Raw genomic sequence first — 57671 nt, 5'->3', positions numbered from 1 at the left:
TACCTGTGGGTCTGGAAGGGGATTGTGATAAGATGATGGAAAATGCATGGCTCATACCATTGTTTCCACTTCTTTCTTTCGTACTTCTTCTTCTCTTTGGTCGAAGATTAAAAGAAAGCAGTAGCTACGTTGGTATGGTGGCAACGCTCGCTTCCCTCTTACTTTCGATCATGGTGCTAATCGAGCGGTTGCAAGGAGAAAATGTAAAGATAGAGGGAACATGGCTAACGATTGGAAATACGAATTTAACTGCTGGTTTTGAAGTCAACCAATTAAACGCATTAATGCTGTTTATCGTTTCCCTTGTAAGTTTCCTAGTACATATGTACTCAAGAGGATACATGCATGGCGATGAACGGATGCCAGTGTTTTATAGCTATCTAGGATTGTTTACATTTGCGATGTTATCATTAGTTATTTCACCAAACCTCTTGCAAGTGTACATTTTCTGGGAGCTTGTAGGTTTAGGTTCTTTCTTATTGATCGGTTATTACTTTTTTAACCCAGATGCAAGAGCAGCGGCGAAGAAAGCTTTTATCGTAACGCGTATTGGTGACGTTGGCTTTTTTATCGGGATGATTCTTTTATTCTGGCAAGTAGGAAGCTTTGAATATGATGAAATCTTCCATGCCGTTGAAACTGGAGCAATTTCTCCGGGAATGATTACTTTATCAGCGATTTTAATCTTCGTTGGTGCCGTTGGTAAATCAGGTCAATTCCCACTCCATACATGGTTGCCGGATGCGATGGAAGGTCCAACGCCGGTATCTGCGTTAATCCACGCCGCAACGATGGTTGCTGCAGGGGTTTATTTAGTGGCATCGCTATTCCCGCTATTCTCTGCGAGTGAAACGGCGATGACAACCGTTGCTGTTGTCGGTGGGATTACAGCTATTTTTGCTGCATCAATCGGCCTTGTGCAACGCGATATTAAACGTGTATTGGCATACTCAACCGTGAGCCAATTAGGATACATGATGCTTGCTTTGGGGGCAGCTGGTTATGTAGCCGGTGTCTTCCACTTAATGACACACGCATTTTTCAAAGCATTATTGTTCTTGGCAGCAGGTTCTGTCATCCATGCTGTGCATACACAAGACATTGAAGAAATGGGCGGCTTATGGAAAAAAATGAAGCTGACAGCGCCGTTATTCTTAATTGGTACCTTAGCAATCAGCGGTTTTCCATTCCTCTCAGGGTTCTTTAGTAAAGATGAAATTTTAATCGCAGCATATGCTGATGGCCGTTATGGTCTATTTTGGCTAGCAGTTGCAGCAGCATTCTTTACAGCGTTTTACATGTTCCGCTTATTCTTCCTAGTGTTTACAGGGGAAGCACGAGGAAAACAAGAACATGTTCATGAATCACCAGGTGTCATGACATTTCCAATGATCGTTCTTGGTATTTTAGCAGTCGTATCTGGTTATGTGAACACACCATGGTTCGGTACGTTTTTGGGGGATTGGCTAACAGAAGGTTCACACGCATTAGGACATGGTCATATTGAAGGTCCGGCTTGGATCATGTTTGTGGCAACAGGGGTTTCATTAGCTGGTATCGTATTAGCTTGGTTTATGTACGGAAGCAAGCTTTTATCCCGCGACTGGCTCGTCAAACCATTCCCAATGTGGTATAAGGTTTTATTCAACAAATATTATGTTGATGAAATCTATCATGTTCTTGCTGTTCTAGGTTCACGGACGATCGCTTACTTCTTGCAAGTATTTGATACTTACATCGTGGGCGGTCTTGTCAAAGGAACAGCACTACTTGCGCAAGGAATTGGACGTGCGGGTGCAAGACTTCAAGATGGCCAAATTCAAACTTATGGAACGGTGGCCTTCTTCGGTATTGCAGTTCTAGTCGTGATTATTGCTTTAACAGGGGGGTATTTCGGATGAGTATCGGTCTCCTTTCACTATTAGTTTTCTCTCCCCTGCTCGGGATCATTGTGTTAGCATTTATGCAAAAAACAAATGAAAAAGCAATTAAAACGGTTGGATTTTTGGCAACTTTAGTGCCATTGTTGCTTTCTTTCATTGCTTATAGCAAGTTTGATTTTAATAATAAAAGTATTCAATTGGCTGAAAAAGTCGACTGGATTTCTTTTAACTTAAGCGGAGACTTCCCATTTGTCGTCAATTATGAATTAGGGTTAACGGGTCTTTCGCTTGTATTAATTCTATTAACAACTGTTGTGGCAACACTCGCAGCTGTTGCGTCCATTTATATTAAAAGCGAATGGAAAGGCTTTTTCATGCTGTTCTTACTCCTTGAATTAGGGATGCTAGGCGTGTTTGCCGCACAAAATACTGTATTGTTCTTCATTTTCTTTGAAATTACATTAATCCCAACCTTCTTTCTTGTAGGAAAATGGGGTTATGAAGAACGCGTTCGTGCAGCTTATAATTTCTTGCTCTATAACGGATTTGGTTCTGCGATTTTATTAATCGTCTTTGCATTGTTGTTTGCAAAAACAGGCACAGCCAATATTGAAGAGTTAAAAACCATTATGGCTGCAGACCAAAATGCTCTTTCAACCATTGGCATTACGCCAGAATTTAAAATGGGTATTTTGATTGCGTTGTTAGTTGCGTTCGGAGTTAAGTTGCCGATTTTTCCATTGCATACTTGGATGCTCCGCGTTCACGCGCAAGCGCCTATTGCAACGGTAATGATTCACTCAGGAATCTTACTTAAAATCGGTGCTTACGGTTTAATTACGTTTGGTTTCAATTTATTCCCGGCTGAATTTGAGCGTTTAGCTGTGCTTATTGCTGTATTAGGTGTAATTAACCTACTATACGGTGCTTTCTTAGCATTGATTCAAAAAGATTTCAAAATGGTGCTAGCTTATTCAAGTATTTCGCACATGGGAGTTGTCTTAATTGGATTAGGCGCTATGAACGTGGAAGGTGTTCAAGGTGCAATTTTCCAAGTCATCTCTCACGGTTTAATTTCGGCGTTGTTGTTCTTCATCGTTGGAATTATGTATGAGCGCACTGGTACGACAACAATCGATGCGCTTGGCGGTTTGGCAAAAGTAATGCCTCTAGCTTCCGGCTTCTTCCTTGCTGGAGCCATGGCATCGCTCGGTCTACCTGGCATGTCAGGTTTCGTAAGTGAGTTTATGGCTTTCTTAGGATTGTTTAAATCAATGCCGGTTGTCGCCGCTGTTGGTTGCTTGGGGATTATTTTAACAGCTGCTTACTTGTTACGTGCAGTTTTAAATATTACATTTGGTCCTACAAGCACACGATTTACAGGTGTGAAAGACATTAGCTCTGTTGAGTATTTACCAGTTGTTGTTTTATTAGCGTTTATTATTTTGATTGGCGTATATCCAAATGTATTGACTAGCGCCATTGCTGTGACGATAGAAACTATAACTGTAGGGATAGGGGGGTAAGCTGAATGGATCTTGAAACATTGTTAAGCTTTAAATGGGGGCTTATGGCTCCGGAATTCGTGATTCTTGGCACAGCTACCCTGTTATCGCTCATCGATTTGTTTATGGATTCTTCGAAAAAACGCAATGTGCTTGGCTGGCTCGGCATTGCCGGAATCATCATTGCATTGGCGTTTTTAGTCGGTCAAATTGGCGAAGAACCAGCTGAAATTTTATTTGGCACCTATGTATTTGATCCGTTTTCTTTAGCATTTAAATTTATTTTCTTAGTTGGTACTGCATTTGTATTATTGATGGGTATCAATTATGAGCCGAAGGAAGGCTTGAAAGAATATCGCGGTGAATTCTTCTACTTGATTTTGACTGCGCTGCTTGGCGCAATGTTCATGGCTTCAAGTGCCGATTTAATTACGTTGTTCATTGGCCTTGAACTGTTATCAATTTCTTCATATATTTTAGCGGGCTTGCGCAAAAGAAACTTGCAGTCAAATGAAGCTGCGATGAAATATATTGTGAACGGTTCTATTTCAACAGCCTTTATTTTGTTCGGTTTCAGCTATATTTACGGATTGACTGGTTCAACCAATATTTTTGAAATTGGCATGCGCACAGCGAATCTTCAAGGCGATTTGCTGAATTTAATCGGATTAGCATTTATTATTACGTTCGTTGGTTTGTCGTTTAAAATTGCAACAGTACCATATCATATGTGGGCACCAGATGTATACCAAGGTTCGCCTACACCGGTGACAGCGTTCTTAAGTGTTGTATCAAAAACTGCGGGATTCGTGATTATCATCCGCTTCTTCCTGACAGCTTTCAACAGCACACCAGGACTTGCTGAAGGGGATTATAACTTAATTTGGTCCGTTAAACCGCTAATTGCAGTAATAGCTGCAATTACAATGATTGTCGGTAATACAATTGCATTACGTCAGAAAAATATTAAGCGTCTGTTCGCTTATTCAAGTATTGCTCATGCGGGCTATTTACTTGTACCATTTATTTCTTTGTCACCGCTATGGTTAGAAGGAATCTGGTTCTATTTGGTTGCTTACTTGCTAATGAACTTAGGTATGTTTGCGATCTTGCAAGTAGTTACAGAGAAAATGGAAAGCGAAGAAATTTCAAGCTTTGCAGGTCTATATAAACGGGCACCAATTGTTGCTGTTATGATGGCGATCTTCCTACTATCATTGGCAGGAATCCCAGGTACAGCTGGTTTCATCGGTAAGTTGAACATCTTTATTGGTGCGTTGGGTCCAATTACAGTAATGGGACCATTCCCAAGCCATATCATCCTTGTTAGCATTATGATGGCAACTACAGTTGTTTCGTATTTCTACTACTTTGGCGTTATGAAACAAATGTTCATGAAAGCCCCAGTAGATGCGAACGAACCAATGAAAATCCAACTACCAAGTGGTGTTATGATCGTTGTTGGTTTATGCGCAATCGGAACAATTGTCTTCGGGGTTGCACCAAACTTAGCGTTAGACTTCTTCTATAACTTGCTTGGATTGTAAACATTTGGTGGATATTAATATGGTGCTTTGATCGGATAGAGCTTCGAACAAGAACTTCCGGCTTTTTCAGGTTGGAAAGGGTGACGGTGGAAAGCCCGGGCAGCAATTAGAAAAAGATAGCTTTGAAGTTTAGATGGGATGTTCGTAATAGGCAAACGAATATCTACTATGTAACGTTGTGCAGGGGACGATAAGAGATCCCGTTCCCCGCACCATTTCGAAGAACAAGCAAACCTGCAAAAAGCACCACATTATGTAGGAATACATGAATCATATATAATAAAGAAGAGACTCGCATCCCGAGTCTCTTCTTTTTATCTATGGTGCGTCTGCATTGCGGTGCCAGACCCCTCTGGCGTACCGTCTGTGGCACCGTCTGCGGTACTATCTGGGGGTGGGTGTCAGACCCCTCTGATGTACCGTCTGTGGCACCGTCTGCGGTATCATCTGGGTGTAGGTGTCAGACCCCTCTGGCGTACCGTCTGTGGCACTGTCTGCGGCACTATCTGGGGGTGGGTGTCAGACCCCTCTGGCGTACCGTCTGTGGCACCGTCTGCGGCACTATCTGGGTGTAGGTGCCAGACCCCTCTGATGTACCGTCTGTGGCACCGTCTGCGGTACTATCTGGGGGTGGGTGTCAGACCCCTCTGATGTACCGTCTGTGGCACCGTCTGCGGTACCAACTGGGTGTAGGTGTCAGACCCCTCTGGAGTACCGTCTCCGGCACCGTCTGCGGCACCATCTGGGTGTAGGTGTCAGACCCCTCTGGCGTACCGTCTGTGGCACCGTCTGTTGTTGTCGTTTTTTGTATTTTCCGGGAAATAATTGACGGGAGGTGTTTACTGTGTTTGATAATTTTGGGCAGTTGTCTTTAGTTAGTATTCTTGTGCATTTGCTTTTTTTCGCAGTTACGTGGTGGACTTTAATGGGTGTACGGATTGATTTATTGATCAAGTCAGGGAAAACAGGGCACGCCAAAGTGTTAATGATTTTATTAACTATAGCGATTGGGTCGTCGGTTAGCAATTTCTTTTTAAATTATTTAGTATGGGCACAGCAGCTAAAGTATTTATTTCAATAATGGACAAAGAAGGAATATTAATTAATTAATTAAGATTATTTCCTGGTCATTTGAGCACACCTAGACATACACAGATTCAAAATCATCATGAAATGGATGATTAGCACAGATAGACCAAAAACAAACATAAACATGATTAAAAAATTAAATCATTTCCTAGGTAAGAAAACCCTAGTTCCAAATACACTTGAAAATTTCCGGTCATATCAATTGTTCCGGAAATTTTTTTGCATCAGAACCTAACAAATAGAAAAAGAACCTGTTTTGCAATATTCTCTCTAAAATTTTTTTATTAATCTATCCACGAATTCATAAATCATCCATACCAAAATTTACATCGTTTATTTTTCGCAAAACAAAAACAATCTATAAATGCTGTTCCCTTTCCTACCACCAAAAACCGTGTTCATTTGAGAAGGGTATCAGGATAAAAAAATTCTTTGTTTAACTATACAACCCCGACGAAGCCCAAATTGTTCAAAGGTGCTATATATCGAAAAGTGATTTTATCAATTTGTATGTAACAACTAATCCTGATTTGTTCATCGATGCTGTTACTTTTTATTTTCACTTGAACAATGCTCAATTTGATCACGAGTACTGTCATATTTGGAAAGTCGTAGATACTCTTTAACCGTCTTTCACGGGTTCCCCAAGCCCCTTTTAAATTTTGAAATTCTGGTGGCATTAGTTGTTTTATTCCTAGTACCACGAAACGTATACTGTAGATTTAGAGATGTTAAAAAAAACCAATAAGCTTAATTCAAATGCATCAATTATGTAATCATTATTGGAAAATCTTGTTCCGTCAACAAACCCACCAAGCCAAATACAAATACACCCCACCCAGTCACTTTTTTCCCTTTACTACCACCAACCCGTCCGCATCTTTAAACGATCCGTTTTCCACTAAAACTAAATGAACATAACTCTCTTGTTGTCGAGAACTGGCGACTTATTCCACGTATGTAATTGTCCTTTATGGCAAAACTGTTAATAAAAATAAAGAAGTTCGTAGGTGGCAAAAAACTAAAAAAAGAAAGGGTACCTCAAACAAAGAAGCCCAAAAATAGAAAGAAACTAAACAAACGAGCCATCCGAACATGCAGAGAAACAGGGGAGACGGAGAAAAAATGATAAGACAAATTTTTATTCTATTGCCATTGATCATCGTTTTATTTTTTCAACAGTATAGTTACGGAAACAGCGAGGGAATCGGTTCTTCGGCGAACTCCGCGGAACAATTAATAGAAATGATTCAAGTCATGCAAAAGCACAACATTGATGTTCAAAAATGGTCTATTTATGCACGAGACGATCAACAAACATATTCCTCAATGAAGCAGTACAAAAAAAGCCTACAAGATCTGAAAGAAGAAAACTCAGATTTTACATGGACTCATACAAAGGAAAAAGACATATATAAAACAATTGGCGTCAAGACAACATCTGACAAAGATGGTTTCATGATACAAGAACAAATTATTTTTGTCGCCTACCCCCATAAAAATTTTTTACAATCGTATCTTATATATACGGCCGAAGGAGAGACTGGGGATTTAAAATTAATAAGAAAAAATTTGCCTGCCTTCCAAGAGAAAATAGGTACAATGTTCGACAAAAAGACACAAATTTTCACTTGTGTAAACGGTGAGAACGGTGATATTATGGAAGGTGTTTTGTATAATAAAGCCCTTGAAATTCTGGAGGATTTTTCCGCACAGTCAATTGAAGAAATTCAAGAAGGGGCATTTGTCTCTATATCTGCATATACTGAACATTGGAAGAACAGCATCCCGACGAAAAATAAGGAAATGAATATACAAATTTCATTACGGAAATTACGATTGGGCGACACAACAACTGTCACAATTGGCACCCCAATCATTACATCTGAATATTAATATATAGATAATGGACGCGGAGGGGAATACCTTGGATAAAATCATTGTCCGTGGTGGTAGGCGGTTAACAGGCACGGTAAAAGTTGAAGGTGCTAAAAATGCTGTACTGCCTGTCATCGCAGCAAGTCTACTCGCTAGTGAAGGAAAAAGCACCATTTATGATGTCCCTTCTCTTGCAGATGTTTATACGATTAATGAGGTTTTACGTTTATTAAACGCAGAGGTTGCGTTTAAAAATAATATGATTGAAGTGGACGCTACAAAACCGTTAAAAACGGAAGCACCATTCGAATATGTCCGCAAAATGCGCGCCTCTGTGCTGGTTATGGGACCGTTATTGGCCCGGGTGGGTCATGCACGTGTTGCTTTACCTGGTGGATGTGCAATTGGTTCCCGTCCTATTGACCAACATTTAAAAGGTTTCGAAGCAATGGGCGCAACTGTTCAAGTAGGAAACGGTTTTCTTGAAGCAAAAGTGAACGGCCGATTGCGCGGTACGAAAATATATTTGGATTTTCCAAGCGTTGGAGCGACGGAAAATATTATGATGGCGGCAGTTCTTGCCGAAGGTACAACGATTATTGAAAATGCAGCGAAAGAGCCTGAAATCGTTGATTTAGCGAACTTTTTAAATGCGATGGGTGCCAAGGTAAGAGGCGCCGGCACTGGAACGATAAAAATTGAAGGCGTAAACAAAATGAGAGGTGCCAGTCATTGCGTCATCCCCGATCGAATTGAGGCTGGAACATTCTTGATTGCAGCGGCGATCACCCAAGGTGATGTAATTGTTAAGGGTGCTGTTCCTGAACACTTGTCAGCATTAATTGCAAAAATGGAAGAAATGGGCGTTCGTTTTGAGGAAAAAGAGGATGGCATCCGCGTGATCGGACCAGAAAAACTTAAAGCTGTGGATATAAAAACAATGCCATATCCGGGTTTCCCGACAGATATGCAGTCACAAATGATGCCATTGCTTTTAAAAGCAGAAGGAACGAGCGTAATTACAGAAACAGTTTTTGAAAATCGTTTCATGCATGTTGAAGAATTTCGCCGCATGAATTGCGATATTAAAATTGAAGGGCGTTCAGCCATTATCACAGGCCCTGCTAATCTGCAAGGAGCGGAAGTAGCTGCAACTGACCTTCGTGCAGCAGCAGCGTTAATTATCGCAGGTCTTGTGGCAGAAGGCTATACCCGTGTTGTTGAACTTCATCATCTTGACCGTGGCTATTACAATTTTACCGAGAAATTAGCAAGCCTTGGTGCTGATATTGAACGGATTAACGAAGACACGATCAAAAAAGCTGCGGACATTGCTAATGTGCAATCCAATTTGGCATAGCAACTGTATAAGTATTAAGATAAGGATAGATGAACAAATCTATCCTTTTTAAATTAATATAAAATGACGAATGTTTGATCAGTTAATTGAATCGTCGCTTTTAAAAAATTTATTCTCTACTTTCATACGTGATACCTTCTATTCTGCATATTTATTTAATCTTCCTTTTGTTCAACTTCAGGAGCAACCTCTGCAAAAACATTTAAGCCTTTAAAGTCCTTTATGTTTTCCATAATTATATGTGCTGGTTTTAAGCTACATGCATGAGCTGCGATATAAGCATCCGTAAAATCAATGCTTTTTCTCACAAAGTTATTTTGATCTTCCTTATAACAGGTTTTTCTTCACAGTAAATCCCAGGTAAATGAATAATTAAAGTGTTTCCCATTAATACAAATACATATTCGTTTATCACTATAGGTGATATTTTAAGTACTATATTTCCCTTCATTGCCTCTTTCACAAGAGCTTTTACTATTGGTGTTAACTCTGCTCATGAAACATTTCGCTGGATCTCTTTCAAAAAATTCGTATGAATATATATTACGGAATTGCAATCACCATAAAAAAGGTCCTTCAATAAATTCGTATGAAACCCCTGATAAAATATAAACAACCACTTTTTACGAAATTATGAAATGACAGTTCTTTTTGCAAAAAAGTTCTATTTGCTTGTCCATCCCCATAGGTTATTTATATAGCACTAACAACAATGGAGGATGAGACAATGTCACGAATCAAACCACTAGCTATTCTCGGAGCCGTACTTTTTGCAATTATTTTACTTATTCCAACCTTCTTAGTTTTACCCTTTACACATGAAAAACATGCACGGGAAGTAAGCAAAACAGACGCGGCCTTAGGGTCAGTTACAGTCGAGAACGGACAGGTTGAAGAACCAGCAATTGAAGTCGCTGTCTATAGAACGAAGACGAAAAAAATTGCAAAAATTCCTTTAGAAGAATATGTAAAAGGCGTTGTTGCTTCAGAAATGCCAGCAGAGTTTGAAATAGAAGCATTAAAAGCCCAAGCTTTAACAGCCCGTACGTATATTGTCAAACAATTATTAGAAGGAGAACCAGTGGGTGCCCCTAAAGGCGCTGTTGTAACGGATACCGTTATACACCAAGTTTATAAAAGCCCAGAAGAACTGAAAGCTGCTTGGGGAGCAGCTAATTATGATTGGAAAATGGCCCGCATTAACGAAGCCGTCGAAGCAACAAGAGGGCAAATTATTACTTATAATAATGAACCGATTACCGCTTCATTTTTTTCAACAAGCAACGGCTATACCGAAAATTCAGAGGACTACTGGAAAAATTCTTTTCCATATTTACGTAGCGTCGAAAGCCCTTGGGATCAAGCATCTCCAAAATTCATAAACAAAGTGACCATACCGATTGCCGAATTTGAAAAAAAACTTGGGGTGAAAGTGACCTCTGATAAAATTGGAGAAATTGTAGCTCGTACAGCAGGAAACCGAGTGGCTAAGGTGAAAATTAATGACAAAACATTTGATGGCCGTGAAATCCGTGAAAAACTTAATTTGTACTCAAGTGATTTTACGTGGAAAAAACAAGGCGATTACGTTGTCATTACGACAAAAGGGTATGGCCATGGTGTCGGTATGAGCCAATACGGTGCCAATGGTATGGCTGCTGAAGGAAAAACAGTCAAGGAAATCATTGCCCATTATTATCAAGGAACAGAAATTTCTAGCATTGAACCGTTCTTAAATGACGTCATCGTCGCTCAAAAATAGATTATGACCAAAACAAGGCAAGAGAGAATATCGACTTTAACAAAAAAGAGGCAGAACTTCACTTTTAGACGGATGAAAAAGTTCAAACCCCAAGAGTATTCTTGGGGTTGTTTCATTGTCGAATTTTCCTTGTGCAAAATGAGGAGAGCCTTGTACTCAAAACGGGAGATCGTTGACTCCCATTAATAGAATATAAGAAGAGATATCATCCCTCAAAACATTATTACCTTGCCTAAAATAACCCGTTTTCCATTAAATCCAAGTGAAGGCACATGTCTCAAAAAGCATTATCAATTTCTTTGAAATACAAGTAGATGCAAATTGTCATTTAAACAAATTATCTGATTGCCTTTATGTTCCTGTTTCCTTGAAATACAAGAAATGGCATATTTCGAAAAACGGAACGTCGGCTCGCCTTTATAGTTTCTTTTCCTTGGGAACAAGAAATAACATATTTTTTAAACGGATTATCGTCCATTTTTTTTGAAAAATAAGTGGAGGTATATTTGCGTTGTCACAATGAGGTTGTCCAACATGTCTAAAATTATTCTCAAAACCCTTTTTATCCTTAAAATGCCATATATAAATTCTAATTTCTTTGGCCTTTCCTTAGACTCCTACATGTACCTCTACAACTAATGCATGACTTAACACCCATAGACCTCTTGATTTTTTTCAATGAAATAGCCTTCCTTTTATGCACTTAAAATTCTATGATTTCTTCTTGTTTTTTTCCATCACTTCCATCACGCTGACGAACCTACATAGTTTTCCACCCTGTTAATTGCCACCGCTCATGATAACTACTATCATAGCCTCCGATAAATTCCACAAACCCCATGAACCTCTCCAAAACCTGTCTCTATCATCACTACCAGTCCCAATTTTCCAAAACTAGACCAATCCCTGCCAATTCTATTATTTCTCTGGTAACCAACCCTCCGAAAAATTCCGTCAAATACAACTTATGCAAAAAAATCCACACACCCATGCATAAAACTTTGCATTTTGTCGAAAAATAAATCCAAAAAACTTTTTTTGCGATGTATAGAACCTCGAAATTTTGCTAAGACTGGTTGCTGAGGTGATGAAAATGAGAGAGGAAGAAAAAATAACTACTCTAGATTCAAAGTGGAAACGTATGATTAGAAAGAAATGGGTGCTTCCGTCCATTTACATTGCAAGTGCTGCATTAATTTTAACTGGAGTGCTTTGGTATCAAGCTTCTGATGGAAATCTTCTCGGCGGTGAAGATACAGACAACACAGAAAATATTGCAGACAATCAAGTAGACTATATGGATTTAGATGCTGTGCCGGTTAATGTTCAAGAAGAAACTATTAAAATGCCTGTGACAGACGAAAAATCAGTCGTTATTAAAAAGAAATTCTATGATTACAACGCATCAAGCGAAGAACAAGAAGCAGCACTCGTATTCTATAATAATACGTACTATCCTAGCACAGGTATCGATATTGCCCAAGAAAATGGTGAAAGCTTTGACGTTGTAGCTGCATTAAGCGGAACAGTCGTACGGGCAGAAAACGATCCTTTGCTTGGAAATATCGTAGAAATCAAACATGAAGATGGTGTTACAACTCATTACCATAGCTTAGGCGAAATGTTTGTTGAAGCAGGTGCCCAAGTGGACCAAGGCGAAGTCATTGGTACAGCGGGTACAAGCGTCTATAACAAAGATGCAGGCATTCATGTCCATTTTGAAATTCGCAAAAACAATGAGCCGGTCAATCCGGAAAAATTCTTGAACAAACCGATTACAGCCATTGAAGATGAAATGAAAGCAAAAACAGAAGAAAAATCAGAGGATAAAACAACTGACCCTGCAAATAAAGAAGACCAAAGCAGTTCAACTGATCAAGATCAACCAAACAAATCAGAACAACCAGCTGATGAACAAAAAGAACAGCCTTCTGACAAACAAGAAGGCAATGCAGGCACTGAAGACAAAGGCAATGTAAATGGCAATTCTAAGCAATCCTCAAAAACGAATGTAGAAGAAGATGCCTCCATTAGCATGACGAGAGCATAATTCTATAACTGATAGAAAGATCTTGAAGCAAAATCTTCAAGATCTTCTTTTTATTTCCAAAAAATATATTTTAAAACTATTAGTTAGATGGGTTCCCTTAATTAGTTCATTGGCATTATGTAACAACGTACGGATATAAGCTCTAGTTCCTATATATCTAACAAAAGTAAAAGCGAAAATTAAACAAAATAGAAAATTTAACAAGAAAAATAGTAAAAACAAAAAACCATCTACCTTATTTCTAATGAGTTATATTAAAAAAACAATATAACCAATCAGTTTATGGGTAAATATATGTGAACGACATAATGACAAAATTTTATAAGAAAATTAATAAAAAAATACTTGACGATTGGGTTTACATTCTGAAATAATACAATTATCAAAATTTTTCTAAAAATTAATACTAATTCTTTCAGCCTATATGAAGGTGACCGATCCTTTTTAAATTAAAAAGAGGCACAAAAACTCTATTGATTGACATAAAATCTATGAAGTTGAATACGCTTACATGTAGATTTATTATAAAATTTTGTTCAATAGAATATCGAAAAGAGATAGAGAATAAAAATGTAAATAAGGGGGGCAATGATGATGATCTTAGTGGTATTATACGGTCTTCTTACGATTTTTTGTGTGATTTTTGCGATCAGAAAAAGAAAAGTAGGGCTGTTAGTTTTGCCGTTTGCAACTATTTTTGCTTACATGCTCATCAAAATTATTATGGTTCCATTACCGTTCTGGGATACCGTTCAATTCATATTTGGATTAAGATAATTATTTTTAAGAAAAAATATAATAATCTGCTTCGCCCAAACGTTGCCTCATTATTACATTAAGATAGATTCAGAGATTCGATCAAGAATAAGAGGTCGTTATGTAAAATTGTGTCATACTCACTTACCAGTACGAATAGCCTGATCGGATAATGAACAGGCCGTTCTTCTTCAATGATATCACATCCTCATATGGTTGTTGGAAAAACACTATTGGATATGGTTCTTGATGTTCTACTGAAAATGACACACAACAACCTCTTCAAAGTGCTAAAGGCACAAATCATGGTTTAGTTCAATTCTTTCAAGTGAAGTTAAAAAGTCATTTATAGATGACTATTATAAATTTTTTGATTGAAAGATGGAGAATAGAGTCATTTATAAATGACTTCCTATAAATAAAGCTGTCGCTTCAAGGATCGTCAAACATGATCAAGCCTTAAATTTAGAAATCGTTGGAAGGCAGCAAGGCTAGAAAAAAATTGAATGCGCTTTAACAAAAGGGGGTGAAGTCAAGGTAACAGAAACAGTCAGAAAGGTAGAAAAGAATTTCGTCTTATTCAATCTTTAAACTTAGGGGAGAAAGTTTAAGGGAGTCAATTAAAGAAAAGGGGGATTTTACGAATGAAAAAAATTGATAAAAGCGTTGCTGATTCTTACTTTAAAACAAGGACACGCAACATTGCTATTTATCTAGCAATTGGTTTTATTGTTTCGTTTGTGGTAGCAGCTTTTGCGGAAAGTTTCTCTGGTTTTAACGTGCTCGGTATGCCGTTTCACTATTGGGCAGGTGCACAAGGAGCAGTTATTACGTTTGTAGTTCTATTATTTATCAATGCCTATGTGAGCGATAAAATTGACGAAAAATATGGTATCGATGAAAAGAGAAACGAGGCATTAAGTGCTGGTAAAACATTTGATCACTAATAGGCTTCATTTATATCTTTATCAAACGTTTATTGGGGAGAAAGATTTATAACAATTTATTACAGGGGGGAACCAAATGGATCAACAGTTTTTAGTCTCAATGGCCTTCATTTTGGCATCATTCGGCCTCTATATCGGTATTGCAATTTACAATACAGCAAAATCCACCTCAGATTTCTACGTATCAGGACGTAACGTTTCACCAGTTTGGAATGGTATGGCGATCGGAGCCGACTGGATGAGTGCAGCATCATTCATCGGTATGGCTGGTACGATCATGCTTTTAGGATATGATGGTTTGGCATACATTATGGGATGGACAGGCGGATATTTATTGTTAACCTTCCTACTTGCTCCGCAGCTTCGTAAGTATGGCCGCTATACGGTACCTGAATTCTTAGGTGACCGCTACAACAGCGATACAGCCCGCCTATTAGGTGCGATTATTACAATTATCATTTGCTTCGTTTATTCGATCGGACAGTTATCTGGATCTGGAGTAGTTATCGGTCGTCTTCTTGAAGTAGACGCGAAAATTGGAACAATGATCGGGGTTGTTTTAATTGCCTTCTATGCAACAATGGGGGGCATGAAAGGGATCACTTGGACACAGGTTGCTCAATATATTGTGTTAATCATCGCTTATTTAATCCCAGTTATCTTTATGTCATTACAATTAACTGGAAATCCTATTCCTTGGTTATCATACGGTCAAATTGTAGGGGAATTTAAAGAACTTGATGCACAATTAGGTGTATCTGAATACTTCGCACCATTTACAAATGGTTCGAAAGCACAGTTCTTAGCGTTATTGTTTACACTAATGGCTGGTACGGCAGGTTTGCCACACGTAATCGTCCGTTTCTACACAGTACCAACCATGAAAGCAGCACGTTGGAGCGGTGCTTGGGCACTATTATTTATAGCATTATTGTACTTATCAGCACCTGCATATGCAGCGTTCTCACGTTTCATCTTAATGACAGAAATTGTTGGTCAAAAATTGTCTGAACTTCCTGCGTGGACAGCTTCATGGATTGAAACTGGAAAACTTCAAATGGCTGATGGCAACGGGGATGGCATCCTTCAATGGTCAGAGCTCGTCATTAGTAACGATATCGTTGTTATGGCAACACCAGAAATTGCGAATTTAGGTATGTTTGTTATCGGGTTAGTGGCTGCAGGTGCGATGGCAGCGGCTCTATCAACAGCTGGCGGTCTAATGATTACAATTTCATCAGCACTTGCTCATGACATCTATTTCCGTACAATCAATCCGAATGCAAATGAAAAACAGCGTCTAAATGTTGGTCGTTGGTCTATTTTATTAGCAACTATCATCGCTGGTTTAGTAGCATTGAATCCTCCAGGGGTTATTACACAAATCGTTGCATGGGCGTTTGCTCTAGCATCTGGTACATTCTTCCCTGCATTGTTATTAGGTGTTTGGTGGAGACGTTCAAATTCTAAAGGTGTTATTGCAGGACTACTTGTTGGTTTGGCGGTTACACTAGGCTATATTTTAGCTGCAAAATATGGCGGCTTCACAATTTTGGGTATTATTGACACTGGTGCGGGTATCTTCGGTGCTGCAGCAGGTATCCTTGCTAACATCATCGTTTCATTAGCAACTGAAGTTCCATCACAAAAGCAGCAAGAAGAAGTATTAGACATGCGTTATCCAGAACAAATGACTTATAAAAATGGAGAAGTTTGGATGGACGAAGGACATGAAGCAAAGATCGGATAAGTATGAAAAACAAGCTGTTTATGAACAAATAAAAGGACACCCCTTTTTTAAAGGGGTGCCTTTCTATGAAGCTCAAAAGTTGATGGACAAGTGTGTTCTTAAACGCTTCGAAACAAATGAACTTATTTATCAAGCAAGCCAGCCACGGGAAGGTTTGCTTTTGCTGTTAGAAGGAATGGCAGAAGTTTTTATTTTTGAAGATGAAGGCACAATCGAAGCGTTGGAGATCATTTCCAAAGGGGAATTAATCGGTTTTCCGAGTCTTGCAGATTTTCTTGGTGTTTCCAAATCAAATAAATATGAAGAAATGGTGCGTGTTAAAGCATTAGAGCCATGTTTTGGCATCCTTATTCCTTATTCCGTCATTGAAGAGCGCTTTGAGGACGTTAGTGTTCGTGATTATTTGCTACAGCAATGTGCAATGAGATTGAAAGATATTTATACATCCCTTGCTGAGCAAGTAAAAATTACACGGAGAACCGGGGAGAGCGATCGTTTTATCGTTCGCGTAAAAGATGTAATGTCACCACTTGTTGCCGTGGAGAAAGATGCGGTGATTCAAGAAGTCGCTATACAAATGAAAGAAAATAAAACCGATGCGGTATTGGTGCTCGAGTCAGGCAAACTAGCTGGTATTGTTACAAAATCCGATTTGGTCAATCGAGTGTTAGCTCAATCAAAGCCATATGATCTCAAAGTCGGTCAAGTGATGACGAAAAATCCAGAGACGATTGCTAGACTTGAATACTATTATGCTGCTTTAACGAGCATGGTTCTTGGCGGCTATAAACATTTGCCGGTTGTTCATGAGCGTACAGGAGAAGCTGTCGGTATCGTCTCACTCGGCAGCCTTTTAAGAAAGAAAAATGAAAGTTTGGTCAAGACGATTCGGAATATTGAAAGAATAGAAGAAGAGCATTTGCCTACTATAAAACAAGCAATCTATAAAATTTTAGAAACGTTAATTGGTGATAATGTTCCTGTTTCTCATATTTTAAAAGTGATTACTGAATTGAATGACCGATTAATGGTTCGTTGCGTGCAGCTTGCGGTTGACTCATTGCGCAATAAAAAAGGAATGACGCCCCCTGTCGATTTTTGTTGGTACATGATGGGCAGCGCTGGCCGCAGTGCCCAATTCATGATGACAGACCAAGACCATTTTCTCGTCTATGAAGATGGTGAAGAAGGTCAGCGTGACTTGATTGAACACTATTTTGAAATATTAGGAGAAGAAATCGTCATCTTTTTGGAACGAGCCGGTTTTGCTCGTTGTAAAGGAAAAATGATGGCAAGTGAACCAAATTGGCGCGGATCGCTAAAAACGTGGGAAACGCGTCTGCGTCAATGGATGCTTAAGGCAACGAATGAAAATATTATGCTTGCGCAAAACTTTTTCTCCTACCGCTTTTTATACGGTAATTTGCGCTTAAACGACAAATTTCAAGCAACAATTACCGAACAACTCGAACGATCGAAAATCTTTCTATACCGAATGGCTCAAATGGAAAAAGAACATCAAGTTCCAACGCTTGATCACCCGATTCGTTCGCTATTTAAGCTGGAACGGAAACAAATTGACATTAAAAAAGATATCTTATTCCCTTTTTATCATAGCTTACAAATTTTATCGTTGTCGTATCAAATTTTTTCAGGAACACCAATGGAGCGAATTGATTATCTTGTACAGAAGAAAGTTCTCACTGAAAACTTAGCTGTCGATTTAAAAACAGCGTTTAACGAAATTATGTCGATCTATGTCAAACAAAAATGGAACCAATACAAACGGGGAGAAAGCACATCATCCGTATTAACATTCACACATTTGACAACTAGAGAAAAAGAAGAACTGATCTTAACATTGAAAACCGTCCGAGAACTCCAAAGCCTCATGCTCTCAGAGTTCTCCATCTAACATAGGGTGCCAGACCCCTCTGCAGTACCGTCTCCGGCACCATCTGCGGCACCATCTGGAGGTAGGTGTCAGACCCCTCTGGTGCCCCTATTGGTTAAGATTGGTGATTGCAAGTCTAGTGTCGGATGCCCGCCTCCACAGGGGGGTCACAAAGGGGGATTTACTGTTGTTTTGGCTAAAAAAATCAATCACATGTCCATTGGATGACACATTGCCGCTGTCAACACCAATTAAAGACGTGCCATTTACGGTCTTTGATACGGAAACAACGGGTTTCCAAGTGGCGACTACCGATCGATTGATTGAAATCGGAGCCGTCCATATGAAGGGGTATGAAGTGTTGGAAAAGGAGACATTCCAAACTTATGTAAAACCAAACCGGGATATCCCGCCGATTATTTCAGAACTGACCGGTATTACCAATGAAAAAGTGAAAAAGGCACCTAATTCACTAGATGCGATCACATCTTATTTTGAATTTGTAGGAAAAAATAAAAGCGCCGCCCTTGTTGGTCACTATGTTGCCTTTGATGAAATGGTATTGCGCCATGAAATTAGACGGGCAAAACAAGTGTTAAAAAAAACAAAAGTCATCGACACATTAAATATTATCGGCTTTTTAAGCCCGTCTTGGGAAATGCGCGATCTTGAAAGATATGCGATGGTATTCGGAACCCGCATCTACGAAAGGCACTCAGCCCTTGGCGACGCTCTCACAACGGCTTACCTATTCAGTGAGTTGTTGCAGCAATTTATCGACCGGGGCTACAAAACATGGGGAGATTTATTAAGATATAGCGACGCTGATGCAAGAATGATGACATATTAAAAATCATAAAAATCTACTTTCGATAATAATATAAGTTTGGAAGATATATAGACACATAGAGAAAGCAAATTGAAACAAAAATTTGCAAACGCTTTAAATGGAAACTAGTCAATAAGATCACATTCGTACAATGAATCTACAACGAATAGGAGTTGGATATATTCTTGCAGTTGCCGCAGGAGGAAAGTCAACAATCCTATACTTTTGCCATTTAAAAGCAGGAGAGCGTAGCTCGTTTGCACTGCTTGGCAAAAATAAATGCTTCTATGCGAATAGAAGCACTGTCGGCTTTCGATCAATGAAAACTTGTCGTGTCAAATTGGACAAAGAGTGCAAAAACATGGTGCTGTCAGATTTCTACGGACCAACACCATTTCAGTCCGTCGTGTATTTTTCCCGTGCAACAACATGTACGGACTGTAAAAAGGCGAGCCAATTCGTGTCAAATTGGACAAAGGGTGCCAACCGTGGTGCTGTCAGATTCATCTGATCAGCACCACCACAAACCTTTTGCATCTTATCCATTCACGACACAATCGGGCTTCGACAGACAGAAAGACCGCACGATCATCAGACCGTCCAGTCGTTCTGTTGAGTGCTGTCGACTTCTAGGGGAAAAAGTCCTTAAAGGGGGTGAGGAACAGGCATTAGCGAGGAAAGATTAAAAGATTTCAACATGGCTTTCCTAGGTGAGCCATGAAAGTTGTATTATTGTCTTCCTTCGAGAGAAAAAGACAATAGGAAAAATCCTTTGTAATTTGTAACAGGGAGAAAAGTTTGGGACAAAAAACAAAAGGGGTTGATTAGATGAGTAGCACTGCTTACAAAAAAACACGCGAACAACACATCGATTATGAAAGATTGGTGAAAACACCAGAGTTCAAGGCATTAGTTAAGCGGAAAAATCAATTTATTACACCTTATGTTGTCATCTTCTTTGCGGCTTATTTCATATTGCCGATTTTGACAGGGTATACACATATCCTTGAAGCAAAAGCGATCGGTTGGATTACATGGACTTGGATCTATGCATTCGGCATGTTTGGAATGACTTGGTTGTTCGCAATGATTTATGCAAAAAAATCTTCAAGCTTTGATAAAGAAGCGGAAGAAATCATCTTAAAAAATATTCTTAAATAATTTAGGGGATTTTTAAAGAGGGGGATTTACATTGGATTTAGTTTCTATTTTCATATTCGTAACAGTGATTGCGGCAACGCTAGTAGTAACATACTGGGCTGCAAAACGTACTTCCACAGCTAGTGAATTTTATACAGCAGGCAGTTCTTTATCAGGATGGCAAAACGGGATGGCGATAGCGGGAGACTACTTATCAGCTGCTTCATTCTTGGGGATTGCTGGAGCAATTTCATTAAGCGGATTTGATGGATTTTACTATAGTGTAGGCTGGCTTGTTGCTTACCTTGTCGTATTATTCCTTGTTGCAGAGCCAATGCGCAACCTTGGAAAATATACGATGGCTGATATGATTGCTGCACGTTTTTCAAATCCAAAAGTACGTGGAGCGGCAGCATTTAATACAATCACCATTGTTATTTTCTATATGCTTGCACAGCTCGTTGGTGCAGGAGCACTTATAAAATTATTATTAGGTATTGATTATTCAATCGCAGTTATTTTAGTCGGCATTATGATGACAATTTACGTTTTATTCGGCGGTATGACAGCTACAAGCTGGGTGCAAATTATTAAAGCTGCCTTGCTAATGGGTGGAACAATTATTATTTCTTTCCTAGTATTTTTAAAATTTGATTTCAGCCTTGTTAAAATGTTCAACGAAATGGCGACTGCAACACCACATGGTGAAGCATACTTGCACTCTGGTGTGAAATATAAAAATCCATTGGATTTAATCTCTGTATTGATTGCGCTTATCTTAGGTACAGCAGGATTACCACATATTTTAATGCGTTTCTTTACAGTTAAAGACGCAAAAACTGCCCGTTCTTCTGTTATTTATGCAACATGGATCATCGGTTTGTTCTATGTGTTAACAATTTTCTTAGGATTTGGAGCAGCTAAATTTGTTGGTCATGAAGCGATCGTTGCAGAAAATGCAGCGGGTAACATGGCAGCTCCAATGCTAGCAGGCGTATTAGGTGGTCCAGTATTAGAATCATTTGTTTCAGCGGTAGCATTTGCAACGATTTTGGCAGTAGTAGCAGGACTTGTATTATCAGGTGCATCAGCCATTGCCCATGACCTTTATGGTCAAATTATCAAAAAAGGCAACGTGACTGAGAAAGAACAAGTAAGAGCTGCACGCCTTGCATCATTAGGAATTGCGGTCTTTTCAATCATCATTGCTCTTGGTGCAGAAAAAATGAACGTTGCATTCCTTGTATCACTCGCGTTCTGTATTGCTGCTGCAGCAAACTTGCCAACTATTTTATTTACGATTTATTGGAAGCGATTTAATACTACAGGTGCGATTGCATCAATGGTAACGGGTCTTGTTACATCAGTTGTTCTAGTTATTATTAGTCCAAGTGTTATGAGCCCTCAAGAGGGTGCTACGCTCCTCGTCGGAAATCCGATTTTCCCATTAACAAATCCGGCGATTGTATCTGTACCTGCAGGATTTATAGCTGCCATTATCGGTACGCTTCTATCATCTGAACGCGATGAGAAGAAATTTGCAGAAGTTGAATTTAAAGCACAAACTGGTTATCGTGAAATCGGCTAATAGAAAATGGCTTATCTCTCATTGGATATGTTTTTCATTCCCTTTACCCTTTAAATAGATTTTGAGATTGTGTCCCTCTTTCCTATGTGTTTAACAAGGGAGGAGGGCTTTTTTTCTACCATTCAGGCAGATGTTGGGAAATGCATAACAGACAATCAAAGATTCTAGTTTTACGCAGACATTTTTGCTAAATAAATAGTTTTGATACTACAAAACTGAAAAAAAGAATCTAAGGCGGAAGAGTGTTCATCACCTAGCTATGCTACTACTAAGATAGGAACAAAAAAAGCAGGATTTGTGTAAAATGCTTCATGTCCGCATTTTCGATTATCGAAGCTCACCAGTTTTTTCAAAAATGAAGCTTGATGCTATTGCTGAAGAAGAGTCTTGTTGGAATGCTCTAGGCTAAATGATTTGTGACCACATTTCCGAATTTAAGGCTCGTAAGTATGCTCACATCGTTGAACATCATGAAACAACAGCCTTTTTGGACATGACTTAGGCAAAATGAAATTATTGCCGTCTCTCTGAAAATCAATGCTCACCTGCTTTTTAAAATTTCAAGATACGGCTTAACTAATCTTACAAGTGACCCCTTTTCTTGCTAAAATCATAAGCAAATATTTTCATTCCGACATTGCTGTACGCCACAAGTTTCAGGCTTCTTACTACAAAAAGTTTCTGGAAAATTAGGGAGAGGATTTCGTGATTATTGATAAAAATGTTGAATTATATGCCCTCATTCATAAACATCCATTATTTGCTGGCACTACAGATAATGAATTTTTAGAGATGCTTCAAGAATGCGAGTTAAAGTTTTATCGAAAAGCCGACCGAGTGCTGTATGCGAAAACTGAACGTCAAGGTCTTCTGCTTATTTTAAAAGGCGTTGCCGAAGTATTTGTCAGTGGAGAAAATGACAAAAAAGAAATACTAGAAATTTTACAAGCAAACGAGATGATTGGCTTTTCAGGGTTGGCGCATTTTCTAGGAGAACCGGTTGATCCAGCTCACTCCTTAACGGTGGAAGTAGAAGCCGCTGAAGACTTGCATTGCTTGGAAATTCCTTATACGATCCTTCGAAAAAGATGGGAAGACGAAGACGTCCGCGAATTTTTCCTGCGAAAAGTTGCCGTTCGTTTGAGGGATCTTTATACATCCTTGGCTGAGCAAATGAAAAAAGCGGCAGAATGGGGAGAAAGTGAACCATTTGTCCGCCGGGTTCAAGACTTAATGCAATCACCCGTTATTACAATAAATGCGCATGAATCTGTGCAGACAATCGCCAAGAAAATGGTTGACCATGGAATCAGCTCTATTCTTGTTGTTGACGATCACGAAAAATTAATGGGTATCATTACCGATAAAGATATCGTTCGCCGAGTGGTTGCTGAAAGGGACATGCAAACGCTCGAACTTCAAGCAAAAGATATTATGACGCCGAATCCGATTACCATTTCGCGCACAGCCTATTATTATGAAGCCTTATCCACTCTTTTTACAAACGGAGTCAAACATTTGCCGGTTATTGATGAAGAACGGGTCATTGGCATTGTGACGCTGTCTACGCTATTGGCGAAGAAAAATCGGGGACAAATGAGTATTTTGAAAAAAATTGAACAATCATCCTTTGAAAACTTGCCTACCGTCAAAAATGCCATCTATGATGTCCTCTCAAGTTTAATCAATGATGATATATCAACGATTCATCTGTTGGAAATTATTACAAAGCTATATGACAGGCTTGCAAGGCATTGTGTTTCTCTGGCTGTTCAATCTTTGGAAAAACAAAAGAAAGGCCGTCCGCCTGTACCATTTGCATGGTATGCGATGGGAAGCGGGGCAAGAGGTGAACAATTCATGCTCACCGACCAAGATCATTTTCTTGTTTATGCCGATGTGGATGCTGAAAACAAGGAGAAAGTTGATGAGTATTTTGCATTGCTTGGGGAAGAAATTGTCAAACACTTACACCAAGCCGGCTATTCGTTATGTAAAGGGAAAATGATGGCAAACAATCCGGATTGGCGCGGCTCGATTACAGATTGGAAAGAAAGGCTCAAAAACTGGGCGTTAAAAGCAACTGATGAACAAATTTTGCTAGGGCAAAACTTTTTATCATTTCGGTTCCTTTATGGTGATGACACGCTCCATGACGAGTTCGTGGAGATGGTGAAAAACAAGCTCAAGGTTTCGCAAACGTTTTTATATTACATGGCGCAACAAGAGCGGGAAAAATTAGTGCCGCAGCTTGACCAATCGTTCCTCGGTATGTTTAAGGCAAAAACGAAAGTAATAGATATTAAAAAACATGCCCTTTTTCCGCTCCATCATTGTTTGCAAGTGCTTGGGGCATTAAACGGCATCGTCGGTGTTACGACCATGCAGCTTTTAAATGAATTGAGGATGAAACAAGTCCTATATGAAAGTTTATCCAATGATTTACGCCATGCGTATGAAGTGGCCTTAAAAACGCGTATCCGCATGTCTTGGGAAAAACATCTTCAAGGAGAAAAGGCCTCAACTGAAATTGATCTCACGAAACTTCCTGGTTGGATGAAAGACGAGCTTCACGGCATGTTAAAAACAATAAGAGCGTTGCAATTTCATCTGATAAATAAATTATAATGAGCCTTTGAACGGTCAAAAAAATGTGTTTGATTGAGCCCATACCCCTTTATGAAAAGGGGTGTTTTTTGTAAAAGTGTCAACATTATACGTTTACCACCAAGCGAAAACAACGCTCTACATAGCGAGGTCTTTAATAGATTTCAACATAACACCTGTTTTTGTCGTCTGAATCTCTCTTTAACTGTTGAACAGAACTGATGCAAATATGACAGCAGGTAAACGACGAAAATGACTTCCACATACTCAAAATGAAATAGATCGAATGATCATGAAATTGGAGACAAGTAATATGGAAGGGAGTGAATGGGTGATGATATTAGCAGATCTATGGAGAGAAGAAGGGATCAAAAAAAGGTAAGGAGATGGGTCAAGTACAAGCGTTGTCTGATATAGCAATTTTGCAATTAACAAGAAGGTTGGAGAATTGCCCCAAGACTTGAAAGAAGCTATTAAAAGAGCGGATATTTCCACCTTACGATTAATTCTAGCAAAAATCTTCATAATCGAAACAGTTGATGAAGTAAGACGTTATTTTTAATGGATAGGCATATAAGTTTGTCCAAAACCTTAGAAGGCAGTATTGTTGATCGTATCCACCCGATGCTTTCATCAAACTTTTTCAAAGACGAATTAAAAAAATTGGAAAGCCGGAAATTAAATAATTTGTCATTTAAGCAAGTTAGTCCCCCTAATTTAGAAATCATAAAAATAAATAGAATGATATAGATTGATTTTGAAATATTCGTTTAATAATATTCCATGAATCTTTTCCTTCTTTTACATATCGACAACTATGACATATGTTTCTTTTTTTTTCTCACTTTCGTTTATTTTATTAAAAAACCTCCACACTTGATCTTTTTTCTTCCAAAAAAGTAAAACCTTTCCGCTGACAAATAAATTTCCATTTATTAGGCAGAGCCACCTTTTTAATTTTCCCCGAATCTTAAGCCCAAAAATTGAAAAAATTCCAATAAATCCCTTGTCCCCCTTGACTTTTTAGCATATTACCACTTGTTCGCTAATAAATATATACAAACCATGTATAGAGAGTGTTTGAGGTGAGCGAATAATGTGAGTAGCTTCGAAGACGAAAAGTGAAATCAAGGGTCATTTCTGTATCAATGCAGAATAATGAAAATGCCTAGATTCCTCTTCGAAAGTTTTCACAATCGTCTCATTTCACACTTCTCACATCCAACTTAGGGAGGCGAGTGGTGTGCACGATTACATCAAAGAGCGTACTATCAAGATTGGTAAATATATCGTGGAGACGAGGAAGACAGTTCGCGTAATTGCGAAGGAATTTGGCGTTTCCAAAAGTACCGTCCACAAAGATTTAACAGAGCGACTGCCAGACATTAATCCGGAGCTTGCAAATGAAGTCAAACAGATCCTCGATTATCATAAATCAATTCGTCATTTGCGAGGTGGTGAAGCAACGAAAATGAAATACAAATCGGAAAAAGCCGACAAAAAGGCAGATAATGCTGAAGCCAAAGTTTAAACAGAGCGTAGAAAAAAGTGTATCAACCTTTCGGAACTTAAAAAAATGAGTGGTGTAAAGTGTGTATGGGTCAAATTAGTCGGAATTTAAAGGTAAACTAGTACTTAAGGTGGACCAATCAGTTCGGGCCTTAAGCCACTCTAATTCATGACGATAAAACGCACATAGGTCACCCAGCAGGTATCTAAACAAATCAAGCGTCAACGATGCATAAAGTTTGCAGACCTATATATAGGAACTAACCATTGATAAAGCACAATGTCAATTCTTCTTCCTTACCATGGAAGGTCTCATTTACAAAAATCGACAGCTATGAAATATAAATGAAAACTTTCTGTAAAATGTTGTTAATTTTTTCAAAAACTCAAATGACGATCCCTATGCAGTTATGATACAATATATTCTTAGAGAAATGTAGCGGTCTAAAGGAGACATTAAGGAGGCTATTAATTAATTATGGCAAGGGATATTGGTATAGATTTGGGAACAGCTAATGTACTTATCCATGTAAAGGGCAGAGGGATTGTTTTGAACGAACCGTCTGTAGTTGCGATTGATAGTAATACAGGCCGGGTATTAGCTGTAGGAGAAGAGGCCAGGCGGATGGTCGGCCGTACACCAGGAAATATTGTTGCCATTCGTCCAATGAAAGATGGAGTAATCGCTGACTTTGATGTAACGGAAACGATGCTGAAACATTTTATTGAAAAAATTAATGTGAAAGGCTTCTTCTCAAAGCCACGCATTCTTATTTGTTGCCCAACGAATACAACATCAGTGGAACGAAAAGCGATTAAAGAAGCTGCTGAAAAAAGCGGTGGTAAGAAGATTTATCTAGAAGAAGAGCCAAAAGTTGCTGCAATCGGAGCGGGTATGGATATTTTTCAACCGTGCGGAAATATGGTTGTAGACATTGGCGGTGGGACAACAGATATTGCCGTACTATCGATGGGCGATATAGTCACCGCCTCTTCAATTAAAATGGCAGGGGACAAGTTTGATAATGAAATTTTGAACTATATTAAAAGAAAGTACAAGCTGTTAATCGGTGAACGGACAGCTGAAGATATTAAAATTAATGTAGCAACAGTATTTCCAGGCGCCCGCAAAGAAGAAATCGATATTCGCGGCCGTGACATGGTATCAGGGTTGCCGCAGACAATCACTGTATATTCAGACGAAATTGAACAAGCGTTACGTGAGTCAGTATCAATGATCGTTCAAGCAGCAAAAAGCGTGTTGGAACGTACTCCGCCAGAATTGTCTGCCGATATTATTGACCGTGGTGTCATTTTAACAGGTGGCGGCGCACTCTTGCACGGCATTGACCAGTTACTTGCTGAAGAGTTGAAAGTTCCGGTATTGATTGCTGACAATCCAATGGATTGCGTTGCTATCGGTACAGGCATTATGCTTGATAATATGGATAAAATTCCAAATAAACGTTGGGGTTAAACAAACCGATATAAAAATTAGGGTATTTCATATCAAAAAAGTTGATTGACCGGATTTAAAAATATGATTGGCTTTCCAAAAATCATTTGAGTTGTTTTACGAACGGATAAAAAGACCAGTCTAACTTCAAATGATTGAGCATTGGTTATGCGTTCAAGCGGATTTTAATTAGCAGTGCGAGCCAAAAAGCATTGAATCTGATACCCGTGCGGAATAAAAAAGGTCGGTCAATTTTCCATGTAAAAGAGTTGTCGAAAAAAATCGATTTAGAGTCTCGAATAAGATTTAAATTAGAACGATCGTGCTGGCCAAAATAGGCATCTTTGTACATACGGATTAAAAAATAGGACAAGCCAATCTTCTAAATGACTGTGTGCCAGAAAATATTCCAATGCGGGTATGGGAATGAATCTTAGGGTAATCCCAGTATCGGAAAAAAGAATAAGCCCATCGCTGGATCTTTAAACGTAGTAAAACAAACCGATATAATAGATAGGACAAGCCATCCCTTATTCATGGGGATGGCTGCAGTTGACATATGTCTGAAAAATACTCAATTCTAAATGTAATTCGTACTTTGGGCGTTTGCATCAAAACGCATCGAACCAATTTGGTATCTAAATAAAATAAGCATCGATCCTATCAACAAGTTTGATCCCAATCGTGAAAGGGGAAATTCAAATGCTCCGTGGGTTTTATACAGCAGCAGCGGCTATGGTCGCTCAACAACAACGCCAAGAAATGCTCGCGAATAACTTAGCGAATGCTAATACACCGGGATTTAAAGCCGATCAAGCGACGTTCAGATCTTTTCCGGAATTGCTCATTACGAGCACGGCACAACAAACATTGCCAGTGAAAAATCAATTCCGGCTAAAAGGCAAATATACGGTTGGGCCTCTTAACACCGGCGTTTATATGCAAGAGACTGTCCCGAAATTTAAACAAGGCGACATCTATGAAACCGGAAACGAAACAGACTTAGCTCTAGTTGAAGGTTACTTGTCTGTTAATCCAGAAACAAACCGATCGGGCGCGCTTTTTTTCCAAGTGATGAATGCTGCCGGTGAGGTTCGCTACACGCGTAATGGAAACTTCACCGTTGACGGCCAAGGTTACTTAACAACAACGGACGGCTTTCATGTGCTAGACACTTTTGGCGATCCGATCGTTATTTTTGGCGACAATTTTACAGTAACTTCAGACGGACGTTTTTTTGAAGACGGTGAAGATACAGGCCAGCAAATCCAAATTGCTTATGCTGAAAATCCTGATAACCTAGTGAAAGAAGGAAACGGCTTGTTTCGCCTAGAGGGTCAAGGGCAGCTGCCAAGTGTGCTTGATCATCCAGAGATTACGTACCAAATTAAGCAAAAATTCCTTGAACGCTCAAACGTAGATTTGGAACAAACAATGACAGAAATGATGATGGCATACCGGACATTTGAAGCGAATCAAAAAGTTGTCCAAGCTTATGATAAAAGCATGGAAAAAGCAGTTAACGAAATCGGCCGGATTGGATAGGGGGAATGATCAATGAATCAAGTGATGTATACTGCAAGTGTAACAATGGGACAGCTTCAGAAAAAAATTGATACCATTGGTCATAACCTTGCCAATGCTGACACGAACGGTTATAAAAGAAGAGAGACGAACTTTAACGAACTGTTATTCCAGCAAGTAAACAATCAGTTAGAACAAAATGAAGACATCGGACGCCGTACACCGAACAGCATTCGCCGAGGGGTAGGTGCCAAACTATCTGAAACGAACATCCGGATGGAACAAGGGGCGCTAAAAGTGACGGATCGGCCGTTAGACGTTGCGTTAAAACGCCCGTTAGACTTTTTCGAATTGCTCGTTGAAGAAACTGGCGGATTAGCAACCCGTTATACACGTGATGGTGCATTTTATTTGACGCCGTATGAAGAAGGCCAGCTTGCACTTGTGACACAAAATGGAGATTTTGTTATGGGTCGTGACGGCGAACCGATTTTCTTACCGGAAAATTTTAAAAGTATAAACATTACAGATGCAGGTGAAATTCTCGTAACGTTCGAGGATAATACCGAACAGTTCGTTGGGCAGCTTCAAGTTGTCCACATGTTGCGTCCACAGCTTCTTCTATCAACAGGCGAAAACCAATTTGCACTTCCCGATCTTGAGGAGCTAAACTTAATGGAAGAGGAAGTTTATGAAATAGTTGCAGCTGAAGAAGGCTTAGTCCAACAAGGAGCTTTGGAAATGTCTAATGTTGACATCGCAACGGAAATGACGGAGCTATTAACCGCCCAGCGTTCTTATCAGTTTAATGCAAAATCTATTTCCATTGCAGACCAAATGTACGGACTAATTAGTAATCTAAGATAGTTTCTTCCTATATATTATTTTGTAAAAATAAAGGAGTACCAGCAATGACAAATGAATTTGAAAACGTGGCACAAAGCAAACCAAGAACTCGCAGGGAACGGCGGCTAGCTAGGGAAAGTGCACGTGCACAACGAATCGAAAAACAAAACACAAAAAAAGAAGCTGAAGAAAAACCGATAAAAATTAGGCTTATTCCAATTTGGCTTCGTTTCGTCATTGTTGCAATCCTTCTTGTCTTGAGCCTTGTGGCAGGTCTCATGGTTGGCTATGGCGTCATCGGGGATGGCCAAGCGATCGATGCATTAAAAATTTCAACATGGAAGCATTTATACGATCTTGTGTTTGAAGGAACGAAATAAAATAGATTGTTCAATTGTGCTTCACTATCGAATATTTGTTTATAGATAAATTTATTTTTATAGGAGAGCTTATGCTCTCTTTTTTGCTGAATGGGTGGCAGTCTGGCATTAGCCGTCTACAATAGGGAAGGTCAACAGAAAAGAATGTGTGCAGATGTATTATTATACAAAGGATAATTTTTGAATTTATGACCATCACGGGAATTGAGCGTCCTATTAATAAAAGTTTGCCGTTCAGCCATTTAGAACCTAATAAGGTGGAGCGTAGACAACCCTGTCGCATTGCTGAATGGATGTGCTATAATTTCCTTACAAAATAATAACAAAGGAGACTTATACATATGCTAGATATTAATGAAATAAAAAAAGTTATTCCACATCGCTATCCATTTTTATTAGTTGACCGCATTCTTGAAGTGGAAGACGGCAAGCGGGCTGTTGGTTTGAAAAACGTTACAGGGAATGAAGATTTTTTTAACGGTCATTTCCCTGATTATCCTGTAATGCCAGGTGTCCTCATTGTTGAAGCATTAGCTCAAGTAGGCGCTTTTGCTTTGTTGAAGCTTCCGGAAAACCAAGGCAGACTAGCTTTCTTTGCAGGCATTGACAACTGTCGTTTCAAAAGACAAGTCGTCCCTGGCGATCAACTCCGCCTAGAAGTGGAAATTACACGTGCAAAAGGTAAAATTGGCAAAGGAAAAGGAATCGCAACGGTTGATGGAGAATTGGTGTGCGAGACTGAAGTTATGTTTGCTTTGGGGGATAAGGAAGAATAGTAGGAACTGTTCTTTTAGGTTATTCTCTTTGTGGGTTTGCCGGATAAAAAGAGTTTTAGGAGCTAATAACTTTGCAGGTTTACCTATACAGAAAACCCTTAAAAAGCTTAAGACTTTAGTCATTCATGAAACAATTTTTTGAGAAAAGCCTGCGTTTATAAAATTTTTAATAAAACACCTCCTTTTGGAAACACTACAAAAAAGACCTATCCGGTAAAAACAACCGTTTACCAGAAGGAGGTTTTAATATGGATAAAAAATGGCTGTTAAAATTATTGGCTGGACTGCTTTCTTTTTCGCTTACAACCGCATGCGCCAATAAAGAAGAACCGCCTCCACCTAAAGACGAACAGCAAGAACAAAAAGACAGCGGCCAAGATCAAGACAAAAAAGATAAAAATGGCGATCATCAAGATGAAAAAGAAATTGAACCCGGTGCAGGTACTGATACGGGCATAGACAAAGAACAAAACGGCAAAAAAGGTGAAGAAAAAGACACAAAACGTGATGAAGATAAAAAAGAGGATGAAGAAAAATAAAAAAACATGAGGGGCTTTCATGGGGGGATTGATATGCTCCTCTTCCTTTTAAACATTCGAATATCAACTTTATTTAAGGACTTTCCTCACTTCGTACTCCTCGTGATAAATGACTTAATATCTATGTCTAAATGATAATTACATAACACTCCTGTAAACCCTCTAATAAAACTGGTTATTTTTGTAACAGTTTTGTAATCAAAGTAAGCAAACCTTAACTATATATTTCGAATATTTTCGCTTATAATCGAGTATAGATAGATATTGTGAGAGGAAACACAAAGCTTGTTTCATATTAAAATATCTATTTGTCAACAAATTGGAACGAATGGATATTTAAATTCGTATACCAAAGGTTCCAAACTCTAAATCTGCCAATTTGGCAATCAAAGAAAATACTTCTATTAATATTACATTTATGTAACATTGCAGAAATATGTTGCATCCTGTAGTATAAACAGCCTATAATATGGTTGTATGACTAAGAAGTTTGTTTCGAAACGTGTAATAGTGCCTCTAAGGTTGTTTACAATTCTGTCAATTTTAATAGTTTTATAACTATACAATAAAAGGAAATGGTTGACAGCCGAAAATGTTGGCACTATACTACACAATGAGACTTTTTTTCTTGGTATTTACTAACCCAAGAGAACAATTCTATTAATCTTCATACATAGGAAGCTGTTCTTTTGGTTTAGTGAAAATATAATTTTACACTTAATCATAGGGAGGAAAAGAGAAGATGAATAAATCTTTAAAAGTTATGACTTCTGCAGCTTTATTAGCTGGTGTTGTAGCTCCAGTTGCAGTTACAACTGTTGATGCAGCTAATTCTAAAGTAATCGTAGAAAAAACTCCAACTGTAGCTAAAGACTATGATAGCACAAAAGCTTCAGGTTCATATCAAAATAGTGACGCAATCACACATGTAGTATTCCAAACAGATGACGCTGGGGTTTATACTGGCGATCGCTTCCGTTTAACATTACCTGATGGTGTTAAGTTTGTTGAGGAAGCATATGATGGAGCTCGAGCATATGCTTTTACTACACAAGATAAAGTTCAAGTTAAATATGTTTCTGAACAAACATTAGAACTTGAAATTACAGACAATGTAGCTTCAGGTAAACAAAATATTGTTAGATTACCATTATTTGTTGAAGTAGACACAACTGGCGAATTGAAATTTACAGTTGATCCACTTGATAGCAGCCTTACTGCTGGAACATATACATTTGCAGTTGCACAAGGCGGATCTGCTACTGCAACTATTGAAAAAGTAAGCTCTGTAGGTTCAGGTGTATCTCCATTAAGTGTTATCCGTATTGATGAAAATGCAGTTAATGCATTAGGTAAAGATCAACAAACTATTACATTAAAATTACCTAATAACGTTGAGTGGAACAATACACCAACTGTAGAATTTACAGGCGGATTAACTGGTTCAACACTTGTTTCTGTAACTCCAAGCGGAAGAACTTTAACAATCAAATTTGATCCAACAGATAACCGCACTGCACGTGGTTCTATCTTCATTAAAAATGCAGAAATCGATGTTGATGAAGATGCTAAATTTGGTGAAATTGTTGTAGACATCACTGGTACAGAAGTAGATTCTCAAGATTTAGTTGTTGCTGAATACGCTGATTATGGTGTATCTATTACACTTGAAAATGAAGTTCCAGAAATCGTAGCTGGTGCACATCCAGACGGCGGCGCTGACAAAGATGATCTTGTAACTGCAAAAATCAAAATTAAAGAAAATGTTGCTGACTCTATTGCTTCTGGTAGAGAAACAAAAGTTGAATTCCCATCTTGGGTTAAAATTATTGACGTTAAAACTTCTGATGAAAAGAATGTATCATTCTCTAAAACAGGCTTCAATAAAGATAAAAATGAATTTAAATTTACTGCAACAACAAGCGGTAAAGCTGAATTTGTAGTTAAATTCTATCTATCTGTTCAAGCTGATAAAGCAGGAGACATTACTGCAAAAATCTCTGGACGTGCAGGAATTGAAGGAGAAGCAGTTGTTGCTAAAGCTATTGCTCCTGTATCAGTTGAAGTAAAAGCTGCTGATCTACAAATCGGTCAAAAAGACCAAACTTTAGCTGATATTATTATCACAGAAAACGTTAAAGAAGCAATTAAAGACGGTAAATTGAAAATTACATTACCAAACAATGTAAGCTTTAGCGAAGAGCCAACTGTTGAAGTTGTAGAAGGAAACATTGAAATCGACGACGTTGCTTTAGCTGACTACGATAATGGCGATGACAACGTATTAGAATTAAAAGTTAAAGGCGAAAGCACTAAGCCATCTAAAATTAAAATTTCTGGAGCAAAAATCACACTTGACAGAACTGTTCCAGTAGGTCCTATCGTTGCTAAACTTGGTGGAGACCTAGTACAAAACACTACAGATGACGCAGTTGACTATGATACTAAATTTGAAGATAAAGACTTTGTTTCTAAGTTTGTAATCGCAAATGTAGTAACTCCAGCTCCTGGTCAATCTGTTGCTCAAGAAGTTAAGTTCACAATTGGCTCAACAACTTATACAGTTGGTGACGAAGAAAAAACTATGGATGTAGCTCCATTTGTAGAAGGTGGCCGCGCTTACATGCCAATTCGCTATGTAGCAGAAGCAGTAGGTGTATCTAAAGACTCAATCTTCTGGGATCAAGCTACACAAACTGCAACATTAATTAAAGGTGACCGTGTAGTTCAATTAACTGCAGGTAGCAAATCATTGAAAATCAATGGTGCATCTATTGCAATGGATGCTGCTGCACAAGTTAAAGATGGTCGTGTAGTACTTCCAATTCGCTTTGTAGGTCAAGCATTAGGTGCTAATGTTGATTGGAACCAAGCAGATCAAACTGTAACAGTTAAGTAATAACCCTAATTAAAAAGGGCCTCCGTTAGGGGGCCTTTTTTTATCATCAAATAATAATAGTGTTTTATTTTAATTTTATCCCAATGTTATTTCTTCATAAGGAAAATGATAACTTTTCGCTAATAATTATAAGAAATTATTTTGCTTTATGAGGTAAAATGTGTATGTGGAACACCCATTAAAACAAGAGGTGAAAAAAATGAAAAAAAATAAAATAAAGTTATTCTTAACTGGTGCTGTGTTTGGCAGTATTATCTTTTCCAGTACAATAATATATGCAAACCCCAATACAATTCCTTCAATTGCCTCATGGGTAAAATATACTTTTAATGGAAAGGAAAAATCTTTACCAGAAGGATACTCAACCATAATTTACGAAGGGCACACTTATGTTCCGGCACGTTTTGTGGCAGAAGAATTAGGTGCTGAGGTAGTTTGGGATGAAAAAAGCAAAACAGTTCGATTTGAAACAAAGGATGACGTTATTGAAGATGATGAGGAAATTGGTGATGTAGAAGATAATGTAGAGTATAAATCATTACCAGTTTCAAAATTAATCAATGGAATAAATGTAGAAGTATACGATCTTTTGAAACATGAAGATGGGTATACCAAAATCTTTTTAAGAATAAAAAATACAAACCAAGATGAACGTTATCAATTTGATCAAGAATCAGTACAGCTAAAAGTTAACAATGAAATTTTAACCAATTCAGATGTTGATGATCGTTTTCCATTTAAAAAGGATAAAAGTTGGTATAAAGATATTGAGGAAGACATGACACAAGAGGGGTACGTGATGCTTCCGAAATTGTCTGATGAAGATATGAACAAGGGAACTCTTACACTTGACGTAATAAAAAATGATAGATCCCAAGAAAGAACAAGTTTTACTTTTAATATTAAATGGTAATCGAATGTTTAGATGAAGGGTATCGAATTAGAAAGATACCCTTTAATTCTTCTATTTTCCTTATACCCCTATTTCTCCCTTTGATTAAAAAATTATTATAGTCTATAATATTCATAGCTTTGTTGATTTTTGTAAAATTTTTTGGGGGAACATACATGGATATAAGAAATATAAGTGATTCTCAAAGAAATATTGTATTTATTGGACTATTGCTAATAATAGTAATTGGTGTTTTTCTTACAAACTATTTGGGAAATAAGCAAGACCAAATTTTTCAAGAAGATACTAATCAATACAAATATGGTTTATATTTACTTAAAGAAAAGAAAATAACTGAAGCTGGTCAAGTACTTAAACCCCTTGTTGTAAAATATAATGATAATCATGAGATTTTAAGGGCATACAGTATTGTGCAGCAATATGATAGAAACTACGAGGAAGCTGCAATATCACTTCAAAAAGCACAAGAACTGAATAATTTTTTAATAAAAGATCCTACATTTTTAGCTCAATATGGTGAGGTCTTATATATGATAAAAGACTATAAAAAAGCAAAAGTATACTTAGAAGAAGCAGTAAAATTAAATCCGGATAAAGATATTTTAGAAGCTGTGAATAAATTGCTTTACCAAATTGAAATGATAGAGAAAAAGTAGTCAAGGTTGTGAAAAGATGGGTTACACTGAATATAGAAAATATTACTCAAAAAAAATAACAAATAATGCAAATGATATTCAAAAAGAACAAGATAAGCGTGATGTCCAAGAAGCGCAAATAGTAGACAAAATAATATTTGGGATGCTTATTATTATTTTGGCTATTCTTCCACTTATAACGAGATTAAAAGTTACATATTTTATAAGTCCTCTAATTTCTCAAAATCCAAATTTAGGATCAAGCACAGTCGGGGATGTTTTTACGTACTATAAATTTATTTTTCTTATTTTTACAACATCGATTTTATTAATCTTGTTTTTATATCGAACATTTGGGATTGGCATTCCGATTAAGAAAAGTATAATTAATCTTCCACTAGCTTTTCTATCCTTATTCGTTACCCTTTCAGCAGTTTTTGCACCATATAAGTCATTAGCATTAGTTGGAATGTATAATCGTCATGAGGGTGCAATAACGTATTTATGTTATTTTACACTGCTTTTTATTGCGTCGAATTTAACATATACTAAGAAAATGCTGCATAAGATCATTTATGCTCTTTATCCATTAGCAATTGTGAATGCAGTTCTAGGCCTTCTTGGTTTTTATGGAATCGAGTTAATTAACAACAGTTTTATTCGAGCACTATTGTTTCCTAGTGATATTCAGGAAGAAAGTATTACAGCAGGCTCGAACTTTATAACAACAATCAATCATGGTAACTATGTGAGTGGTATCTCTGCAGTATTAATTACAATCTTTTTAATGATGTTTATTTTGGATAAAAATAAAATTCGACAAGCTTTAAATGGATTTATGGCTATTCTAACATTTGCGATGCTCTTAAGTTCATTGTCCCGAAGTGGATTTTTAACATTTGTTATTATATTACCAATTCTTGCAATTTTACTTGTGCGTTCTAGTGAAAAGTTGAAAAGCTATAGTAAACTAGCAATTCAATTAACAGCTTTTGCAATAATATTTGTGGTAATGGCAAGCAATAATCCGAAGGTATGGGACGAATCGATAGGGATGTTTATTTCAAATAATCCGTTTGTAAAAGAGGAGCAAGCATCTAGAATTTCACTACAAGCAGCCCAAGTTGAAATGTTTAATCAGAACAACAAATTAAATAATAGCATAATCAACATAAATGGATATAAAACATTTGTATTAGATCAATTAAATAAAAAGGAGTTCGTTTCTAAGGTATATGCAGAAACGAATGATGAAACAAACGAAACTTTCCCATTGCCAAAATTACCAGAACCTGGGGTGGGCCCTGGTTCAGGGCGCTTATTTATATGGGAAAATACATTAGAACTAGTTAAACAACGTCCGTTAATGGGTTACGGTTTAGATACTTTTGTATTTCATTTTCCACAATACGACCCAGATAAGATTGCTAACATTGAAACCCATACAGTAATAGTAGATAAACCGCATAATCTTTACATTAATATCTTATACGGGTCAGGGGTTTTAGCGTTACTAGCGTTGTTAGCTTTATTTGGTATATTTTTTGTAAAAGGATTAAAAAGAATTTTTACACAAAAGCTAGACCATGAAGAGGCTATTGTGTTTATTAGTTTATTTATTGGATGGTTAGCGTATTTAGTGCAGGCGTTATTTAATGACTCGGTGATTGGGACGGCGCCAGTGTTTTGGGTTGTTTTTGGAACTGTAATTGCGTTAGTAGAAATCAATAAGGAAAAAGTTCATTAAGTTTAAAAATGTGTAGTTAAAATATAAATGAATTGGTTTAATCCTTAATATCTATATTCACTCATGATGGGGGGTGTTTGTTTGCAAAATAATTTTATCAATTTAAATAGAATGGGAAGGCTAGTCATAGAATTAGCTCTTAAAGATTTAAAATTAAAGTATTTAGGATCATTTTTGGGGGTATTTTGGGCATTTTTTCACCCTATAATAATAATATTTGTATATTGGTTTGTTTTTCAAATTGGATTCAAATCTTTACCAGTAGATAACTTTCCGTTTATATTATGGCTAATAGCTGGAATAGTACCATGGTTTTTTTTCTCAGAATCTATTGCAAATTCAACAATGTCAATTATAGAGAATAGTTTTTTAGTGAAGAAACTAGTTTTCCCTGTGAGTGTACTACCTTTAATTAAAATTGTTTCTGCAATGTTTGTACACCTTTTTTTCATAGTAGTTCTAATTGTGATATTTGCAATATATGGATACTATCCCAACCAATATACTTTTCAGTTATTTTATTATACATTTTCAAACATAATTTTTGTTATTGGATTATCTTGGATTACATCTTCTTTAAATGTATTCTTAAAAGATGTCGGGCAATTTGTAGGAATGTTTCTTCAATTATTTTTTTGGATTACCCCTATTTTTTGGAATTTAAACATAGCTCCAGAAAAATATCATTTTTTATTTAAATTGAACCCAATTTATTATATTGTTGTTGGTTATCGTAATTCGTTAATAGATTATGAATGGTTTTGGGAACATCCTTTTCTTACAATCTATTTTTGGGGAGTGACTTTAGTTATTTTTGTATTTGGATATGCTCTTTTTAATAGATTGCGTATTCATTTTCCGGATGTACTTTAGGAGTTGAAGCTTAAAATGCATGAATATTCTATAGAAGTAAATGATATAAGTAAGGTGTATAAAATATATAACAAATCCTCAGATAGACTTAAGGAAACTTTACACCCATTAAGAAAAAAATATCACACCACCTTTACTGCTCTTGACAATATTACCTTTCGGGTAAAAAAAGGTGAAACATTAGGGATCATTGGTCGTAATGGTTCAGGAAAATCGACACTATTAAAAATTATAACTGGTATTATAACTCCTACAAGTGGTGTTATACACAAGCGTGGAAAAGTTGCAGCATTATTAGAACTTGGTGCTGGTTTCAATCCTGAACTTACTGGGATTGAAAACATATATTTAAATGGAACTTTGATGGGTATATCAAAAGAAGAAATGGAAACTCGTTTGGAAAGTATTATTTCTTTTGCAGATATAGGGGAATTTATTAATCAACCAGTAAAAATGTATTCAAGTGGTATGTTTGCACGTTTAGCATTTGCAGTCGCTATACATGTTGATCCAGATATTTTAATAGTTGACGAAGCTCTAGCAGTTGGTGATTTGAAATTTCAATCAAAATGTTTTAACCGTTTTAAAGATTTAAAAGATAAAGGGATAACGATTTTATTTGTAGGTCATGATGTTATAAGCATAAGAAATTTTTGTGATCGTGTAATGTGGATAAATGATGGAAAAATTGTAAGGATAGGAGACACTGTAAGTGTTACAGCTGACTTCATGGAATTCATGAAGGGGGATAAAAATACTTTAGAAACAGAGAAAGTATTAACTGAAGTCAATGAAGTTTCCGAAGCATCTTTTACACATAAAAATAATTTTATAATTGATGATTCAATAAATCACTGGGGCAGTCATATTGGATTAATTAAGGGTATCCGCATTTTAAACAACCATGGTATAGATAAAGAAGTTTTTGAAATAGGAGAGAAAATACAAATAAAAATCCTATTTACGATACCAGAGAATATTGACTTAGACTATTTAAGTGTAGCATTTTCCATTAAAAATAAGTTAGGGATTGATATATTAGTATCAACAACATATGATAAAGGGAAGATTAAATTTACAAAAAATGGGTGCGAGGCTATAGTTACATTTGAATTTACAAACTATCTTAAAGATGGGGATTATATACTAGTTGTTGCAATAGAAAATCGACAAGATCCAAGTATTAACTATTTTGAATACATCGAAGGAGCCAGATACTTTAAGGTTTATTCAAAAGAATCTATTTTTGGATTGGTAAATATACCAGTAGATCAAGATTTACAATTATTAGAGGAGCATGTTTAAATGAGAGATTTAACAATTAATAGTAAACATTACTGGAATTATAGATTTGAAAACGATTGGGAAGAGTGTCAAGGTAGAGAACAAACAACATTTTTTTATAATCTTGCACTCGATCTTTTTCCAAAATGGTTAATTGAAGATGTTCAAAGTAGAGAACTCAGTATTTGTGATGCAGGTTGCGCTAGTGGGGATGGAACTGTAATATTGTCTAAGGCATTTCCCAAATCGAAAGTAGTGGGAATTGATTTCTCTGAGTCGGCAATCGAAAAAGCTAAGAAATATTATCCTGACAATCATTTTATTTGTACAAGTATTGATAAGTTAAATCAACAATATGATTTGGTGTTTTCCTCAAATACTTTAGAACATTTTACTGATCCCCTATCTTTAGTCAAAGAAATGCTTAGCCAAACGAAATGCTATTTAGCATTATTAGTTCCGTTTCAAGAATATGAACGGATAGATGAACATTTTTTTACTTTCGATTATCACAGCTTCCCGATAAATATTGAGAATTTCCAGTGTGTATATATAAAAGAGTATGATGCATCTAAGCTGAATCCTTCGTATTGGTATGGAAAGCAACTTTTAATTATTTATGCCAACAGAGAGGTAGTAAATCTTGAAAATTTAACAGTTGATTCTTTAATTAATGATGTTCCTTTGTTAGAGGATCGATTAAAAAAAATGGAATTAGAAAAAGAAGAGCAAATGACAACATTAATAAATATTATTAATAGCAAAGAGGAAATTATCAGCTCTATAAACAGAGAAAAGAAAGTATTTGAAGAGGAAATTGAAAGACTACTTGAAGAAAACAAACAATTATTAGTTTATAGAAAAGAAATTTTAACTCTAAAAAATATTATCACAGAGCTTAAGAAAAACGAAGAAAAATTATCGAATTTGGTGAACGAAAAAGAAAGCGAATTGAATAATGCTATTATTCAGTTAAACCATATATATGCTTCGGATTTTTGGAAGATTGCAACAAGATATTATAAGTTGAGAGATAATACTCCTATTAAGTATATTTATAAACTGCTCAAAAGAAGCAATAGGCAAAAAAATCCTGTATTTAAAGCAATCTCAATTTGGAAGGAATACGGTCTCAGAATACTTTTAAAAAAAGTAAAGCAAAAACTATTTCAAGGAAGAGATTATAAAGTAACAAATAAGGGAAATGAACAAGAAAATAATAAACTAAACTGGTATGAATATAAATTTGTTAGCTATAAGGTTGCTAGGAATAAAAATTATAATCTTAATTTAAAAAACCTTAAAGTTCCTTACAAAGAAGGACTCGTATCGATAGTCTTGCCGGTATACAATGGAGAGGATATGGTTGCAGAAGCAATAAATAGTATTCTAAATCAAACATATAAGCATTTTGAGTTAATAATTATTAATGATGGCTCTACAGATAATACTGGGAGTATACTCGATGAATTTGCTAAGAAAGATAATAGAATTAAAGTAATACATCAAGAAAATAGAAAGATACCAAGAACACTTTCTAGAGGATTTAGACTTGCACAAGGTGAGTTCTATACTTGGACCAGTGCTGATAATATACTGCACCCTGAATTTTTAGAAAAAATGGTTAAAGAGCTAAAATCAGATATCAACTTGGCAATGATATACGCAAATATGAGGCTTATAGATAATCAAGGAGAATTAATTAAAAATCATGGTTGGTATGAAGAACCTAAGGGAAGTTCTATTGTAAATCTTCCAAAGAAAGCTTACGAATTAAATGTATACCCTAATAATACAATTGGGGCAGCTTTTATGTATCGGTCTCAAGTAGCATATGTCATTGAAGACTATTCGATGTATAAGCATACATTAGAAGACTATGATTATTGGATGCAAATTAATTCTTTATTTAATTTAAAACATACTAAGTTCAAGGAACCAATATATGATTACAGGTTTCATGAGAAATCATTAACAGCTCAAGATAAAAAATTAGGTATTACTGCTAATAGATATAAACTTATGGTGTTAGATGACTTTAGAAGAGATTTCTATTTATCATCATTAATATGGATAATCGATGGTGAGGGTCCTTTTATTGATGAATTGAAAGAAACAATTTTAAGCAAAGGACATCTTATTCTTGATATTAATCAATATAATAAATTGCCAGAACTAAATATTGGAAATCCAGTAGTATATGTTAATTATTCTACTGGAAACTATGAATTCGTAAAACAAGAAAAAAGGAATTTATATAAAATACTAATAACACCTGCTTCTCAGGTTGAACTCCCTGAAATTACTGATAATTGGGATGTTTATTTGACTTTAAATGGTAGTATTTCTCTTCCGAAACTGCAAAACTATAAGGGATGGTTTTTTGCAAAGGATGTTTCTTCTGTATTTGCATTTATCGATGCCAAAATTAAAAGCAAACATGCGCATGCTATTGAAGGGTTAATTGAACAGGAGAAAAGTTATAGAAAAAAATTATCAGTTATAATTTGTTCATATAAAAGGTCTGAAAAATTATTGAATGCAGTAAAAGCGGTTATTAATCAATCGATGTCAAAAGATGAGTATGAAATTATTGTAGTAAACAATGACTATTCAAATTTTGAAATATTTGATATGATAAACGATTTGATTGAAGAATATTCATTACCAAAAGATTTTATTAAATATACTGTGGCTCCTTTGAAGGGATTGTCTTACGCAAGGAATGTTGGTATGTTTGAAGCATCTGGTGAGATTATTTTATATATTGATGATGATGCGATTGCAAATCCCAACCTTCTTGAAGAAACTTACAAATGTTTTGAGGAACATCCAGAAGCGGGGGTAATTGGAGGAAATATTGTTTTAAATATTCCAAATCCAACTCCTCAAGTGGTTGTTCCTGGATCAGAGGCTTTATGGAGCCAGTTTATTATTAATAGTGATAAATATATTGAAGTGGAAAACTATTGGGAATTTCCTTATGGGGCAAATTTTGCTATTAGGTCGGAAGCTCTATATAGAATAGGAGGCTTTAGAGTTTCCTATGGTAGAAAAGGAAATGATTATTCTGGCGGTGAAGAAATTGTCGTTTCACAGCTAATGAAAGAAATTGGATTTAAGGTTGGATTAAATCCAAAATCATTTGTAATTCATGATGTAGATCCAGAGCGGTATACAAAAGAACATGTAAGAAAAACATTGCGTGCTGGTATTCTAACCAATTATCAATTACAAAAAGATTTATATCTTCCAATGGATTTTAATATTGATAGTGATAAACAACATGTCCAGATAATAAAAGAAGAAATCTCAAAAATGGAAGAAAAAAATAAAAATGAATATGAAATTTTTCATAAAAGATGTTTACTTCAGGCCTATTGTGATTTAATTGACCTAAAAGAGCGAGATTTAGAAAATAGAGAATTTTATTTCAAAAATGATATTATTTAGCTTTATGTTAGAAAGGGGCAGTTTCAAAGTCGCATTGTCGACGAATGGGGTGCTCCTTTCTATCATTTATACTCTTGATATGTTAGGAATCTTGACAGCATAGGGGATTTTCTTTATAAGATAGCCCCTTTATATCACTATTAATATTTTAATATCATAGGCATTTAGGTACAGTAAAAATAAATGGAATAAAATGTTGAAATTTGAAAGAGGGGATTTTGTGAAGATTGCTTATTTTTCTCCCATATACTGGGACGATTTGAAACAGCGACCCCAACATTTGGCAGAACAATTATCAAAAAAATTTGAAGTTTATTATATAGAACCTTCGTTGAGTTTCCTAAGTAATAAAGGAAAATGGAAAAAAAAGTTAGATTCCAATAAAATGTTAGGAAACCTTAAAATAGTAACTCCTTCAGGTATGTTTAGGTTACCAAAAGTTATTGAACTATTTGACTTTACTGGTATTAATTCCTTACATGAAAAAATTAAATTGTATAAATATCTTACTGAATGTGATATGATTTGGCTGGGAAGTCCAATGTATTTTCCAATTATAAAGAATATAAAAAGTAAAATAATTATTTACGATAAAATGGATGAATATCAATCATTAACAAAAAATCCACTAATGAAGTTATTATTAATAAAGTATGAAAAGCAGTTAATTAATAGATCAGATTTAATTTTTATTTCTAGTTGTTCTTTTTATTCTGAAATATCTATTAAAAATAAAGAAGTTTTTGTTGTTAATAATGCAGTGGACTTAAATACTTTATATGTAGAAATAGAAAATGAGATAACCAAAAAAATAGATAATTTAAAAAAGAAGGGTTATACCGTATTTGGGTATATTGGTACAATTGATCATTGGTTTGACTATGAGGCAATTTATAAAATTTTAGAATTAAACAAAAATATTAAAATAGTATTAGTAGGAAGGAATAACATAAAAAAGAGCAATAATCAAAATATACTTTATTATGACCCAATACGAAAAGAAGAAGTATTTTCAGTAATAAGAAAATTTGATGTTTGTTTATATACATTTAAATTAAACGATTTAATTAATACAATTAATCCGGTAAAAGTTTATGAATATCTTAGTTGTAATAAACCAACAATTGCGGTAAATAGTATTGAAACAAGAAGGTTTTCGAAATACCTCTACTTATATAATTCATATCATGAACTGATTAATATTGTAAAGAATGTAACACTAGAAAAACCGTTTAAAACAGAATCTGAATTATATGGTTTTATTAAAGAAAATTGTTGGAATAGTAGGGCAGAATATATACAATCAAAAATAATGGATAAATATATTAAAGATACTCTGGACAATACATAAATCTATTTTAAATCTATTGTTTTTCGTAATTAAAATTAAATGTCAAATAAGTAAAATTTAACACACATATTAATTTTTATGCCTTTTTTACTTTTAATGGAAGGACTATTAGATTTGCTTCAAACAGAATTATAAAAATATGAAAAAGCCAATTTAGATACTATTAAAATATTGAAGTCCCACAGTAAATAACTAAAGTTGTTAATATATGCTAATAGAAATTTTATATTGAACTGAAGGTAAAGATTCTATGAAAAAAAATATTAATGGTTTAAATAATAATTCTAATAAAGTTGATATTCTACTTTCAACTTATAATGGTAGTAAATATTTACCTGAGTTATTATTGTCAATTTTAAATCAGTCCTATCAAGATTGGAAAATCATTATCCGGGATGACGGATCAAATGATGATACAATTTCAGTTATCAATGATTTTATGAATCAATACCCCGAAAAAGTTATTTTTATTCAAGATCATTTTCAAAACTTAAGACCTTGTCAAAGTTTTTCAAAGTTATTGGAATATTCTAGTGCACCTTATATTATGTTTTGTGATCAAGATGATATTTGGTTAAGTGATAAGGTTGAAATAACAATAAAAAAAATGCTATCACTTGAAAAAGAATTTCCAAATAGCCCTCTATTAGTTCACACAGATTTGACTGTTGTTGACAATGATTTAAAGGTTATCTCCAGGTCATTTTGGGAATATCAAAAATTAAATCCAAAGTATAATAAATTAAATAATTTACTCACTCAAAACATTGTCACTGGATGTACGATGATGATTAATAAACATCTAAAGGAATTGGTTAAAAATATTCCTCAAAAAGCAATAATGCATGATTGGTGGATTGCGTTAGTAGCTAGTTTATATGGTGGAATAAATCATATCTATAAACCTACTGTTTTATATCGTCAACATAGTGGAAATAATGTAGGTGCAAAAAAATATTCAATTAGACAATTTTTTACTAAATCTAAATATAGAGAGGCTTTTAAGTCTGTAAAGAAAATAATAGAGCAAGCTCAACAATTTATAACAGTATATAATAGTCAATTATCAAAAGAACAATTTTATCTTATTAAATCATTCATTCAACTATTAGAAAAAAATAGGTTGTTAAGGTTAGTGGATATATGCGTTTATCGGTTTAGAAAAAATGGTCTAATACGAAATATTGGATTTTTACTTATAATGTTTCTATTTAATAAGAAAAAATAAAAAAGTATTTTTGAGGTGTTTTATTTTGAAAGGAATCATCCTCGCTGGTGGAAGTGGAACCCGGTTATATCCAATTACTCGTACAATAACAAAACAATTGCTGCCTGTTTACGACAAACCTATGATCTATTATCCCTTATCTGTTTTAATGTTGGCTGGAATTCGAGAAATCTTAATCATTTCCACTCCGAAAGATACACCAAGATTTCAAGAGTTATTTGGGGATGGTTCCGATATAGGGTTGTCATTGTCTTATGCCATTCAGCCATCCCCGGATGGGATTGCGCAAGCTTTTATTATTGGTAAGGGTTTCATTGGTAATGATCATGTTGCCTTAATTTTAGGAGATAATATTTTTTATGGGCATGGGTTTACAGGCTTATTAGAAAAAGTGGCACAGCGTAAAAACAAAGCGACTATTTTTGGTTATTATGTAAATGATCCGGAGCGTTTTGGTGTTGTAGAATTCGATAAGGAAGGAAAGGTTATTTCAATTGAGGAAAAACCGAAGCAGCCAAAATCGAATTATGCTGTGACCGGTCTGTATTTTTATGACAATAGAGTGATAGATATTGCCAAAAGTATTCAGCCGTCTGCAAGAGGCGAATTAGAAATAACAGACGTTAATAAAGCATATCTGGAATTAGGAGATTTGCATGTTGAACTTTTAGGGCGGGGATTTGCGTGGCTTGATACAGGTACCCATGAATCGCTTCTTGAAGCTTCCCAATTTATTGAAACAATCGAAAAGCGGCAAAGCTTAAAAGTGGCTTGTATTGAGGAAATCGCCTTTAATAAAGGATACATTACAAAAGATCAATTATTAAAATTAGCGAAACCTTTAGAAAAAAATGGGTATGGTCAATATTTATTAAAACTCGCTAACAGATATTAATAGATACGGGAATAAGGTGAAATGATGAAGATTACAAAAACAAAACTAGATGGTGTCCTGATTTTAGAACCAAAAGTATTTGGTGATCATCGCGGTTTTTTCATGGAAACATATAATGCAAAGTTATTTCAAGAATTCGGTCTAGATATCAATTTTGTACAAGATAACCATTCGCTATCCATTCCTGCAGGTACTCTAAGAGGACTGCATTACCAATTGGAGCCGAAAGCCCAAACGAAGTTAGTGCGCTGCACAAGGGGAGCTATTTATGATGTTGCTGTTGATATCCGTGAAGGATCGCCGACATTTGGCGAGTGGGTTGGTGTGATCTTAAGTGAGCATAATAAGCGCCAACTTTTAATTCCGAAAGGGTTTGCCCATGGATATTGCACTTTGGTTGAACATACGGAAGTGAATTATAAGGTGGATGAGTTTTATTCCCCTGAACATGATCGTGGGATCTTTTGGAATGACCCTGCGCTTGGGATCGATTGGCCTGTTTCAGATCCAGTGCTTTCTGAAAAAGATCAAGTGCATCCGCTTCTTAAAGATGCAGAAAATAATTTTTCGTTCTAGGAGGAAATCATTCAAATGAAAGTACTTGTTACAGGCGGGGCGGGGTTCATTGGAAGCAATTTCATTCGTTATATGGTAGATAAATATCCAAACTATCAGATTGTAAATCTCGATAAATTAACATACGCAGGCAATCTTAGTAATTTAAAAGATATTGAAAATAAACCGAATTACAAGTTTGTAAAAGGGGATATTTCCGACCGCCCGTTTATTCATCAATTATTTGAAGATGAGCAATTTGATTATGTTTTGAATTTTGCTGCGGAATCCCATGTGGACCGAAGCATTTCTGATCCAGAAATTTTTATAAAAACAAATGTCTTAGGAACACAAGTTTTACTCGATGCTGCAAAAACGTATCAAGTAAAAAAATACTTGCAAATATCGACCGATGAAGTATATGGAACGTTAGGGGATACAGGTTATTTTACAGAAGAAACACCTTTAGCGCCTAATAGTCCATATAGTGCAAGTAAAGCCGGGGCTGACTTGCTTGTTCGAGCCTACCATGAAACATATGGACTTCCTGTAAATATTACAAGATGTTCAAATAATTATGGTCCTTATCATTTTCCTGAAAAATTGATTCCTTTAATGATTATAAACGCTCTTAACGATAAGCCGCTTCCTGTTTATGGTGATGGTCTAAATGTCCGGGATTGGCTACACGTATTCGATCATTGTCAAGCCATCGATTTAGTTCTTCATATTGGACAGGTTGGAGAGGTTTATAATATTGGCGGCAATAATGAAAGAACAAACATAGAAGTTGTAAAGGTTATTTTAAAAGAGCTTGGAAAGTCTGAGTCATTGATAAAATTTGTTGATGATCGTCTAGGACATGACCGTCGTTATGCGATTGATGCCACAAAATTGCGAACAAAGTTAGGGTGGAAACCAAAATATAGCTTTGAAGAAGGTATTAAACAAACAATCCAGTGGTATCTCAATAACAAAGATTGGTGGGAAAATATTATTTCTGGTGATTACCAACAGTATTATGAAAAGCAGTACTCGAAAAGATTGGGAGAATAAATAATGAAAGTTCTAGTAACAGGAGCAAAAGGACAATTGGGGTTTGATGTTGTCAAGGAGCTATCCTTATCGAATATTGAAGTATTTGCTTTCGGTCGTGATGAGCTTGATATTACAAATCAAGGAGCGGTTCAATATATTATTCGGGACATTCGGCCTGATGTGATTATTCATGCAGCTGCTTATACAAAGGTGGATCAAGCGGAAACCGATCAGGAGCAGGCTTACTTAGTCAATGCATTTGGAACAAGAAATGTGGCTGTAGCCGCTGCATCCGTTGGAGCTAAGCTTTGTTACATTAGTACGGATTATGTGTTTGATGGAAAAGGGGAATCCCCTTATCACGAGTATTCACAAACGAATCCGCTTAACATTTATGGCCATTCGAAGTACGTCGGTGAAGAAATGGTCAAAACACTTAGTTTAAAATATTTTATTGTACGAACGGCATGGGTTTACGGTAAACATGGCAATAATTTTGTAAAGACTATGCTTAAGTTGGCAAAAGAGAAACAAGAACTGGGAGTCGTTCAAGATCAAATCGGTTCACCAACGTACACGGTTGATCTAGCAAAATTTTTAGTTGAATTAATTCAAACAGAAAAGTACGGCATTTATCACTGTACGAATACGGGCTATTGTTCTTGGTATGAGTTTGCCAAAGCGATCTTTGAAGAAGCAAATATAGATGTAAATGTAAAACCTTTAACTACATTGGAATTCCCGAGACCAGCACCTCGTCCTGCGTATTCAGTGTTGGGCAACATGGCTATACGGGTCAATGGTTTTACCGAATTGCGCCATTGGAAAGAAGCATTGAAAAGTTTTCTGAAAGAACTGGGGCAACCATCATGAAGAGAGTTGCCGTTCAGATTGTCACATTTAACAGTGAAGAAGATATTATTGCTTGCTTAAAATCAGTTGAACGCCAATCTTATCCGGTTTCTGAGATCATTGTAATTGATAACGGTTCGAAAGATACCACTATTCAAAAAGTTAAAAGTAGTTTATTTTCTAAGGAAATAGTTTTGATTGAAAATCATACGAACACCGGTTTTACTGGAGGTCATAATCAAGCTTTTCAGTTATCAAAATCAGACTATGTGCTTGTTCTTAATCCGGATGTAGTGTTGCATCCGGATTATGTGTATCATCTCGTTCATGCGATGGAGCGGGATGCTCGGATAGGTTCGGCCACCGGAAAGCTGTATCGTGATATAAGTGAGAATATGCACATTTCAAGCAGTTCATATCACCCCCAAAATGATTCAATGCATGAGCTAAAAGGTCAACGAGTAGAGCAAAGTATGGCAACAGGATCTAGGGAGGGGAAAAATTCTCAAGGCAAAGAAAATAGAGTGTTGGACAGTACCGGACTAATAATGAAGAAAAATCGCCGTGCTTTTGACCGTGGGGCTGGTGAAATGGATCGAGGACAGTATGATCGTAAGACAGAAATTTTCGGTGTATCCGGTGCAGCGGCAATGTATCGAAGGCAAATGATTGACGACCTATCGATCAACGGTGAGTTTTTCGATGAAACATTTTTTGCATATAAGGAAGATGTAGATGCGGCATGGCGAGCACAGCTGTTTGGCTGGAAAGCCATCTTTGTTTCTGAAGCCATTGCAACCCATAAAAGAGGCTGGCAAGGTGAAAAAAAACGGTCGGAAATATCACTTAAAATCCGCAAGCATTCTTACATCAACCGCTATTATACAATTCTCAAAAATGATTCTTTTTTATATATGTTGCTACATCTACCAGTTATTTTATTTTATGAGATTTTAAGTCTTGGATATGCGATTTTAAAAGAAAAAGAGTTGTTAAGTGCATGGAAGGATTTTTCAAATAACTTTTCTGCAATGAAGAACAAACGAAAATGGATAAAAAAATATCGAAAAGTTCCGTATTCTAGCGTCTATCGTTATTTTAAAGGCATTTGGTAAGATGGCTGATACAAATGATTTGTTAAAGTTTTTAGCGTTAGGTGGAATATACATGGATGTAAGTATCATTATTGTTAATTTTAATACAAAGCAGTTGACATTGGATGCCATTCGATCCGTATTTCAATCAAAAACACGGTATTCTTATGAAATCTTGTTAGTTGACAACAACTCTACGGACGGATCCGTCCAAGCTTTTCGAAAAGAGTTTCCGCAAATAACGATGATCGAAAACAAAGAAAATGTCGGCTTTTCTAAAGCGAATAATCAAGCGATTCGAATAGCCAAAGGGAACTATATTTTGCTTCTTAATTCAGACACAATCATCCAAGAGGATACGCTTGAAGTGATGCTTGATTTTATGGAAGCTCATCCGAGGGTTGGAGCGAGCGGTTGCAAGGTTGTTTTGCCTGATGGAACGTTAGATCAAGCATGTCGACGTGGTTTTCCGACACCAGAAGCATCCTTTTATTATTTTTCAGGACTTGCGAAACTTTTTCCAACTAGTCCTCGCTTCAATCAATATCACTTAGGTCATCTCGACCCAGATAAAGATTATCCAGTGGATTGTTTAGTAGGTGCTTTTATGCTTTTACGCCGTGATGTGATTGAGCAGGTTGGCTTATTGGATGAGGAGTTTTTCATGTATGGTGAAGATATTGATTGGTGTTACCGCATTAAAAAAGCAGGTTGGGATATTTATTACTATCCATACACATCAATCATTCATTATAAAGGAGCAAGCAGCCGACGGAAACCCATGAAGATTATCTACGAATTTCATCGTGCGATGGCTTTATTTCACCGTAAACATTTTTCGAAAAAATATCCCTTTTTTATAAATGGACTTGTTTATACAGGAATTGGATTGAAGTTTTTGTTATCTGTCGTTTTGAATCTAATAAAAACAAAAAAATAAATGGAAATATTTTTTGCATTAACACGTAAAAATCTAATTGCTCGGAAAAGAACTAGTGAGTTTTTACCGAGTTTACAAATTCATTTATTCTACAATTGACCTATTTATTTTGATAAAATAGATCTAAGGTTGTCAAGGAAATGTAACGGTTGATTAACGTAAAAGTGATATTAATTTTCATTATATAATAAAAATGTAAACGGTGGGGGTTTAGTTAATGAAGAAAGTCAGAAAAGCGATTATTCCAGCTGCTGGATTAGGGACGCGTTTTTTGCCGGCAACGAAAGCTCAACCGAAAGAAATGTTGCCAATTGTAGATAAACCAGCGATTCAATATATTATCGAAGAAGCCGTTGCTTCCGGGATTGAGGATATTATCGTAGTAACAGGGAGAGGTAAGCGAGCGATTGAAGATCATTTTGATAAATCGTATGAGTTAGAAGAGACGCTTGCGAAGAAGGAAAAATGGGATTTGCTTAAAGAAATAAAAAGTATAAGTAATTTGGCTAATATTCATTACATAAGGCAAAAGGAGCCCAAGGGGTTAGGGCATGCCATTTTCTGTGCCAGTAGTTTTATTGGCAATGAGCCATTTGCCGTTTTGTTAGGTGATGATATTGTTCATTCGACAGGTAAGCCAGCCCTAAAGCAATTGATCGATGTGTATGAGCGTTTTAATTTATCGGTCATTGGCGTACAGCCAGTGTCGGATGAAGATGTGTCGAAATACGGTATTATAGCGCCTGTAGGGGGAGAAATTGATAAAGGTGTGTTTCGAATCGGTGATTTGGTGGAAAAGCCAAAACAGGAAGAAGCGCCGTCTAATTTTGCAATTATGGGACGTTATATTTTGCGGCCGGAGATTTTCTATTTGTTTGATCAAGTAAAGCCGGGTGCTGGTGGAGAGATTCAGTTGACGGATGCTATTAAGCTGTTAAATGAGCAACAGATTGTGGTTGCTTATCATTTTGAAGGAAAATGTCATGATGTTGGAGATAAAATGGGATTTATTAAAGCGACCATTGAATTTGCGTTAGAGCGTGATGATTTACGAGAAAATGTGTTAGAGTACTTACAAAATATTATAGAAGTAAAAACGGTTAAGAAATAGTAGACCTCAACTAGTAAAAGCGGCTTTATTTCATTTGCTCTAGCGTTTAAATTCTACAAAATATTAATAGAATTTGTTAAAATATTGTTGATCGATGTCTAATAGTGGTGGTGCTAAATGATTCGTGGACGTGAGAGATTTTTGACACAAATGTATGTGATGGCTGATTTTATTGCCATTCAAATTGCATTTTTACTGGCATGGTTTTTCCGTTTTCAAGTTTTGAAAGAAAATCTTGATGGTGTTTTGCCGTTTCAAACATATTTTTTCTGGAGCATTATTTATGGATTTATTGCCATTGCAATTGGGTATGTATTAGGGATATATGTACCAAAACGTAAGAAAAAATTTGCGTTTGAAATGATGAAAGTTTTTCAGATTCATATTTTCAGCATGTTTATGCTATTGAGTTTGCTTTTCTTATTTAAAGTTGTCGATTTGTCGCGCTATTTGTTAATCCTATATTTTGCATTCTGTTTAATCTTTGTTGTTTCTTACCGCTTATTCGTGAAAATTAGTTTGCGGACTATGCGTCGCAAAGGGTATAATAAGCAATTTATCTTAGTGATAGGTGCTGGAGAGCTTGGCCGTCGATATTATGATACTTTAATGAGGAATCCTGAGTTTGGATTTCAGGTCATTGGCTTTCTTGATGATTATGTGAAATCTTTTCCGCCTGAGCTCAGTAAATATGGAGAAATTATTGGGACTACAGAACAGCTTTCTGAAGTATTGGAAAATAAACTTGTTGATGAAGTGGTCGTCGCACTGCCGATTCGTGCACATAACAAGTATCGACAAATCGTAGAGGCTTGTGAAAAGGCAGGAGTTCGCACTTCGATTATTCCGGATTTTTATGATATTCTACCGGCATCCCCTCATTTTGATACGCTTGGTGATATTCCGTTGGTTAATGTTAGGGATGTGCCGCTCGATGATGCTCAAAACCGTATGTTGAAGCGGTTGTTCGATATTGTTTTTTCAATTTGTGCGATTATCATTACATTACCGTTAATGATATTAATTGCGATTGGTATTAAATTAACATCTCCTGGACCAATCATTTTTAAACAAGAGCGGGTAGGGTTAAATCGTCGTACCTTTCAAATGTACAAGTTTCGCTCAATGAAACATATGCCTGAGAGTGTATCAAATACACAATGGACGACAGCAAATGATCCGCGCCGTACGAAATTTGGAACGTTTTTACGGAAAACTAGTCTTGATGAACTGCCACAATTTTTTAATGTTTTAAAAGGTGATATGAGTGTTGTAGGACCGCGACCTGAGCGTCCTTACTTTGTTGATCGATTTAAAGAAGAAATACCAAAATACATGATTAAGCATCATGTTCGTCCGGGGATTACAGGCTGGGCACAAGTTTGTGGCCTGCGTGGTGATACTTCAATTAAAGACCGGATTGTCCACGACATTTTTTACATCGAAAACTGGTCATTTTTGTTTGATATTAAAATTATTCTAAAAACGATTGTCAATGGATTTGTGAATAAAAACGCATATTAAGAGATATATAGGGGAATAGTCCTTGTTTGTTAAGGACTTAGGTAGTTGGGTCGTGTTGGTTATCGACCCAATTTTTTTCTTTTAAGAGAGTTTGTCCAGCTTAAAGTTACGACTGCAAGCTTAATGAAAAGTAATCCACCAATAATAGACTACTTGTCAATTTGTCGAAATTTGTACATGGATCAATCATTTCTACTATTCCTACTATTTCATTAAAAAGTACTAAATTTCCAACGGTTATCATTTTTACAACTATTTGTAAAACCTTTCCATTGTCGTTTATTTTTATAATGATATAAAATAATAAAAGGAAGTGTCATGAAATGAATGGAGGAAAAATAATCAATAACTAACGATTGTTTTATGTAATAAATTTAATTCGCTTGGGAGGATAATAATTATATTCAATTATATATTTTAATCCTCTTAAACTTTAAATTGATTGGGCATATTTTCTTGTGGATCAAACTTTACGCAATGCTTTGCATGAATATGCCTAATGTAACCACTTCTTTTTTGAAATGGTATATAATTAAAATATACATATCTTATTTTTAAGCACTACATTTTTTTATTACAAAAAAAAAATGAAAGTTTAATTGTTGATGGCAATTAATTTTTGTAGTGTTTGGCAATTAAGGTTATGCATAAATTTTTGCATATTTGACGCTTAACATGGAGTGGCGGGCATGATAGGCTTCTTTGCCTGGCAAAGCCATAATATAATTGTGGCTTGCCCCTTTGCAAGAAATCATGCCCGCAGAGGCTCCATGTCAAGCGACTATAGATACGAATAATTATTCAAGATATAGAATAAATTTAATTGCCATTTCATGCATTTTTTAATTGCCAAAAACAGTTTAATAGTATTCAATTTGTAAATGATTTTTTATAAAGGGGTGTGAGTAAAAGAAAACTATTATTTTAGCTGAGTTTTAATGCTGTGTTTTATCTTTTTAAATTAAGTCTAAAGCTTTTAACCGATCATATGCTGGGACTGAATACTATATTTTGGCTTCATTACACTTCATTTCGTATGAAGTTATGGTTTTATTATATACCTGCAAATAGGAGTTGACTATTAATGATCAAGAAAAAAATGGTTACCTTTGCTGTATGTGCTTCAATACTTACCCTACCGTCTCTTACCGATGCGCAAGCTGAGGGAACGTATCCAACTGCTGGGATAACCATTGACGGTGAACAAAAAACATTTTCACAACCACCAATAATTTATAATGAGGTTACGCTTGTTCCGTTGCGCGGTGTTTTTGAATCAATGGGAATTGAAGTGAAATGGGATGCAAATGAGCGAAAGGTTATTGCACAAAAAGGAGACGATATTCTTGAATTAAAAATTGGTTCAAAACAAGCTTTAAAAAATTACCAACCAATCTCACTTCTAACAGAAGCGAAGATTATTAACGATCGGACGATGGTTCCACTACGCTTTGTAAGCGAATCTTTTGGAGCTAAAGTTGATTGGGATGAAAATACGAGAACAGTGAATATAACGTCACCAGGTACAACAAAAGATGAGCCAACAGTTAATAAAGCTAATCAAAAAGAAGAATCAACGCTAAAGTCTATTACCTTCGAGGAAGCTTATGAAAAAGCGATTAACAATAGTCCTGAAATAAAAGCACAACTATTAACAATTCAACAAGAGGAAGAAAGACGTGATGATACTTCTACCTTGGTTTTCAATAATATATTAACAAATGTTGCATATTTAAATGCTGCTTATGCGAAACTGGGAGTGGCAGAGAAGCAATTAGTTATAAAAACAGATGCTATTTATTTACAGGTAAAAAATGCATACAATACTATTTTACAAACAGAAGAGAAACTGAAGTTATTAGAAAAACAATTGGAGCTTGCTAAAGTTCAAAACAATATTAACAAACAAAAGGCAATGCAAGGTTTATTAAGTGAAACAGATTTAATTCTTGCAAACAATGCTCTTTCAGAAAAAGAAAAGGAATTTAAAGCGGCACAAGATGCATTAGCTAAAGCATACGATAACTTTAATCAACTTGTTGGTAACCCGTTAAATTCCCGTTTTAACCTTATTGATGTACCGAAATATGTAGGTGAGTTTGAAACGGATGTAGACTATCATGTAACGAAAACATTATCAGATAGTGTTTACATAAAACTTTATGAAGAAAATGTAAAGATAGCACAAAGCGCTTTAGATACCTATGTATTTAACAATCCGGCAAATACTGATTCTTACACAGTAACAGAGTTAAATGTTGAAAAGGCAAAATTAACTTTATCTGAGCAAAAGAAAAATCTAGAAAAATCAATTAGAGACACTTACCATAAAATTAGAGATTTGGAAAATAACTATGAAATATTGAAAACAAAACTTATTGATTTGGAACAGAATCAAAAAGTTTTGAAAACAAAATATGATTTAGGTTTGGTTCCATTAGTAAATTTAATGGAAGTTAATGTTCAAGTTGACACTGTTAAGCAAAACATGTTTGATATAGCTGCAAACCTAGAATTATTAAAAATCCAATATGAGAAGCCTTGGCTTGCAGTAGGTGGCGGAAATTAGGTTTTAAGCAATTAAAGCTGTATAGTGTTAGACCAAGCTGTGTCAACCGATAAAGACTTATTTGTATATTTATCCTCCTTTTTTGAAGGTATTATTGCATCGGCTTTGAGAGATAGAATGATTCAAAATTCAAGTAAAAAGAAAAAACTGTATGAATGTTAAAGAGGAACTTCCCAATTTTGGGTAAAGTTCCTCTTTTTATTCATAAATCTTGTTCTCAAAAACTTGTTAAAAAACCGCTGTAATATAAAGAATTCATATAGAAACGGATTCGAAATCATGAAACAATATTTTAACAAAGTAATTATGGAAAAATATCAGTTCGAATGAATCGAGAGGATCTGTATATGGCAAAATAAAAATGTAACGTTTGGCAATTAATTTATGTAGTTCTTCGAGGACAAAAAAACCACTTGCCAACATTCCCCAAATACACTACCCTCCTAGTTGGGCTAACAAGTTCAACGGGAGGTATTTAAGGAGATGTTAGCAGTGGCTGAAATAAATTATATCAGACATGAGGCCAATCACAAAGGATGTTCTTATTCTGAGATTACCAAAAGAATGAACCGTGATCCAAGAACTGTTAAGAAATATGCGGAGATGGAGGATTTTAGTGCCTCCAAGGTAAAACAAAAGAGAAAAGCTAAGGTCATGGATCCTGTAAAACATATATTAGACCAATGGTTGAAAGAGGACTTAACAAAGAAGAAAAAGTATCGAAGAACAGCAAAGAGAATGTTTGAGATGTTAAAAGAACAATTTGGTTTTACAGGATCAGATCGTTCGGTTCGGCTTTATGTATCTAAAAGGAAAAAGGAACTTTTGGAAGAAAGTGAGTCAGCAGCGTTGCCTTTAGAAGCCAAACCAGCAACAGCTCAAGTAGATTTTGGTGAAGCCCCTTTTATCTATAAGGGTGAACATATGAATCTCCCTTTCCTTGTTCTCTCATTTCCATATAGTAATGCAGCATATGTTCAAGTCATGCCTTCTCAAAACAGAGAATGTTTCTTGGAAGGGTTAAAAAGGATGTTCCATTACATGGGTAGAGTTCCGAGTGTTTTTTGCAAGTGAAAAATGCAGAAGGTTGCAGCG

At 36.1% G+C, this 57671-nt stretch carries 42 protein-coding genes and 1 pseudogene; 42 read left to right on the top strand and 1 reads right to left on the bottom strand.

Annotated features, from left to right (window positions below; genetic code table 11):
• The first annotated feature begins 32 nt into the window (after positions 1 to 32).
• The 6 genes from nuoL to murA all read left to right on the top strand — a co-directional run bounded on the left by nuoL (position 33) and on the right by murA (position 9262).
• On the top strand, positions 33 to 1901 hold the full coding sequence (gene nuoL, locus HR057_RS09915) for an NADH-quinone oxidoreductase subunit L (RefSeq protein WP_173731273.1): 1869 nt from the start codon (positions 33 to 35) through the stop codon (positions 1899 to 1901).
• On the top strand, positions 1898 to 3409 hold the full coding sequence (locus tag HR057_RS09910) for a complex I subunit 4 family protein (RefSeq protein ID WP_173731272.1): 1512 nt from the start codon (positions 1898 to 1900) through the stop codon (positions 3407 to 3409). Before nuoL ends, HR057_RS09910 begins: the two co-directional genes overlap by 4 nt.
• A 5-nt stretch (positions 3410 to 3414) precedes the next feature.
• Complete coding sequence (nuoN, locus tag HR057_RS09905; protein WP_173731271.1) at positions 3415 to 4935, top strand: NADH-quinone oxidoreductase subunit NuoN; 1521 nt, start codon at positions 3415 to 3417, stop codon at positions 4933 to 4935.
• An 844-nt stretch (positions 4936 to 5779) separates the two neighbouring features.
• Positions 5780 to 6016, top strand: a complete 237-nt coding sequence (locus HR057_RS09900) for a DUF1146 family protein (RefSeq protein ID WP_173731270.1) — start codon at positions 5780 to 5782, stop codon at positions 6014 to 6016.
• A gap of 1133 nt (positions 6017 to 7149) precedes the next feature.
• Positions 7150 to 7920, top strand: a complete 771-nt coding sequence (locus HR057_RS09895) for a YwmB family TATA-box binding protein (RefSeq protein ID WP_173731269.1) — start codon at positions 7150 to 7152, stop codon at positions 7918 to 7920.
• Positions 7921 to 7951: 31 nt separating this feature from the next.
• Complete coding sequence (gene murA / locus HR057_RS09890; protein ID WP_173731268.1) at positions 7952 to 9262, top strand: UDP-N-acetylglucosamine 1-carboxyvinyltransferase; 1311 nt, start codon at positions 7952 to 7954, stop codon at positions 9260 to 9262.
• A 155-nt stretch (positions 9263 to 9417) separates the two neighbouring features.
• Here the strand turns inward: murA and HR057_RS09885 are convergent, their stop codons facing one another.
• Entirely contained in the window at positions 9418 to 9570 is a 153-nt protein-coding gene (locus tag HR057_RS09885) for a hypothetical protein (protein ID WP_173731267.1), read from the bottom strand.
• 419 nt (positions 9571 to 9989) lie between these two features.
• Between HR057_RS09885 and spoIID the strand changes: the two genes are divergently transcribed.
• From spoIID to HR057_RS09705, 36 genes and pseudogenes are all read left to right on the top strand, one after another.
• Positions 9990 to 11024: a stage II sporulation protein D gene (spoIID, locus tag HR057_RS09880; protein ID WP_173731266.1), complete on the top strand. Its 1035-nt coding sequence runs from the start codon at positions 9990 to 9992 to the stop codon at positions 11022 to 11024.
• Between the two features lie 1087 nt (positions 11025 to 12111).
• Entirely contained in the window at positions 12112 to 13074 is a 963-nt protein-coding gene (locus tag HR057_RS09875) for a M23 family metallopeptidase (RefSeq protein ID WP_230474419.1), read from the top strand.
• A gap of 591 nt (positions 13075 to 13665) precedes the next feature.
• Positions 13666 to 13851: a hypothetical protein gene (locus tag HR057_RS09870; protein ID WP_230474418.1), complete on the top strand. Its 186-nt coding sequence runs from the start codon at positions 13666 to 13668 to the stop codon at positions 13849 to 13851.
• A gap of 623 nt (positions 13852 to 14474) precedes the next feature.
• The gene (locus tag HR057_RS09865) at positions 14475 to 14777 is read left to right on the top strand and encodes a DUF4212 domain-containing protein (RefSeq protein WP_173731265.1); all 303 of its coding nucleotides are present in this window, start codon (positions 14475 to 14477) and stop codon (positions 14775 to 14777) included.
• 76 nt (positions 14778 to 14853) lie between these two features.
• The gene (locus tag HR057_RS09860; protein ID WP_173731264.1) at positions 14854 to 16527 is read left to right on the top strand and encodes a sodium:solute symporter family protein; all 1674 of its coding nucleotides are present in this window, start codon (positions 14854 to 14856) and stop codon (positions 16525 to 16527) included.
• Positions 16508 to 18442 (top strand): DUF294 nucleotidyltransferase-like domain-containing protein, encoded by a 1935-nt coding sequence (locus HR057_RS09855; protein ID WP_173731263.1) that lies wholly within the window; start codon positions 16508 to 16510, stop codon positions 18440 to 18442. Before HR057_RS09860 ends, HR057_RS09855 begins: the two co-directional genes overlap by 20 nt.
• Before the next feature lie 166 nt (positions 18443 to 18608).
• Positions 18609 to 19271, top strand: coding sequence for a 3'-5' exonuclease (locus HR057_RS09850; RefSeq protein WP_173731262.1), 663 nt, complete (start codon positions 18609 to 18611; stop codon positions 19269 to 19271).
• A gap of 807 nt (positions 19272 to 20078) precedes the next feature.
• Positions 20079 to 20411 carry a DUF485 domain-containing protein gene (locus HR057_RS09845; protein ID WP_173731261.1) on the top strand — a complete coding sequence of 111 codons (333 nt, stop codon included), beginning with the start codon at positions 20079 to 20081 and terminating at the stop codon, positions 20409 to 20411.
• 31 nt (positions 20412 to 20442) lie between these two features.
• On the top strand, positions 20443 to 21978 hold the full coding sequence (locus HR057_RS09840) for a solute symporter family protein (protein ID WP_173731260.1): 1536 nt from the start codon (positions 20443 to 20445) through the stop codon (positions 21976 to 21978).
• 705 nt (positions 21979 to 22683) lie between these two features.
• Positions 22684 to 24606 (top strand): DUF294 nucleotidyltransferase-like domain-containing protein, encoded by a 1923-nt coding sequence (locus HR057_RS09835; RefSeq protein ID WP_329955865.1) that lies wholly within the window; start codon positions 22684 to 22686, stop codon positions 24604 to 24606.
• Between the two features lie 1222 nt (positions 24607 to 25828).
• Complete coding sequence (gene spoIIID / locus HR057_RS09830) at positions 25829 to 26116, top strand: sporulation transcriptional regulator SpoIIID (protein ID WP_173731259.1); 288 nt, start codon at positions 25829 to 25831, stop codon at positions 26114 to 26116.
• Positions 26117 to 26569: 453 nt separating this feature from the next.
• Entirely contained in the window at positions 26570 to 27571 is a 1002-nt protein-coding gene (gene mreB / locus HR057_RS09825) for a rod shape-determining protein (protein ID WP_173731316.1), read from the top strand.
• 681 nt (positions 27572 to 28252) lie between these two features.
• Complete coding sequence (locus HR057_RS09820; RefSeq protein ID WP_173731258.1) at positions 28253 to 29095, top strand: flagellar hook-basal body protein; 843 nt, start codon at positions 28253 to 28255, stop codon at positions 29093 to 29095.
• Between the two features lie 12 nt (positions 29096 to 29107).
• A complete protein-coding gene (locus HR057_RS09815) occupies positions 29108 to 29941 on the top strand; it encodes a flagellar hook-basal body protein (protein ID WP_173731257.1) in 834 nt (277 codons plus the stop codon).
• Between the two features lie 44 nt (positions 29942 to 29985).
• Positions 29986 to 30300 carry a DNA-directed RNA polymerase subunit beta gene (locus tag HR057_RS09810; RefSeq protein WP_173731256.1) on the top strand — a complete coding sequence of 105 codons (315 nt, stop codon included), beginning with the start codon at positions 29986 to 29988 and terminating at the stop codon, positions 30298 to 30300.
• Between the two features lie 341 nt (positions 30301 to 30641).
• Complete coding sequence (fabZ, locus tag HR057_RS09805; RefSeq protein ID WP_173731255.1) at positions 30642 to 31076, top strand: 3-hydroxyacyl-ACP dehydratase FabZ; 435 nt, start codon at positions 30642 to 30644, stop codon at positions 31074 to 31076.
• A gap of 248 nt (positions 31077 to 31324) precedes the next feature.
• Positions 31325 to 31615, top strand: a complete 291-nt coding sequence (locus HR057_RS09800) for a hypothetical protein (protein WP_173731254.1) — start codon at positions 31325 to 31327, stop codon at positions 31613 to 31615.
• A gap of 742 nt (positions 31616 to 32357) precedes the next feature.
• A complete protein-coding gene (locus tag HR057_RS09795) occupies positions 32358 to 34514 on the top strand; it encodes a copper amine oxidase N-terminal domain-containing protein (protein ID WP_173731253.1) in 2157 nt (718 codons plus the stop codon).
• Positions 34515 to 34713: 199 nt separating this feature from the next.
• Positions 34714 to 35427: a copper amine oxidase N-terminal domain-containing protein gene (locus HR057_RS09790; protein WP_173731252.1), complete on the top strand. Its 714-nt coding sequence runs from the start codon at positions 34714 to 34716 to the stop codon at positions 35425 to 35427.
• A gap of 155 nt (positions 35428 to 35582) precedes the next feature.
• On the top strand, positions 35583 to 36083 hold the full coding sequence (locus tag HR057_RS09785) for a tetratricopeptide repeat protein (protein WP_173731251.1): 501 nt from the start codon (positions 35583 to 35585) through the stop codon (positions 36081 to 36083).
• Between the two features lie 16 nt (positions 36084 to 36099).
• Positions 36100 to 37809: an O-antigen ligase family protein gene (locus HR057_RS09780; RefSeq protein ID WP_173731250.1), complete on the top strand. Its 1710-nt coding sequence runs from the start codon at positions 36100 to 36102 to the stop codon at positions 37807 to 37809.
• 81 nt (positions 37810 to 37890) lie between these two features.
• Complete coding sequence (locus HR057_RS09775) at positions 37891 to 38682, top strand: ABC transporter permease (protein WP_230474417.1); 792 nt, start codon at positions 37891 to 37893, stop codon at positions 38680 to 38682.
• 15 nt (positions 38683 to 38697) lie between these two features.
• On the top strand, positions 38698 to 39987 hold the full coding sequence (locus tag HR057_RS09770; protein ID WP_173731248.1) for an ABC transporter ATP-binding protein: 1290 nt from the start codon (positions 38698 to 38700) through the stop codon (positions 39985 to 39987).
• Positions 39988 to 43419, top strand: coding sequence for a glycosyltransferase (locus HR057_RS09765; protein WP_173731247.1), 3432 nt, complete (start codon positions 39988 to 39990; stop codon positions 43417 to 43419).
• 220 nt (positions 43420 to 43639) lie between these two features.
• Complete coding sequence (locus tag HR057_RS09760) at positions 43640 to 44770, top strand: glycosyltransferase family protein (RefSeq protein WP_173731246.1); 1131 nt, start codon at positions 43640 to 43642, stop codon at positions 44768 to 44770.
• Between the two features lie 250 nt (positions 44771 to 45020).
• On the top strand, positions 45021 to 45998 hold the full coding sequence (locus HR057_RS09755) for a glycosyltransferase family 2 protein (RefSeq protein WP_173731245.1): 978 nt from the start codon (positions 45021 to 45023) through the stop codon (positions 45996 to 45998).
• Positions 45999 to 46023: 25 nt separating this feature from the next.
• Positions 46024 to 46893: a glucose-1-phosphate thymidylyltransferase RfbA gene (gene rfbA, locus HR057_RS09750; protein ID WP_173731244.1), complete on the top strand. Its 870-nt coding sequence runs from the start codon at positions 46024 to 46026 to the stop codon at positions 46891 to 46893.
• Positions 46894 to 46917: 24 nt separating this feature from the next.
• Complete coding sequence (gene rfbC, locus HR057_RS09745) at positions 46918 to 47469, top strand: dTDP-4-dehydrorhamnose 3,5-epimerase (RefSeq protein ID WP_173731243.1); 552 nt, start codon at positions 46918 to 46920, stop codon at positions 47467 to 47469.
• 15 nt (positions 47470 to 47484) lie between these two features.
• Positions 47485 to 48504, top strand: a complete 1020-nt coding sequence (rfbB, locus tag HR057_RS09740; protein WP_173731242.1) for a dTDP-glucose 4,6-dehydratase — start codon at positions 47485 to 47487, stop codon at positions 48502 to 48504.
• Between the two features lie 3 nt (positions 48505 to 48507).
• On the top strand, positions 48508 to 49359 hold the full coding sequence (rfbD, locus tag HR057_RS09735) for a dTDP-4-dehydrorhamnose reductase (RefSeq protein WP_173731241.1): 852 nt from the start codon (positions 48508 to 48510) through the stop codon (positions 49357 to 49359).
• Positions 49356 to 50453 carry a glycosyltransferase family 2 protein gene (locus tag HR057_RS09730; RefSeq protein ID WP_173731240.1) on the top strand — a complete coding sequence of 366 codons (1098 nt, stop codon included), beginning with the start codon at positions 49356 to 49358 and terminating at the stop codon, positions 50451 to 50453. Before rfbD ends, HR057_RS09730 begins: the two co-directional genes overlap by 4 nt.
• A 52-nt stretch (positions 50454 to 50505) precedes the next feature.
• On the top strand, positions 50506 to 51372 hold the full coding sequence (locus tag HR057_RS09725; protein WP_173731239.1) for a glycosyltransferase family 2 protein: 867 nt from the start codon (positions 50506 to 50508) through the stop codon (positions 51370 to 51372).
• A gap of 217 nt (positions 51373 to 51589) precedes the next feature.
• Positions 51590 to 52483: a UTP--glucose-1-phosphate uridylyltransferase GalU gene (gene galU, locus HR057_RS09720; RefSeq protein ID WP_173731238.1), complete on the top strand. Its 894-nt coding sequence runs from the start codon at positions 51590 to 51592 to the stop codon at positions 52481 to 52483.
• Positions 52484 to 52600: 117 nt separating this feature from the next.
• Positions 52601 to 54007 carry an undecaprenyl-phosphate glucose phosphotransferase gene (locus tag HR057_RS09715; RefSeq protein ID WP_173731237.1) on the top strand — a complete coding sequence of 469 codons (1407 nt, stop codon included), beginning with the start codon at positions 52601 to 52603 and terminating at the stop codon, positions 54005 to 54007.
• Positions 54008 to 55091: 1084 nt separating this feature from the next.
• On the top strand, positions 55092 to 56576 hold the full coding sequence (locus HR057_RS09710) for a stalk domain-containing protein (protein ID WP_173731236.1): 1485 nt from the start codon (positions 55092 to 55094) through the stop codon (positions 56574 to 56576).
• Positions 56577 to 57059: 483 nt separating this feature from the next.
• Positions 57060 to 57638, top strand: a pseudogene (locus tag HR057_RS09705) (IS21 family transposase); the annotation flags it as partial.
• Positions 57639 to 57671: the final 33 nt, after the last annotated feature.

This window comes from Calidifontibacillus erzurumensis, assembly GCF_013303125.1.
GTDB classification, from domain to species: Bacteria; Bacillota; Bacilli; order Bacillales; family Bacillaceae_J; genus Calidifontibacillus; species Calidifontibacillus erzurumensis.
Note: the sequence above shows the minus strand (reverse complement) of the source record. Positions and strands in the feature narration are given on the sequence as shown.

Excerpts from the sequence above, each read along its gene's own strand:
- nuoL (WP_173731273.1), top strand. The coding sequence starts at position 33 with ATGATGGAAAATGCATGGCTCATACCATTGTTTCCACTTCTTTCTTTC.
- HR057_RS09910 (WP_173731272.1), top strand. The coding sequence starts at position 1,898 with ATGAGTATCGGTCTCCTTTCACTATTAGTTTTCTCTCCCCTGCTCGGG.
- nuoN (WP_173731271.1), top strand. The coding sequence starts at position 3,415 with ATGGATCTTGAAACATTGTTAAGCTTTAAATGGGGGCTTATGGCTCCG.
- HR057_RS09895 (WP_173731269.1), top strand. The coding sequence starts at position 7,150 with ATGATAAGACAAATTTTTATTCTATTGCCATTGATCATCGTTTTATTT.
- spoIID (WP_173731266.1), top strand. The coding sequence starts at position 9,990 with ATGTCACGAATCAAACCACTAGCTATTCTCGGAGCCGTACTTTTTGCA.
- HR057_RS09875 (WP_230474419.1), top strand. The coding sequence starts at position 12,112 with ATGAAAATGAGAGAGGAAGAAAAAATAACTACTCTAGATTCAAAGTGG.
- HR057_RS09870 (WP_230474418.1), top strand. The coding sequence starts at position 13,666 with ATGATGATCTTAGTGGTATTATACGGTCTTCTTACGATTTTTTGTGTG.
- HR057_RS09865 (WP_173731265.1), top strand. The coding sequence starts at position 14,475 with ATGAAAAAAATTGATAAAAGCGTTGCTGATTCTTACTTTAAAACAAGG.
- HR057_RS09860 (WP_173731264.1), top strand. The coding sequence starts at position 14,854 with ATGGATCAACAGTTTTTAGTCTCAATGGCCTTCATTTTGGCATCATTC.
- HR057_RS09855 (WP_173731263.1), top strand. The coding sequence starts at position 16,508 with ATGAAGCAAAGATCGGATAAGTATGAAAAACAAGCTGTTTATGAACAA.
- HR057_RS09845 (WP_173731261.1), top strand. The coding sequence starts at position 20,079 with ATGAGTAGCACTGCTTACAAAAAAACACGCGAACAACACATCGATTAT.
- HR057_RS09820 (WP_173731258.1), top strand. The coding sequence starts at position 28,253 with ATGCTCCGTGGGTTTTATACAGCAGCAGCGGCTATGGTCGCTCAACAA.
- HR057_RS09815 (WP_173731257.1), top strand. The coding sequence starts at position 29,108 with ATGAATCAAGTGATGTATACTGCAAGTGTAACAATGGGACAGCTTCAG.
- HR057_RS09810 (WP_173731256.1), top strand. The coding sequence starts at position 29,986 with ATGACAAATGAATTTGAAAACGTGGCACAAAGCAAACCAAGAACTCGC.
- fabZ (WP_173731255.1), top strand. The coding sequence starts at position 30,642 with ATGCTAGATATTAATGAAATAAAAAAAGTTATTCCACATCGCTATCCA.
- HR057_RS09800 (WP_173731254.1), top strand. The coding sequence starts at position 31,325 with ATGGATAAAAAATGGCTGTTAAAATTATTGGCTGGACTGCTTTCTTTT.
- HR057_RS09795 (WP_173731253.1), top strand. The coding sequence starts at position 32,358 with ATGAATAAATCTTTAAAAGTTATGACTTCTGCAGCTTTATTAGCTGGT.
- HR057_RS09790 (WP_173731252.1), top strand. The coding sequence starts at position 34,714 with ATGAAAAAAAATAAAATAAAGTTATTCTTAACTGGTGCTGTGTTTGGC.
- HR057_RS09785 (WP_173731251.1), top strand. The coding sequence starts at position 35,583 with ATGGATATAAGAAATATAAGTGATTCTCAAAGAAATATTGTATTTATT.
- HR057_RS09780 (WP_173731250.1), top strand. The coding sequence starts at position 36,100 with ATGGGTTACACTGAATATAGAAAATATTACTCAAAAAAAATAACAAAT.
- HR057_RS09770 (WP_173731248.1), top strand. The coding sequence starts at position 38,698 with ATGCATGAATATTCTATAGAAGTAAATGATATAAGTAAGGTGTATAAA.
- HR057_RS09765 (WP_173731247.1), top strand. The coding sequence starts at position 39,988 with ATGAGAGATTTAACAATTAATAGTAAACATTACTGGAATTATAGATTT.
- HR057_RS09755 (WP_173731245.1), top strand. The coding sequence starts at position 45,021 with ATGAAAAAAAATATTAATGGTTTAAATAATAATTCTAATAAAGTTGAT.
- rfbC (WP_173731243.1), top strand. The coding sequence starts at position 46,918 with ATGAAGATTACAAAAACAAAACTAGATGGTGTCCTGATTTTAGAACCA.
- rfbB (WP_173731242.1), top strand. The coding sequence starts at position 47,485 with ATGAAAGTACTTGTTACAGGCGGGGCGGGGTTCATTGGAAGCAATTTC.
- rfbD (WP_173731241.1), top strand. The coding sequence starts at position 48,508 with ATGAAAGTTCTAGTAACAGGAGCAAAAGGACAATTGGGGTTTGATGTT.
- HR057_RS09730 (WP_173731240.1), top strand. The coding sequence starts at position 49,356 with ATGAAGAGAGTTGCCGTTCAGATTGTCACATTTAACAGTGAAGAAGAT.
- HR057_RS09725 (WP_173731239.1), top strand. The coding sequence starts at position 50,506 with ATGGATGTAAGTATCATTATTGTTAATTTTAATACAAAGCAGTTGACA.
- galU (WP_173731238.1), top strand. The coding sequence starts at position 51,590 with ATGAAGAAAGTCAGAAAAGCGATTATTCCAGCTGCTGGATTAGGGACG.
- HR057_RS09715 (WP_173731237.1), top strand. The coding sequence starts at position 52,601 with ATGATTCGTGGACGTGAGAGATTTTTGACACAAATGTATGTGATGGCT.
- HR057_RS09710 (WP_173731236.1), top strand. The coding sequence starts at position 55,092 with ATGATCAAGAAAAAAATGGTTACCTTTGCTGTATGTGCTTCAATACTT.